Consider the following 56,768-nt stretch of genomic DNA (forward strand, 5'->3'; position numbering starts at 1 on the left):
TGGTGCGCATTATAGGGACTTGAAACGACCCGTCAACGACTTTTTCAAACTTTCTGCAAAAAACTGTCTGATCGATCAGTTTATGGCCATTCCCTGCCCTACCAACCTGCGCTCCTGGCGCAACAGGTAGGCACCCACCAGCAGGCCAACCACGCACAGCGCCACTACATAATAAGCCGGCCCCAGCGGGTCTTCCTTCATGAGAAGAGCAACCACCATGGGCGTCAGGCCACCGAAGATGGCGTAGGCCAGGTTGTAGGAGAAGGACAGGCCGGTGAAGCGCACCACCGGTGGGAAGGCATTCACCATGACATAGGGCACTGCGCCGATGACACCGACGCACAGGCCGGTCACCGCATATAGAGGGAATAGCCAGTCCGGATGCACCTTGAGGCTGGCATAGAAGGTCCAGGAGACGACGCCCAGCAGGATGCTGCCATATATAAAGGTGCGGCCTGCACCGAAACGATCCGCCAGGCGTCCGGCAAGAATGCAGCCGACGCTGAGGAAGACGATGGCCAGGCTATTGGCCCTCAAGGCGGTCGCCGCGTCGAAACCGTACACGGTCTGCAGTACCGATGGGGTCATCAGGATCACCACGACGATGGCGGCCGAGAGCACCCAGGTCAGCAGCATGGACAGCACCACCGCCGGTCGATGTTCGCGCACCACCACGCCCAGCGGGACGTCCTCGGCCAGTTGCTTGCGCAGTTGCAGCTCGGCGAATACCGGCGTCTCGTGCAGCCAGCGGCGCAGGTAGACGGAGAACAGGCCGAAGATGCCGCCCAGCAGGAAGGGAATCCGCCAGGCATAGCCCTGCACTTCCTCGGCGCTGTAAACGCTGTTGATCAGGGTTGCCACCAACGAACCGATGAGGATCCCGGCGGTCAGACCCGAGGTGAGTGTGCCGCAGGCATAGCCCACATGACGGTGCGGAACGTGCTCGGCGACGAAGACCCAGGCGCCCGGTACTTCACCGCCGATGGCGGCGCCCTGGATGACGCGCAGCAGCAACAGGGCCAGCGGCGCCCAGATGCCGATCTGCGCATAGGTGGGCAGCAGGCCCATGATCAGTGTGGGCACCGCCATCAGGAAGATGCTCAGGGTGAACATCTTCTTGCGGCCCAGCAGGTCGCCGAAGTGGGCCATGACCACCCCGCCCAGCGGCCGGGCCAGGTAACCGGCGGCGAACAGGCCGAAGGTCTGCAGCTGGCGCAGCCATTCGGGCATGTCGGCAGGGAAGAACAGCTTGCCGACCACGGTGGCGAAGAAGACGAAGATGATGAAGTCGTAGAATTCCAGGGCGCCACCCAGAGCAGACAGGGACAGGGTCTTGTAGTCGCTGCGGGTCAACGGACGTGACGCGGGCGCGGCAGGAGCGTTCACAGAAGGCATTGTGATTATTCTCGGCAGGCAAGGCAGATGACGGCGGCAGCGGGCCACCGGAGCCGAACCATAGCAAATTGCACGGAGACGACACAGGCATGCCCGGCCCGGTGCAAACTCGAAACCCTACGGTCGTCGTAGAGGTTCTTGCTCTATATAATGCAGCCAGGCCGATCAAAAGCTGTCCCAAGGCCTTGCGCCGACAGGTGTCTTGGGAGAGTTTTTCCACAACCTCACCATGAGAACGCCGGGGGCAAGAGGCCCTGAACTATGATCGAGCTCGAACAAGAAGATCCCATCCCGCAGGGTGACCTTGCCCTGCAGATTACGGCCCTGCCGCGCGAGACCAACGGCTTCGGCGACATCTTCGGTGGTTGGCTGGTAGCACAGATGGATCTCGCCGGTACCGCAATGGCCAGCCGCATCGCCGGCGGCCGCGTCGCTACCGTGGCGATTGACCGCATGGCCTTCCTGGTCCCGGTCGCCGTTGGCGCGCAGCTCTCCTTCTATACGCAATCGCTGGAAGTCGGCCGCAGTTCGATCCGCATGCTGGTCGAGGTCTGGAGCGACGATCCGCTGTCCAGCGAATGGCGCAAGGTCACCGAGGCGGTATTCGTCTTCGTCGCTATCGACGGCAGTGGCCGTACCCGCCCGGTTCCACCGCGTCGTGGTTGAAAACTGAAACGCCGGCTATTGCCGGCGTTTTCGTCTTTGCGCTTCGGAATCAGCGCAGTGATTTTCCGCGTACCGGAGCACCATTGGCCTTGTAGTAGTCGGCGGTGCTGCGGGGCAGCGCCTCGCGGCCACGGACCTTATCGGCGATCTTCTCGGCCATCATGATGGTGGTGGCGTTGAGGTTGCCGGTAATGATCAGCGGCATGATTGAGGCATCGACCACGCGCAGCCCCTGCATCCCGTGTACACGGCCTTCGCCATCGACCACCGCCATGTCGTCCTCGCCCATCTTGCAGGAGCAGGAGGGGTGGAAGGCGGTTTCCGCATGTTCACGCACGAAGGCATCCAGGTCGGCATCGCTGTGCTTGTCCAGGCCCGGGCTGAGCTCGCGGCCACGGAAGGGGTCGAGCGCCGGCTGGTTCATGATCTCGCGGGTGACGCGGATCGCATCGCGAAACTCCTGCCAGTCCTGTTCGGTGGACATGTAGTTGAACAGGATGCTCGGGTGCTTGCGCGGATCACGGGACGTCAGGTTGATGCGGCCGCGACTGGGCGAACGCATGGAGCCCACGTGGGCCTGGAAGCCATGCTCCTTCACCGCGTTGCTGCCGTTGTAGTTAATCGCCACCGGCAGGAAGTGGTACTGGATGTTCGGCCACTCGAACTCCGGCCGTGTGCGGATGAAGCCACCCGCCTCGAACTGGTTGCTCGCCCCCAGGCCGGTGCCGAGGAACATCCACTCGGCACCGATCTGCGGCTGGTTCCACCATTGCAGCGCCGGGTACAGCGAGACTGGCTGCTTGCAGGCGTACTGCAGGTACATCTCCAGGTGGTCCTGCAGGTTCTGGCCGACGCCGGGCAGGTCATGCACCACCTCGATACCCAGGTCGCGCAGCAGCGCGGATGGGCCGACGCCGGAGCGCTGCAGCAGTTGCGGAGAAGCGATGGCCCCCGAGCACACCAGCACTTCGCGACGGGCGCGGACTTCCTTCAGGGCGTTGTCATCGCCGTGCAGATAGGTCGCCCCGATGGCGCGCTTGCCGCTGAACAGGATGCGGTCGGTCAGGGCGTGGGTGACGATGGTCAGGTTCGGCCGCTCGCGGGCCTGGTCCAGGTAGCCGCGCGCGGTGCTGGCGCGACGGCCCTGCGGAGTGACGGTGCGGTCCATCGGACCGAAGCCTTCCTGCTGGTAGCCGTTGAGATCTTCGGTACGTGGATAACCGGCCTGCACGCCGGCGTCCACCATCGCATGGAACAACGGGTTGTTGCCGGCCTTGGGCGTGGTGACGCTCACCGGGCCGCTGCCGCCGTGGAAGTCGTTGGGACCGATGTCGCGGGTCTCGGCCTTGCGGAAGTACGGCAGGCAGTCGAGATAGGTCCAGTCTTCCAGGCCCTTGGCCTGCGCCCAGCCGTCGAAGTCCATGGCGTTGCCGCGGATGTAGCACATGCCGTTGATCAGCGAGGAGCCACCCAGGCCCTTGCCGCGACCGCACTCCATGCGGCGGTTGTTCATGTGCGGCTCGGGGTCGGTCACATAGGCCCAGTTGTAGCGGCGGCCCTGCAGCGGGTAGGCCAGCGCGGCCGGCATCTGGGTGCGGAAGTCGGCGCGGTAGTCCGGGCCGCCGGCTTCCAGCAGCAGGACGCTGACGTCGGCGTCCTCGGTCAGGCGAGTCGCCAATACGTTACCGGCAGAGCCGGCGCCAATGATGATGTAGTCGTATTCCTGGGACATGCAGGCCTTCCTCTTTTTCAGGCACGACACCGCCCGCGACGCGTGCGCGCCGGTGTCTGCGTATTCGGGATGGCCGGTGGTCAGGGAGTGGGGCCTGCGACCGGCCGTTCAGGGCTCGCTCGCGGCGGTCAGAACACCGAGGCGTAGTCGCCCAGCTCTACCTGCACGGATTTGATGCGAGTGTAGTGAGCCAGGGTGGTCAGACCGTTCTCACGACCGACACCCGATTGCTTGTACCCGCCAACCGGCATCTCGGCCGGCGACTCGCCCCAGGTGTTGATCCAGCAGATGCCCGCTTCCAGACGGTGGATCGCGCGGTGCGCGCGGGCCAGGTCCTGGGTGACGACGCCGGCGGCCAGGCCGTACTCGGTGTCGTTGGCGCGGCGGATGGCCTCGTCTTCGCTGTCGTAGACGAGGATGCTCATGACCGGCCCGAAGATTTCCTCGCGGACGATGGTCATGTCGTCGCGACAATCGGTGAACACGGTCGGCGCGACGTAGGCGCCCTTGCCGAACTCGCCCTGGGTGACGCGCTCGCCACCGCACAGCAGGCGGGCCTTCTGTTCCTTGCCGGACTCGATGTAGGAGAGAACGCTCTCCATGTGCGGGAAGCTGACCAGCGGACCGAAGTTGGTGCTTTCATCCTGCGGGCTGCCCAGGCGGATGCGCTTCACACGCTCCAGCACCTTGGCCTCGAAACGCGCCTGCAGGTTGCGCGGGATGAACACGCGGGTACCGTTGGTACACACCTGGCCGGAGCTGAAGAAGTTGGCCATCACGGCGATGTCGGCGGCGCGGTCGAGGTTGGCGTCCTCGAAGATGATCAACGGCGACTTGCCGCCCAGCTCCATCGTGACCTCCTTGAGCGAGGAGCTCGAGGCGCTGGCCATGACCTTCTTGCCGGTGGAGGTGCCGCCGGTGAAGGAAATCTTCTCGATCAGCGGATGCTCGGTCAGCCACTGGCCGACTTCGCGGCCGCTGCCGGTAAGCACATTGAACACGCCATCGGGCAGGCCGGCCTCGGTGTAGATCTCGGCGAGTTTCAGCGCGGTCAGCGGGGTGACCTCGCTGGGCTTGAAGATCATCGCGTTGCCGGCAGCCAGGGCCGGGGCGGATTTCCACAGGGCGATCTGGATCGGGTAGTTCCAGGCGCCGATGCCGGCGACCACGCCCAGCGGTTCGCGGCGGGTGTAGACGAAACTGGTCTCGCGCAGCGGGATCTGTTCGCCCTCGATGGCGGGCACCAGGCCGGCGTAGTACTCGAGCACGTCGGCGCCGGTGACGATGTCGACGAAGCGGGTCTCGGCCAGCGGCTTGCCGGTGTCGAGGGTTTCCAGCTCGGCGAGCTCGTCATTGCGCTCGCGGAGGATGTCCACGGCGCGACGCAGGATGCGCGAGCGCTGCATGGCGGTCATCGCCGACCAGACTTTCTGCCCTTCCACCGCCGCCTGCACGGCGCGCTCGACGTCGTCTTTCGACGCGCGCTGCACCTGGGCGAGGACTTCCCCATTGGCCGGATTGATGGTCTCGAAGGTGGCGCCGCTGGTGGCTTCCACGTAGCGACCGCCAATGTAGAGCTTCTGTACTTCGAATCGAGCCATGAGGTAGGTGTCCTCTCTTATAAGGTGTCAGTGCGCAAGGCTGGCGCGGCGGGCTATCCCGTCTGTTTCGCCAGTTGTTGGTCGAGGTAGTCGTAAGCGATGGCCAGCGCCTGCCGGGTGTCGAAGGCATCGCCCGAGAGCGCGCCCCGCAGCCACAGTCCATCGATCAGTGCAGCCAGTCCACGGGCCGCCGAGCGCGCCTGGGTGATCGGCAATACCCGGCGAAACTCGCAGCACAGGTTCGAATACAACCGGTGGTCGTTGATCCGCTGCAGGCGGCGCAACGACGGCTGGTGCATGCTGGCTGCCCAGAACGCCAGCCAGGTTTTCATCGCCGGCCCGTTGACCTGGCTCGCATCGAAGTTGCCTTCGATGATCGCGCGCAGGTGCGAACGCGGTTCGTCAGTCTTCAAGGCCTTGCGGCGTTCGCCGACGGCCTTGCTCAACGCCAGCATCAGGTGGCGCATGGTCGCTTCCAGGAGACCGTTCTTGTCCTGGAAGTAGTGGCTGATGATGCCGTTGGAAACCCCCGCCAGGCGGGCGATCAGGGCAATGCTGGCGTCACTCATGCCCACCTGGTCCACCGCTTCGAGCGTGGCGTGGATCAGTTGGGAGCGGCGAATCGGCTGCATACCGACCTTGGGCATTTCGTATCTCCTCTTCGCCTGGACGTACCTGTACCGTCCGGCGACTTCTTGGGCCAGTCTATTTTGTTTTTATTGAACGTTCAATCAACTAAGAATAAGCTGCGCCTCGTGAATCGCTCCGAGCCTTGCGTGCATGCGGGCCCGCGCCGTTCATCACCGCGCCGCTTTCCGACCCCCAAGGATCGCAGAATCCGGGCCGGAAGTGTCGCGGCGGCAATGCTGTGTCTGTGGTCAGCGGCCCGTCGCCGTGCCTTACGCACCGTCGCCGGCCGCCATGCGTTCACTGTCATGGGGTCATCCTCCAAATGAGTACTGCTTCGCCAATAAAAACAAACGAGCAGGTACGTCTGAATCCGATCGTGTTCTACGGTTCCACCGCGCTGATCCTGGTTCTGACCGCCGCCCTCATTCTCTTCCCCGACAGCGCCGGCGCGCTCCTGGGCCGCACGCAGGCCTGGCTGTCGCACAGCTTTGGCTGGTATTACATGCTGGTCATCGGTGCCTATCTGTTCTTCGTCATCTGGGTCGCGTTCTCGCGCTACGGCCAGCTGAAACTCGGCGCCGACCACGAGAAGCCGGACTTCAGCTACGGCGCCTGGGCCGGCATGCTGTTTTCTTCCGGCATCGGCATCTCGCTGCTGTACTTCGCCGCCTCCGAGCCCATCGACCACCTCTACCATCCACCGGAAGGCGCCGCCGGCAGCCCGCAGGCGGCCCGCCAGGCGCTGCAGCTGACCTTCCTGCACTGGGGCGTGCACGGCTGGGCGATCTACGCGCTGGTCGGCCTCGCCGTCGGCTACTTCGCCTACCGTCACCGCCAGCCGCTGGCCCTGCGTTCGGCGCTGCTGCCGATTCTCGGCGAGCGTTGGGTCAAGGGCGGCGCCGGCCATGCGGTGGACTGCTTCGGCATCTTCGTCACCCTGTTGGGCCTGGTGACCAACCTGGGTATCGGCGCGCTGCAGGTGTCCTCGGGCATCGAATACCTGACCGGCATGGAGCACTCGAAAACCACCCTGCTGATCGTGCTGCTGGTAATGAGCCTGGTGGCCACCCTGGCCGCGGTCTCGGGTATCGAGAAAGGCATCCGCCGGCTGTCCAACCTGAACATCGTGCTGTTCAGCTCGCTGCTGCTGTTCGTACTGGTCTGCGGCTCCACCCTGGAGTTGCTCAACGGCTTCGTGCAGAACCTGGGCGACTACCTCAACGGGCTGGTACTCAAGACCTTCGACCTCTACGTCTACACCGGCGGCGGCGCCGGCAAGAACGAGGAGTGGCTGGGCCTGTGGACCCTGTTCTACTGGGCCTGGTGGATTTCCTGGGCGCCCTTCGTCGGTATGTTCATCGCCCGCATTTCCCGGGGCCGCACCGTGCGCGAACTGGTCATGGGCGTACTGTTGATCCCGCTGGGCTTCACCCTCGCCTGGCTCTCGGTGTTCGGCAACAGCGCGATGGACCTGGTGATGAACCACGGCGCCGTCGACCTGGGCAAGGCCGCGCTGGAGCAGCCGTCGATGTCGATCTACCTGCTGCTGGAACACTACCCCTTCGCCAAGATCGTGATCGGTGTGTCGATCTTCGTCGGCTTCGTGCTCTTCCTCACCCCGGCCGACTCCGGTTCGGTGATGCTGGCCAACCTGTCGCGCCAGGGCGGCGACCTCGACGAAGACGCCCCGCACTGGCTGCGCATCCTCTGGTCCGTGGTGATCACCCTGGTGACCATCGGCCTGCTGTTCGCCGGCAACTTCACCGCCATGCAAACGGTGGTGGTGCTGGCCGGCCTGCCGTTCTCGGCGGTGCTGATCCTGTTCATGTTCGGCCTCTACAAGGCCATGAAGGCGGACTACGAGGCACTGCACGGCCGCGCCACGCCGCCGGCACTGGCGCCAACCACCTGATCTCCCCAGCGGCGCCCCCGAGCGCTGCTCGCCTGCCTCGGCAGGCCCTTTCGCCCGGCCGCGTGCCGGGCTTTTCTTTTCCGATCGTTGATCTGGACCGCTCAAGCGCAAGCCCTGGCGAGCGACTATGGTTTCAGCGACACCTCTCGGGAGACGGACATGAGCGACAACCCCCTCTGGCAAGCCCTCGGCCAGCACTGGAAATGGATTGCCCTGCGCGGCGTGGCCGCAGTGGTCTTCGGCGTGCTGGCCATCGCCTGGCCGACCATCGCCCTGGCCGTGCTGGTCCTGGTCTGGGGCGCCTACGCCTTCGTCGACGGCGTGTTCACCCTGCTCGCCGCCGCGCGCATGCGTGAGTCAGGCCGGCCGATCTGGCCACTGATACTGGTCGGCCTGCTGGGCGTCGGCGCGGGGCTGGTGGCGTTCTTCTGGCCGGCACTGACGGCGCTGGGCCTGCTCATGCTGATTGCCGCCTGGGCGCTGGTCACCGGCGTGCTGCAGATCGTCGCGGCGATCCGCCTGCGCAAGGCATTGGCCAATGAATGGTGGCTGGGACTCTCCGGCGCGCTGTCGGTGCTGTTCGGGGTGATGATGATCGCCAACCCCGGCGCCGGGGCGGTCGCGGTGGCCTGGGTGATCGGCGCCTACGCGGTGTTCTTCGGCGTGATGCTGGTACTGCTCGCCCTGCGCCTGCGCAAGACCTCGACCTTCAATGCCTGATGAGCCGGACTGGTGCCTGCTGCGCCTGGACGACAACGGCAACCGCTTCGTCATGCGCCGCCAACTGACCCGCGCCGAGGCCGAAGCCCTGGCGCGGGACTACCAGGCGCGCGGGCACAAGCAGACCTACTGGGCGGAGCGCGAGACGCCCCGCCGCGACTGACTCAGCAGCCGGTCAGGCGCTCTTCCACGCGTTCGGCGGGGAAAAAGATCGGCCGCAGGCGCACGCCCACGGCATTGCCGAAGAACGCCGCCACCAGCCACAGCCAACCGTGCAGGCTGCCGGAGGCGATGCCGCTGAAGTACGCGCCGATGTTGCAGCCATAGGCCAGGCGCGCGCCGTAGCCGAGCAGCAGACCGCCGATCACCGCCGCGATCAGCGAGCGCGCCGGAATCTTCAGGCTCGGTGCGAAGCGCCCGGCAAGGCCGGCGGCCAGCAATGCGCCGATCATGATGCCGAAGTCCATCACGCTGGTGACGTCCTGCCATACCGGCGCGGCGAGCGCCTTGGCGTTGGCCTCGGCCTGCCAGAAAGCCCAGTCGTGCACGGAGAGGCCGAGGGTTTCCGCCGCCTTTGCGCCCCACAGGGCGAAGGCCGAGGTGACACCCCAGGGGCGTCCGGCCAGCGCCAGGGTGGCGAAGTTCAGCAAGGCCAGCGCCACCGCACCCCAGACCAGCGGCCAGGGCCCACGCAGGAAGCGACCCGCCCCGTGTGCACCATTGCTGGCGATCAGCTCCAGCACACCGTGGCGGCGCCGCTCCAGCACCACGCTGACAGTGGCGATGGCGGCGAACAGCGCAAGGCTCAGCGCCAGCGCCGGGAACAGGCCGAGCGACTGCACGATGGAAATCGGCGGCAGCGACGGCAGGGCGAACCACCAGCCGATATGGTGGGTGGCGACCACCGAGCCGACGATGAAGAACAGCAAGGTCACCAGCATCCGCGCATTGCCGCCACCCACGGTGAACAACGTGCCGGAGGCGCAGCCGCCACCGAGCTGCATGCCGATGCCGAAAATGAAGGCGCCGACGATCACCGAAGTCCCGGCCGGCGAGACCAGCCCCTTCACCGGCTCGCCGAACAGCGTGCCGGCAGCCAGCACCGGGAAGAACAGCAGCACCGCCAGCGCCAGCATCACCATCTGCGCGCGCAGGCCGGCGCCGCGGCGCTCGCGGATGAACACGCGCCAGGCGGACGTGAAGCCGAAGGCCGCATGGTAGAGCGTCAGCCCCAATGCACCGCCGACCAGGAACAGCAGGGCCTGGCGACCGCTGACCGCCTGCGCGAGGAACAGCGCCCCCACCAGCAGCAACAGGAAGGCGATCCGGAGTGAGCCGGACTTGCGCTCGGGAACGGTGGACAGGACTAGGCTCATGACGACTCCAGGCGGTGTTTTCGAAGGGGCAGCATTTTAGGGAGCGTAGTGCCCATCGCCAACTTCGTAAGTAGGCTAAGGAAATAGCCGGGGGTTACAAGGCGCCGGGGGGCCTGCACTCAGGCCCAGACCTTGCGCAGTACCCGCAGCGCTTCGGCGATCCGCGTTTCGGGTACGGCCGCGAAGCCCAGTACCAACCCGGCGCGTTGATCTTCCGGCTCGGTGGATTCCGGCAACCAGTAGTCGCTCAGCGCATTCACCTCCACCCCCACGGCCGCCGCGCGCTGCACCAGCTCGCCTTCGCGCTCGCGGCTGTCGACCCGCACGCACAGGTGCAGACCCGCCTCCACCGTCGGCATCGGCGCACAGCCGGCGACCGCCGGCCAGCCACGCAACAGGGCGTCGCGGCGGCTTCGAGCAGCCCGGCGCATGCGGCGGACGTGACGCTGGAAATGCCCCTCGGCGATGAAGTCGGCCATCACCCGCTGGGTGCCGACTTCCGAGTGCCGTACATCCAGCGCGCGACGGCGCGCGAAGGCCTGCGCCAACGCTGGCGGCACCACGAGGTAACCCAGGCGCAGCGCCGGGAAGGCGATCTTGCAGAAGGTGCCGACGTAGAGCACCCGATCATGGCGGTCCAGCGCGGCCAGCGGCATCAGCGGCGTCCCGCTGTAGCGGTACTCGCCGTCGTAGTCATCCTCGACGATCCAGCCGCCGCTGCGCTCGGCCCACTCCAGCAGCGCCAGGCGCCGCGCCAGGGACAGCGTCACCCCAGTGGGGTATTGGTGCGATGGGGTGACGTAGACCAGCCGGCAGTCCGACAACCCCTCCAACTGCGCCGTGCACAGGCCCTCGGCATCCACCGGCACGCCATGCAGGCGCGCCCCCGCCGTGGCGAAGGCATGACCGGCAGCCCGGTAGCCGGGGTTCTCGATGGCCGCACCGTCGCCCGCCGCCAGCAGCACCTGGGCGCACAACGCGATGCCCTGCTGGGCGCCGCTGGTGATGATGACCTGCCCGGCGTCGCAGTGCAGGCCGCGGGTGCTGCGCAGGTAGGCGGCGACCAGTTCGCGCAGGCGCTGTTCACCGGCCGGATCGCCATAGCCCAGGCAATCCAGCGGCGGATCGCGCCAGAAGCGCGCCTGCAACCGCGCCCAGATATCGAAGGGGAACAGGTCGAAGGCCGGCACGCCGACGCGGAAGGCGCGCGGCGCGCCAGTGGGGGGCAGCGGCAGGTGATGCCTGGCCAGGCGCTCCAGTGACGGCGCATCCGGGCTGCGTGCCTCGCTGCGCACGGCACCCACCGAGGGCTGAACCCGTTCGGCCACGTACGTGCCATCGCCGGTACGCCCCTCGATGTAACCCTCGGCATACAGCTGCTCGTAGGCACGCACCACGGTATTGCGCGACACGCCCAACGCCGCCGCCAGGTCGCGACTGGCCGGCAGGCGCGAGCGTGCCGCCAGGCGACCGTCGAGAATGCGCTCGCGCAGCGCCTGGAACAGTTGTACACCCAGCGGCAACGCGGGATCGAGGCAAATACCGGAAGGGTTGAAAGGCAGCGGAACGCTCATGGAGGACTTCCAGGACAGCGGCAATGGTTCCTTTGATTTCACCATGAATGGCTCTTTAGCAGAACCAATTCCCAGCCTAGGCTAGAACCATTCCAACCCACGCAAGGCCGTCACCATGTCTTCCGCCATCGAGATCCGCCCGATCACCGCCGACGACCACGCCGCCTGGCTGCCGCTCTGGCAGGGCTACCAGCGCTTCTACAAAACAACCATCCTTGATGCCACCAGCGCCGTCACCTGGCAGCGCTTCCTCGATGCCTCCGAGCCCATGCACGCGGCCCTCGCCTGGCGCGATGGAGTGGCCATCGGCATGGTGCACTTCATCTACCACCGTTCCTGCTGGACCCAGGGCGACTACGTCTACCTGCAGGACCTGTACGTCGCCGAAGGCCAGCGCGGCGACGGCATCGGCGCGGCGCTGATCGAGCACGTCTACGCCGACGCCCGCGCCAATGGCGCTTCACGGGTGCACTGGCTGACCCACGAGAGCAACACCGACGCCATGTTCCTCTACGACCGGATCGCCGATCGCTCCGGCTTCGTCCAGTACCGCAAGATCCTCTGACCCGGAGCGCCCCATGACCGAGCCGCACCCCCTGAACTGGCGCCCGCTCGCCAGCCCCGAACGCCGCGCCCTGCCCGGCCGCTACGTGAACCTGGCGCCCCTGGACCCGGCCACCCACGGCGACGACCTGTGGCAGGCGCTGCAAGGCCCCGACGCCGACCCGCTGTTGTGGGACTACCTGGCCTACGGCCCGTTCAGCGAACGGGCGAGCTTCGACGACTGGCTCGCCGGCAACGCCGCCAGCGCCGACCCGATGTTCTTCGCCGTGATCGACCGCGCCAGCGGCCACGCCGTCGGCCTGCTCAGCTTCCTGCGCATCACTCCCAGGGACGGCGTGATCGAGATCGGCCACATCGCCTTCGCTCGCGTCATGCAGCGCACGCCGGCCTCCACCGAGGCGGTCTACCTGCTCGCCCGGCTGGCCTTCGAGCTGGGCTACCGGCGCCTGGAATGGAAGTGCAACGCGCTCAACGCCCGCTCGATGCGCGCCGCACAACGCCTGGGTTTCACCTTCGAGGGCACCTTCCGCCAGCACATGGTGGTGAAGGACCGCAACCGCGACACCGCCTGGTTCGCCATCCTCGACAGCGAGTGGCCGCGTTGCCAGCACGCCTTCGATGCCTGGCTGGACGGGTCCAACTTCGACGCCGAGGGGCGGCAGCGAACGCACCTGGCGGCGCTGCGTCAGCGCTGATCTTTTCATTCTCCGGGAACTGCCCGGCGTGCGGAGGATCGGTGATACTGACTTTTTCCGACCGGAGATCATCATGAGCAGCGATATCCAGACTCCCCGCGTCGAACAGGTGCGGGTCGATGAACTGCCCTGCTGGCGCATCCACACGGCCCACGGGGAAGCCCTGATCGCCCAGCAGGGTGCGCAGCTGCTGAGCTACCAGCCCCATGAACAGCCGCCGCTGGTATGGCTGAGCGAAACCGCCGAGTTTCGCCACGGCCAGTCCCTGCGCGGCGGTGTGCCGGTGTGCTGGCCCTGGTTCGGCAGCCTGGAGCGCAACCCGGTGGATGTCCGTACCGCCTTCACCGGCGACAGCGCTCCGGCCCACGGCCTGGTACGCGCGGTGGACTGGCAACTGGATGACATCGCCGACGAGCAGGGTGAGCTGGCCGTGCACTTCAGCGTCGACGCGCGCCACGGCCTGCCCGGCTGGCCGCACGCGGCGCGCCTGGAACTGGTGATGCGCCTCGGCGAACGCCTGACGCTGGAACTGACCACCCACAACCTCGGCGACAAGCCGCTGCCGGTCAGCCAGGCGCTGCACACCTACTTCGCGGTGAGCAACAGCCGCGAGATCGGCATCGACGGCCTGCAGGGCTGCCGCTACATCGAGACCCTGGAAAACTGGGAAGAGCGCCAGCAGCACGGCCTGGTGCGCATCACCGGGGAAACCGACCGCATCTACCTGGATGTGGAGAAACCCCTGGTGATCCGCGACCCGCTCTGGGAACGAGGCATTCACATCCAGGCCAGCGGCTCGCGCTCGGCGGTGGTGTGGAACCCCTGGATCGACAAGGCCGCGCGCCTGTCGCAGTTCCCCGACGATGCCTGGGAGAACATGCTCTGCATCGAGACCGCGCGGGTCTGGGACGACGTGATGAGCGTCGCGCCGGGGCGCAGCGAGACGATGAAGGTGGAAATCTGGAGCGAGCCGCTGAAAGGCTGAGGCTTGCTCTGCGTAGGAGCGGACTTTGTCCGCGATCCACCGGCAAGGCCGGCGCCGGATCAGGTTCGCGAGCAAGCTCGCTCCTACGAAAAGCGCGCCGGCGCAAACCTGTAGGAGCGAGCTTGCTCGCGAACCACGTCGGCAGCATTCCAATCGCGGACAGGGTCCGTTCCTGCGAAAACTGGCGGCTACAGATCGCTCTCTTCCACCGGCCGCACCTTGGCGTCGTCGATGGCATAGGCGGCGTCGGCCATGTCGTTGCTGACCGTTTCGACCTTCAGCGTGCCGCTGACCCAGAGGGGGTTGTAGATGTCCTCGATCTGGATGCCCTTGGGATAGCGCACCAGCACGATCTGGTTCGGCGGCGGTGGCGGAACATGGATGCAGGCGCCCGGATAAGGCACCAGGAAGAACGCGGTGACGCGGCCCTTGGCGTCGTTCTCCAGCGGCACCGGGTAGCCGCCCAGCCGCAGCGCCTTGCCGTTCAGAGCGGCGACAGTCTTCGTGGAATACATCACCTGCGGCAACTTCTTGTCGGCCTGCTTCAGGCCCCCCTTGTTGGTGAAGGTGCCGTTGGCCTCGGGGCCAGCATGGGTGATTTCCGGCATGTCTTCCAGCGCCTGGCGGTCGCTCGGCGGCATCAGGGACAGCCAATCGGTTTCGGGAAGTTCGGCGGCGGATGCCAGGGACGTCAGCAGCACCAGGCTGCAGGCAAGCAATGTATGGCGCATCGTGGACTCGAAAGGCCCGCTCGGGCACAGGCAGGAATTTCTCCAGCGCCCTCTCCCGTCATGGGAGAGGGGCGGAAATCACCGTCAATTCTTCTTGATCAGACCGTAAATGACCAGCAGGACGATGGCGCCGATCACTGCGCCGATGAAGCCCGCCGCCTGGCCCACGGCATAGATGCCCAGCGCCTGGCCGCCGTAGGTGGCCAACAGCGAGCCGCCGATGCCGAGCAGGATGGTCATGATCCAGCCCATGCTGTCGTCGCCCGGTTTGATGAAGCGCGCGATGAGTCCGACGATCAAGCCGATGACGATGGTTCCGATTAAGCCCATGACAGTCCCTCCTTGTGGGTTTGAGCGCGGTGGGTGCGCGCTGTCATGGGACAGTGTAGAAAACGCCGGCGTTCCGTGTTCCAGCCACTGGCCAGAGCGATCGGCGGCGCCGCACACCTTCTACCATCGGAGTTCTCCTGAAAATAAGGGCGAAGGTGTAAACCTTATTCAGGACGGGACAGCGGACAGAAAAAAGCCGCGTCGAAACTCGACGCGGCTTTTCCTGGAACGCGGCGTGCGGCGGGGCGTCAGCCGTTGGAGATCAGCGCCTCGACCTCGGCGATGCGCACCTTCAGGGTCGGCAGGTCGGCACTGCGCAGGGTGACGTGGCCGACCTTGCGCCCGGCCTTGAAGGCCTTGCCGTAGTGGTGCAGGTGGCAGTCGGCGATGTTCAGCACGTCGGCCACCGGCGGCACTTCGCCGATGAAGTTGAGCATGGCGCTCTCGCCCACTTTCGCGGTCGAGCCCAGCGGCAGGCCGGCGATGGCCCGCACATGGTTCTCGAACTGGCTGCACTCGGAACCTTCGATGGTCCAGTGGCCAGAGTTGTGCACGCGCGGGGCGATCTCGTTGGCCTTCAGGCCGCCGTCGACCTCGAAGAACTCGAAGGCCATGACGCCGACGTATTCCAGCTTGTCCAGCACGCGGCCGACATAGTCCTCGGCCAGCGCCTGCAGCGGGTGCTCGGTGCTGGCCACGGAGAGGCGCAGGATGCCGTTCTCGTGGGTGTTGTGCACCAGCGGGTAGAAACGGGTTTCGCCGTCGCGGGCGCGTACCGCCACCAGCGAGACTTCGCCGGTGAAGGGCACGAAGCCTTCGAGGATGCAGGGCACGCTGCCCAGTTCGGCGAAGGCGCCGGTGACGTCCTCGGCCTTGCGCAGGACCTTCTGGCCCTTGCCGTCGTAGCCCAGGGTGCGGGTCTTCATCACCGCCGGCAGGCCGATGCTGGCCACCGCGGCGTCGAGGTCGGCCTGGGACTGCACGTCGGCGAAGGCCGGGGTCGGGATCCCCAGGTCCTTGAACATGGACTTCTCGAACCAGCGGTCGCGGGCGATGCGCAGCGACTCGGCGTTCGGGTAGACCGGCACGAACTGCGAGAGAAAGGCCACGGTCTCGGCCGGCACGCTCTCGAACTCGAAGGTCACCAGGTCGACTTCATCGGCCAGCTGGCGCAGGTGGTCCTGGTCGCTGTAATCGGCACGGATATGCTCGCCGAGCGCTTGCGCGCAGGCGTCCGGCGCCGGATCGAGGAAGGCGAAGTTCATGCCCAGCGGAGTACCCGCCAGGGACAACATGCGGCCGAGCTGACCGCCACCGATGACACCGATTTTCATGGTTCGAGCCTGTGCTTGCTGACACTGTTCGGGGGCGCCGCGCGGGCGCCCATTGCTCACGCGTCGCGCGGGTCCGGATTGTCCAGGACCGATTCGGTCTGGGTGGTACGGAACTGCTTCAGCGCTTCGTGGTACTTCGGGTACTTGCCGCCCAGGATGCTGGCGGCCAGCAACGCTGCGTTGGTGGCGCCGGCCTTGCCGATGGCCAGGGTCGCGACCGGGACGCCCGCGGGCATCTGCACGATGGACAGCAGCGAATCGACGCCCGAGAGCATGGAGGACTGCACCGGCACGCCGAGCACCGGCAGGTGGGTCTTGGCGGCGCACATGCCCGGCAGGTGGGCGGCACCGCCGGCGCCGGCGATGATCACTTCGATGCCGCGACCGTCGGCCTCTTCGGCGTACTGGAAGAGCAGGTCCGGGGTGCGGTGGGCGGAAACCACCTTCACTTCATACGGAATGCCCAGCTTGTCCAGCATGTCCGCGGTGTGGCTCAGGGTGCTCCAGTCGGATTTGGAGCCCATGATCACGCCAACCAGTGCGCTCATCGTCGTGCCTCTCTCAAGTGCGCTCTTGGGCGCGTCAGAAACCAACAAGCCACGCTCGTGAAAGGCGTGGCTTGTACGTGGCCAAACCGGCGGGCAGTGCCGGCTTGAAGGCGGCGCAGTATACCGCAAAGGGCGCGGCGGAGTGCACTGGGCATGACCATTGGTCCCGATTTCGTCATTCCCCGATTGAATCGCCCTGCAGCGACTTCGGAAAAGCTTGCCTCAACTCAAGATGACCTAGTCTCAGAGGCTCAGACTCTTCCGATACATCCCTGCCCGGATGGGGCAGGCACCTCACCCTTCAAGGAGCGAGCGCAATGTCCATGACCCTGCCCACGACCATGAAAGCCGCCGTCGTCCACGCCTTTGGCGAGCCGCTGCGGATCGAGGAAGTCAAAGTCCCGCTGCCCGGCCCCGGGCAGATCCTGGTGAAGATCGAGGCCTCCGGCGTCTGCCACACCGACCTGCACGCCGCCGAAGGCGACTGGCCGGTAAAGCCGAGCCTGCCGTTCATTCCCGGCCATGAAGGCGTCGGTTTCGTCGCCGCGGTCGGCGCCGGCGTCACCCGCGTGAAGGAAGGCGACCGCGTCGGCGTGCCCTGGCTGTATACCGCCTGCGGTTGCTGCGAGCACTGCCTGACCGGCTGGGAAACTCTCTGCGAGAGCCAGCAGAACACCGGCTACTCGGTGAACGGCGGCTACGCCGAATACGTGCTGGCGGACCCGAACTACGTCGGCATCCTGCCCAGGGACGTCGGCTTCCTCGAGATCGCGCCGATCCTCTGCGCGGGCGTCACCGTCTACAAGGGCCTGAAGGAAACCGGCGCGCGCCCCGGCCAGTGGGTGGCGATCTCCGGCATCGGCGGCCTCGGCCACGTCGCCGTGCAATACGCCAAGGCCATGGGCCTGCATGTGGTGGCGGTGGACGTGGACGACGCCAAGCTGGAACTGGCCAGGCGCCTGGGCGCCAGCCTGACCGTCAACGCGAAGACGGAAGACCCGGTCGAGGTAGTCCAGCGCGATATCGGCGGCGCCCACGGCGTGCTGGTCACGGCGGTGTCCAACAGCGCCTTCGGCCAGGGCATCGGCATGGCTCGCCGGGGCGGCAGCGTGTCGCTGGTCGGCCTGCCGCCGGGCGACTTCCCCACGCCGATCTTCGACGTGGTGCTCAAGGGCCTGCACATCACCGGCTCCATCGTCGGCACCCGCGCCGACCTGCAGGAAGCCCTGGACTTCGCCGGCGAAGGCCTGGTGAAGGCCACCGTCGCCTCCGGCAAGCTGGATGACATCAACGCCATCCTCGACCGTATGCGCGCCGGGCAGATCGAAGGGCGGATCGTCGTCGAGATGTAGGACTCAGGCGCTGGGCTCCCGCGTTCGCGGGAGTGACGGGCGAGGTGTTTTGCCGGGGGCTTTGGAGCGGGGCATTACTTCGCGCCCTCTCCCTTCAGGGAGAGGGCGCTCTTCAGGCCAAGCACCGAAGCCACCAGAAAACACGGTTCGCGAGCAAGCTCGCTCCTACAGTTCAGCACACCACCGCAACGCAACCCCCGAACGGCCAAACCTCCCCGCCTCAGGCGGTCTCCCCCAGCCCCAGCCCGCCCTCCAGCTTGCGCCACAGCAGGCGGATCTGCGCCTTGCGCACCAGGGCACAGCGGTACAGGCGGATTTCCTGCGGGACGATCCAGTGCGGGCCGCCGCACAGCGCCAGCTCGCCGCGCGCCAGCTCCGCCTCCATGCTCAGCCGTGGCACCCAGGCCACGCCCATGCCCTGCAGCGCCATGCTCTTCAGGCTGTCGGCCATAGCCGTTTCATAGACGGTGGTGTAGCGCAGGTTGCGCTGGCGCAGCAGCAGGTTCACCCCGCGACCGAGGAAGGCGCCGGCGCTGTAGGCCAGCAGCGGCACGCTCTGGCCGCTGTCGAGGTCGTAGAGCGGCACGCCGGCGGAGTTCACCGCGCACACCGGCAGCATCTCGGTGCGGCCCAGGTGCAGCGAGGGGAAGACTTCCGGGTCCATCTGCAACGCGGCGTCCGGGTCATAGAAAGCCAGCATCAGGTCGCAGCCGCCTTCGCGCAGCAGGTGCACCGCCTCACCGACGTTGGTCGCCACCAGGCGGCTGGCGATGTTCAGCCCTTCCGAACGCAGGCGGGCGATCCACGCCGGGAAGAAGCCCAGCGCCAGCGAGTGCGCGGCGGCGAACTGCAACACCTCGCCCTGCCCGCCCTCCAGATGGTGCAGGTGACGCACCACCTGGCCGAGCTGCTCGACCACCGCCCGGGCGGTGACCAGGAACAGTTGCCCCGCCTCGGTCAGCTCGATGGGCGTGCGCTGGCGGTTCACCAGCGTCAGCCCGAGGGCGTCCTCCAGGCTGCGAATGCGCCGGCTGAAGGCCGGCTGGGTGACGAAGCGTTTCTCCGCCGCCTGGGAAAAGCTGCGGGTGGCGGCCAGGGTGCTGAAGTCTTCCAGCCATTTGGTTTCGAGGTTCACGTCAACTCCAACGCATTCTCACAAGGTCAGGAGCCGGGCGTGCGTAGCACAGTCACACGCTCGCCGTCATCCATTCGTCACAGGGTACATTATGCCGTTTGTGCATGAGACAGCTTTTAACAGCATTGGCCGACGATCGGCGAAATCCCTAGTCTACCGGGCATCGCGGCACTGGCCGTGTTTCTCCGAGACAATCCCCGTCATGTCCCCTGTTGCATCGTTCCGCATCGAGAAAGACCTCCTCGGCACCCTCGAAGTACCTTCTGACGCCTACTACGGCATTCAGACCCTGCGCGCTGTGAACAACTTCCGCCTCTCGGGCGTGCCGCTGTCGCACTACCCGAAACTGGTCGTCGGCCTGGCGATGGTCAAGCAGGCGGCAGCCGATGCCAACCACCAGCTCGGCCACCTGCCCGCCGAGAAGCACGCCGCCATCAGCGAAGCCTGCGCTCGCCTGATCCGTGGCGACTTCCACGACCAGTTCGTGGTGGACATGATCCAGGGTGGCGCCGGCACCTCGACCAACATGAACGCGAACGAAGTCATCGCGAACATCGCGCTCGAAGCCATGGGCCATGCCAAGGGCGAGTACAAGTACCTGCACCCGAACAACGACGTGAACATGGCGCAGTCGACCAACGACGCGTACCCGACCGCCATCCGCCTGGGCCTGCTGCTCGGCCACGACACCCTGCTGGCCAGCCTCGACAGCCTGATCCAGGCCTTCGCCGCCAAGGGCGAAGAGTTCGCCGGCGTACTGAAGATGGGCCGTACCCAGCTGCAGGACGCGGTGCCGATGACCCTCGGCCAGGAATTCCACGCCTTCGCCACCACCCTGGGCGAAGACCTCGACCGCCTGCGTCGCCTGGCGCCGGAGCTGCTGACCGAAGTGAACCTCGGTGGCACCGCCATCGGTACCGGCATCAACGCCGACCCCGGCTACCAGAAGCTGGCCGTCGAGCGCCTGGCAGCCATCAGCGGCCAGCCGGTCGTCCCGGCCGCCGACCTGATCGAAGCCACCTCCGACATGGGCGCCTTCGTGCTGTTCTCCGGCATGCTCAAGCGCACCGCGGTCAAGCTGTCGAAGATCTGCAACGACCTGCGCCTGCTCTCCAGCGGTCCGCGTACCGGCATCAACGAGATCAACCTGCCGCCGCGCCAGCCGGGCAGCTCGATCATGCCGGGCAAGGTCAACCCGGTGATCCCGGAGGCCGTGAACATGTGCGCCTTCGAAATCATGGGCAACGACCTGGCGCTGACCATCGCTGCCGAAGGCGGCCAGCTGCAGCTGAACGTGATGGAACCGCTGATCGCCTACAAGGTGCTCGATTCGATCCGCCTGCTCCAGCGCGCCATGGACATGCTGCGCGAGCATTGCATCACCGGCATCACCGCCAACGTCGAGCGCTGCCACCAGCTGGTGGAGCACAGCATCGGCCTGGTGACCGCGCTGAACCCCTACATCGGCTACGAGAACGCCACCCGTATCGCCAAGACCGCGCTGGAAACCGGCCGCGGCGTCCTGGAACTGGTACGCGAGGAGAGGCTCCTGGACGAGGCCACCCTGGCCGACATCCTCAAGCCGGAAAACATGATCGCCCCGCGCCTGATTCCGCTGCGCGCCTGATCATCCGCCCGGCACGAGCCGGGCACGTCTCACCGGTTGAGGGGGAGTATTCCTCCCTCACCTTTCAGGGATTGGTTACCCCCGATCCCTTCTTTTATACCCGGCGCCGCGGGTTTACCCGCAGCGCCACGTCTCACCGGTTGAGGGGCCTTTTGGCCCACTCTCCTTTAGAAGGGACACCGCTTACCCCGGTGTCCCCTTTTTTTGCCTGCGATTTGGTGGCGAGACACAGGGCGTAAAATCGTTCGCGGTTATCCGACGCAGACTGTAGGAGCGAGCTTGCTCGCGAACGCTCTGCATCCACCGGAGATAACGGCGCAGGAGAGGTTCGCGAGCAATAACGAAGGCGTCCCCCTCGCTCCTACAAAAAGCAGAGATGCGCGGAGATCAGTCCTGCCGCTGCAGGTGATCGAGAATCCGCCGGTTGAGGGCGGCGATACGCTCGACAGTGTCCGCATCGTCGAGCGCCTGGCCCTCTTCGCCGAGCTGGCGGGCGCACAGATTGAGCGCGGAGAGCACCATCAGTTCATTGCTGGTGACGTAGGGAAATTTCTTCTTGCTGGCGGCGATCTCCGCCTGCAACAGCGCGACCGCATCCTGCAGCCGGCGCTCTTCACCGGCCGGCGCCCGGACGCTGTATTCGCGCCCGAGAATGCGCAGGACGCGGACGCCGTCGTCACTCATGCGTGGGCGCGGCTGTCGCTGACGCGGCGGATCAGCGCCTGCAGGCGGGTGGCGGTCGCGTTGTGCTTCTCTTCCTGCTCCATGAGGGACAATTGCAGGCTGTCGTTTTCCTCACGGACCTTGAGCAGCTCTTCGCGCACAGCGGCGTTGTCCTGCACCAGCACGTCATTCTGCTGCAGCAGTTCGGCGACCAGCTGTTCAAGTTGTTCGAGGGTGGAATCGAGCATGGGAGCCTCCGCAAAGCCTTTCAAAGGGTGCGGAGGATAAAGAAAGGGACGCCTCGGGGCCAGCAAAAACGGCGATCTTCGGATAAGCCGTATGCTGTCAATTCAATGGCTTACGAGCTGATTCTCGTGTTATTTCAATAGTTTCCGGCCGCCACCGGGGGTTGGACCGGAAAATCGCGGACTAAGTCCGCTCCTACGGAAATTACCAGGAAGGCAGAGGCGCGATTTTGTAGGAGCGGGCTTGCTCGCGAACAGTGTTTGCCGGCCGCACCGAAGCCGGGCGGGTTCGCGAGCAAGCTCGCTCCTACGAAGAGCAGTTCAGCTCGGTCAGACGCGAATCACACCTTCCTCGCGCAGCAGCTTGAAGATCGCCTCGGCGCCCGCCTCGGGAGACAGGTCCTTGAGCACCTGGCCGGTGCCGCCGGAAGCCTTGGCGGTGGCGGCCTTCATCCGTTCGGCGCCGGTCTTGGCCTTGATCACCTTCAGGCGCTTGGGACGCGGGCGCGCGGATTGCAGGTTGCCTTCTGCGAGCAGCGGATCGACCACCACATCCACCTCGGTGGCCTCCAGATAGCCACGGCGGGCCGGGCCGAAGGCGCTTTGCCGGGCGACCGGAGCGGCATTGTCGACGCTGGCGACGAAGGGCAGGCGCACCTTCAGTCGGCGGCGCTGGCCACGGGGCAGTGCCTGCAACACCTGCGCGCTGCCGTTCTCCACCTTTTCCACTTCCGCGAGCCCCACCACCAGCGGCCAGCCCAGGCGTTCTGCAAGCAGGAACGGCAGCATGCCGGAGCCTTCGCCGGTCTCCGCCTGGGTGCCGGTGAGCACCAGTTGCGCATCGCTGTCGCCGAGATAGGCCGCCAGCGCCGGCAAGGCATCGGCGCCTGCGGGCTGCTCCAGCACCGCCAGTTCGTCCAGGCCCATGCCCAGGTAGCCGCGCAGCGCTTCTTCCCCGGCATCGCCGGCATGCACCACGCGCAGGCGCTTGCCGGCAAGGCTCATGCCCAGCTCCACCGCGCGGGCGTCCTGGTCGGCGCGGCGCGCTCGGCCGGACGCCGGGTGGGCTCCGATGGAAACCAGGGCGACGATGTTCAGGTCATTCATCAGACACCTCAGAAGCGGTGTAGGAGCGAGCTTGCTCGCGAAGCGTTTGGCCCAGCAGGTTCGCGAGCAAGCTCGCTCCTACAGGGGACGTTGCACTGCTATGCCGCATCGCGCGCCGCTCCATTGCGATATTCCTCGGCCAGACGGATCAGCGCCTGGAGGATCGCCGACGAGTCGCCGATCACCGAGAGATCGGCGCGTTTGATCATGTCGCAGCCCGGGTCCATGTTGATCGCCACGACCTTGTCGCAGGAACCGATGCCCTGCAGGTGCTGGATCGCGCCGGAGATGCCGACGGCGAGATAGACCCGCGCGGTGACCCAGGTGCCGGTGGCGCCAACCTGGCGGGCGCGCGGCATGTGGCCGTCGTCCACCGCCACGCGGGAGGCGCCTTCGGTGGCGCCGAGGGCGACGGCGGCGCGGTGGAACAGGTCCCAGTCCTTGATGCCGTTGCCGCCGGAGAGGATGAACTCCGCCTCGGCCATGGGAATCTGCGCCGGGTCCACGGCCACCGGACCGAGGTCTTCGATACGCGGGAGGTTGCGCGCGACGCTGGAGTCCAACTCGACCGCGCGGGCTTCATGGCGGGTCTCGCTGACCGGTTCGGCGCACTCCGCTGCGGCCAGGATCAGCCGCGGCAGCTCGCGGTGCAGGTCCTGCCGACCGGCACCGGCACGGCCGACGCAGCGCTCGCCTTCGGCCTGCCAGACGCGGGTCGCCGGGCGCTCGCCAAGGCTTGCCGCCAGGCGCCGGCCAAGCTCGCCGCCACCGCTGCGACTGTCGGGCAGCAGCCAGTGGCGCGGGGCGAACTGGCTGTTGACCGAACGCAGCGCCAGCACCCGTTGTTCCGGGGCGTAGCCGTCGTACTCGTTGCCTTCGATCTGCAGCAGGCGGTCGACGCCAGCGGTATCGAAGGCGGATTCCTTGTGTTCGCCGAAGATCACCGCCAGCACCGCGCCGTCACTGCCGGCGAGCTTGCGGGCCAGGCCCAGCAGGTCGCGATCGTGGCTGGAAAGGCGGCCGCCGACCATGTCCGGCACCACGGCAATCAGGAACGCCGGTTGCTCGATCGTCACCAGCGGCAGTTGCACCACTTCCGGCGCGCTGCTGCGCTTGCCGCCGGTGCCCTGCTGGCCACCGGAGCGGTCGATGCGCTTGACGCCATTGGGGCCGATGAAGCCGACTGCGTGGGGGTTCTTGCGCACCACACCGTTGGGCCCCATCCAGCGGGTTTCACCGCCCTGGGCCGATTGCATGGCCGCGTGCAGCGGGTGCAGGCGGTTGCGGGCGATCCACTCGGCACGCGGGTCGCGGCGGATGATGTCGCTCATGACTGGACCTCCAGCGCGAAGGTGCTTTTCGTAGGAGCGAGGGGGACGCCCTCGTTATTGCTCGCGAACGGATCAGCACCGAAGTTGGGGCGGTTCGCGAGCAAGCTCGCTCCTACAGGTTCAGGTCTGTGCAATGAGTTCATCAGTGCACCTCCGCCATTTCGTCACGCTTGGCCAGCGACGGCTTTTTTGCCGGCACCTCGGTGGCCTCGATCAGCACGTCGGCGACCAGTTCGGCGATGTCCTTGATCTCCGGGCGCGGGGCGACCACGCCTTCGAGCATCGCGGTGCACTGCGGGCAACCCACGGCCACCAGCTCCGCGCCGGTCGACTGGATGTCGACCATGCGCATGTCCGGAATCCGCTGCTTGCCGGGAATGTCGGTGATCGGCGCGCCGCCGCCACCGCCGCAGCAGCGCGAGCGGAAGCCGGAACGCTCCATCTCCTTCACCTCGATGCCGATGGCCCTCAGCACATTGCGCGGCGCTTCGTATTCGCCGTTGTAGCGACCCAGGTAGCACGGGTCGTGGTAGGTCACGCTGCCGCCCTTGTGCTCCCCGAGGTTCAACGCGCCGGCCTCGACCAGTTCGTTGATGAAGGTGCTGTGGTGCAGGACCTCATAGTTGCCGCCGAGGGCGCCGTACTCGTTCTTCAGCACGTGGAAGCTGTGCGGGTCGCAGCTGACGATCTTCTTGAAGCGGTACTTTGCCATGCTGGCGATGTTGCGCCTGGCCAGGGTCTGGAAGGTCGCTTCGTCACCCAGGCGGCGGGCCACGTCGCCGCTGTCGCGTTCTTCCAGGCCGAGTACGGCGAAATCGACGCTGGCCGCGCACATGACTTTCACGAAGGCGCGCAGGGTACGCTGGTTGCGCATGTCGAAGGCGCCGTCGCCGACCCAGAACAGCACGTCGGCCTGCTTCTTCTCGCTCAGCAGCGGCAGGTTCAGGTCCGCCGCCCAGTTCAGGCGGCCGCCGGGGGCGAAACCGCCGGGGTTGTCGGTGGCGATCAGGTTTTCCAGCACCTCGGCGCCCTTGTTCGGGGTCGCGCCCTTCTCCAGGGTGAGGTGGCGGCGCATGTCGACGATGGCATCGACGTGCTCGATCATCATCGGGCATTCCTCGACGCAGGCGCGGCAGGTGGTGCAGGACCAGAGGGTCTCGGCATCCACCAGCGCCTTGCCGTCCAGCGAGACGATCGGCTGGTGCGGGCCGCCGCTGTGTTCACCTAACGGTTTGCCGGGGTAAGGGCTACCGGCGAAGTTGGCGTCGTTGCCGCCGGCCAGGCCGATGACCATGTCCTGGATGAGCTTCTTCGGGTTGAGCGGCTGGCCGGCGGCGAAGGCCGGGCACATGGCCTCGCACTTGCCGCACTGCACGCAGGCGTCGAAGCCGAGCAGCTGGTTCCAGGTGAAATCGGTGGGTTTCTCGACGCCCAGCGGCGCCATCGGGTCAGCCAGATCCAGCGGCTTGAGGCCGGTGGAGCGGCCGCCGCGCCCATCTTTTCTAGAGAACCGTTCGGAGCGACGGTGCCAGGCCAGGTGCAGGGCACCGGCGAAGGCGTGCTTCATCGGCCCGCCCCAGGTCATGCCGAAGAACAGCTCGGACACGCCCCAAGCCACGCCAACCGCGAGGATGGCTGCGAGGAACCAGCCGCCGAAGCCTTCCGGCAGGATGCCGGCGACCGGCAGGGTGGCGATGAAGAAGCTCGCGGCGAACATCAGCAGGCTTTTCGGCAGGCGCATCCACGGGCCTTTCGACAGCCGCGACGGCGGATCGAGACGGCGTTTCGCGACGAACAGCGCGCCGACGAACATCAGCACGGTGGCCGCCAGCAGGGCGAAGCCGAGGACCCGGCTGTGCAGGCCGAAGCCGTGCACGAGGATCGCCAGCAGCGCGGCGAGAACGAAGCCGCCGGCAGTCGCCACGTGGGTCCTGGACATGTACTTGTCGCGCTCGACCACGTGGTGCAGGTCCACCAGGTAGCGGCGCGGCATCTTCAGCAGGCCGCCGATCCAGTCGACCTTCGAAGGCCGGCCGCGGCGCCACATGAGGAAGCGCTTCACGGCGCCCAGCACGGCAAGGCCGAGGGCGGCGAAGAGCAGGATGGGAAGGATGGTGTTGAGCATTTCTGGTCTCCCTACGGGACCTCAGGTCGGCAGCGGGCTGGTCCCCTCTCCCTCCGGGAGAGGGTTAGGGTGAGGGTGTTCCCAGCCACACCTCGGCGCGACCTGTTCCACCCTCACCCCCCGCCCTCTCCCAGAGGGAGAGGGGGCCGTCCGTGCCTGCCGGACATTTCAAACCCTCAAGGGGCGTGCCTTAGAAGTCCTTGCACAGACGCAGCGCGTCATAGATCGCCGCATGGGTGTTGCGCTGGGCTACGCAGTCGCCGATGCGGAACAGCAGGTAGCCGTCGCCCGACTCGCTGAGGCACGGCTGCGGCTTGATCGCGAACAGCGCCTCGACGTCGATCTGGCCCTTGTTGCGCGAGCCCTGCTTGAGCGCGTAGTACAGCGTCTCGTCCGGACGAACGCCGTTCTCCACGACGATCTGGTCGACCACCCGCTCTTCCTTGGCGCCGGTGTATTCGTTCTCCAGCACCGCCACCAGCTTGTCGCCCTCGCGGTAGACCTTCTCCAGCGCGAGGTCGCCGGTCATGATCACTTCCTTCGGATACATGCTGCGGTAGTAGGTCGGGAAGGTCGTGCCACCGATGGCCACGCCCGGCTTGATGTCGTCGGTGACGATCTCCACCTGGGCGCCCTTGTCGGCGAGGAAATCCGCCACCGACATGCCGCTGAATTCGCAGATGGTGTCGTAGACCAGCACGTTCTTGCCCGGCGCGACCTTGCCGTCGAGGATGTCCCAGCTGCTGACAACCAGTCCGTCGGCGGCGCCCCAGTGCTCGTTCTGTTCGAGGAACGGATGACCGCCGTTGGCCAGCACCACCACGTCGGGGCGCAGGTCGACGATGGTGTCCGGATCGGCCGCGGTGCCCAGGCGCAGGTCGACGTTCAGCCGCGCCAGCTCCAGCTGGTACCAGCGGGTAATGCCGGCGATCTGGTCGCGTTGCGGCGCCTTCGACGCGGTGGTGATCTGCCCGCCGAGCTGGTCCTTCTTCTCGAACAGGGTCACGTCGTGGCCGCGTTCGGCGGCGACACGCGCCGCCTCCATGCCGGCCGGCCCGCCGCCAACCACCACCACCTTGCGCTTCGGCCCGGTGGATTTCTCGATGATGTGCGGCACGCCCATGTACTCGCGGGAGGTCGCGGCGTTCTGGATGCAGAGAACGTCGAGGCCCTGGTACTGGCGGTCGATGCAGTAGTTGGCACCGACGCACTGCTTGATCTGGTCGACCTGGCCCATCTTGATCTTGGCGATCAGGTGCGGGTCGGCGATGTGCGCGCGGGTCATGCCCACCATGTCCACGTAGCCGCCTTCGAGGATGCGCGTGGCCTGGTTCGGGTCCTTGATGTTCTGCGCGTGCAGCACCGGCACGTTGACCACTTCCTTGATGCCGGCCGCCAGGTGCAGGAACGGCTCCGGCGGATAGGTCATGTTCGGGATGACGTTGGCCAGGGTGTTGTGGGTGTCGCAACCGGAGCCGACCACGCCGAGGAAGTCGATCATGCCGGTGTCGCTGTAGTACTTGGCGATCTGCTTCATGTCCTCGTGGGACAGGCCGTCCGGGTGGAATTCGTCGCCGCAGATGCGCATGCCGACGCAGAAGTCGTCACCGACTTCCTTGCGCACGGCCTTCAGCACTTCCAGGCCGAACTTCATGCGGCCTTCGAAAGTGCCGCCCCACTCGTCGGTACGCTTGTTGACGCGCGGGCTCCAGAACTGGTCGATCATGTGCTGGTGCACGGCGGACAGTTCGACGCCGTCCAGCCCGCCTTCCTTCGCACGGCGCGCGGCCTGGGCGAAGTTGCCGATCACGCGCCAGATCTCTTCCGGCTCGATGGTCTTGCAGGTGGCGCGGTGCACGGGCTCGCGGATACCCGACGGCGACATCAGGGTCGGCCAGTTGAAGCCGTCCCAGCGCGAGCGGCGGCCCATGTGGGTAATCTGGATCATGATCTTGGCGCCGTGCTTGTGCATGGCGTCGGCCAGGTTCTGGAAGTGCGGGATGATGCGGTCGGTGGAGAGGTTCACCGAGCTCCACCATTCCTGCGGGCTGTCGATGGCGACCACGGAGGAACCGCCGCAGATGGCCAGGCCGATGCCGCCCTTGGCCTTCTCCTCGTAATACTTCACGTAGCGCTCGGTGGTCATGCCGCCATCGGTGGCGTAGACCTCGGCGTGGGCGGTGGAGAGCACGCGGTTGCGGATGGTCAGCTTGCCGATCTGGATCGGCTGGAACATAGACTCGAAAGCCATTGCGGCATCCTCTGAAAACTACTGCGCTCGGTTATGCAGCGTTGGAGGCTGAATCGAAAATGCTCATTTACTGCTCGTAAACTCCGCTTTTCGATTCAGCCTCCGCCTCGCCTACCCTTCGCTCGTTACGTTTTCAATCTCGATTGATAGGGGCAATTACAGGGGTTTGACGACGAACAGGCCGTCGTCGTGGCCGTCCTCGGCGCCGCTGTAGACCTGCTCGGCCACGGTGCGGATGTCGCTGCCGCGCGCCTGGAGGATCTGGTCCATGGCGCCGGCGAACCAGCCGGTGAACATGTAGTCGACCTTGCGGTTGACCTTGCCGTAGACGTAGACGAAGGCCGAGTGCTTCAGGCGCACCTGGGCGGTGCCCTTGTCGAGGTCGATCTGCTCGATCTGGAACAGCCCCCAGCCACGCTGGGACAGGCGCTTCATGTAGTGCTCGAAGACCTCCACGCCGACCAGGCCGTGGCACTCGGCTTCCTTCTCGCACCAGTGCCAGGCGGACTTGTAGCCGGCCTTGTAGAGGATTTCGGCGTAGCGCTCGGCGCCCAGCTCTTCCTCGATGCCCATGTGGTTGTTGACGAAGAAGTGCCGCGGTACGTAGAGCATCGGTAGGGCGTCGGTGGTCCAGACGCCGGTTTCGCTGTCGACTTCGATGGGCAGTTCGGGGGCGTGTTTGGCCATGTGTGCAGCTCCGATTCCGGGTGGGACCGCTCGCCTGAGGAGAGGGTCGGGATGTAAGGGATCGCGGGTGAGCGCCGACGGCCCTCACCCCTGACCTCCCCCACAGGCGGGAGAGGAGAAAGTTCGCGTTACTCGCCCCAGACTTCGCCGAGGATGCGCACCCAGTTCTCGCCCATGACCTTGCGCACCACGCGCTCGGGCATGCCGCGCTTGAGCAGGGTCTCGGTGAGGTTGGGGAATTCGCCCACGGTGCGGATGCCCAGCGGGTTGACGATCTTCCCGAAGCTGGTGAGGCGGCGGGCGTAACCCTTGTCGTGGGTCAGCCACTCGAAGAAGTCCTGGCCGTGGCCCTGGGTGAAGTCGGTGCCGATGCCGATGGCGTCCTCGCCGACGATGTTCATCACGTACTCGATGGCTTCGGCGTAGTCGTCGATGGTCGAGTCGATACCCTTGGCGAGGAACGGCGCGAACATGGTCACGCCGACGAAGCCGCCGTGGTCGGCGATGAACTTCAGCTCGGCGTCGGACTTGTTGCGTGGGTGCTCTTTGAGGCCGGACGGCAGGCAGTGGGAGTAGGTGACGGGCTTTTTCGACTCGAGGATGACTTCCTCGGAGGTCTTCGAGCCGACGTGGGACAGGTCGCACATGATGCCGACGCGATTCATCTCCGCGACGATCTCGCGGCCGAAGCCGGAGAGGCCGCCGTCGCGCTCGTAGCAGCCGGTACCGACCAGGTTCTGGGTGTTGTAGCACATCTGCACGATGCCCACGCCCAGTTGCTTGAACACCTCGACGTAGCCCAGTTGGTCCTCGAACGCATGGGCGTTCTGGAAGCCGAAGAGAATGCCGGTCTTGCCCTGTTCCTTGGCCTTGCGGATGTCGTTGGTGGTACGCACCTGCAGCACCAGGTCGCTGTTGTCGCGGATCAGCTTGCTGCTGGAGACGATGTTGTTCACCGTCGCCTGGAAACCTTCCCACACCGACACGGTGCAGTTCGCGGCGGTCAGGCCGCCCTTGCGCATGTCTTCGAACAGCTCGCGGTTCCATTTGGCGATGATCAGGCCATCGATGACGATGCTGTCGGCGTGAAGTTCGGCTGGGCTCATCTTGGCGTCTCTCTTATCGGGGCCGGCTGGTCAGGCAAGGCTTGTCAGGCTTGGCGCGGCGGGTTTTTCCCCGACGCTTTGCAGGCAGGATATCCCTGCACCCCGAGGCGACCCGCTTCGAAAACGACCAGGGTCATACCGAAAGCGTCAAGCCGGCGACATGGGCGACAGCGTTTGCGTCGCAGTGGGGAAAACCGGGCTGGAAACGAAGGGTTGTGGGTGTCGCTGCGCCTGCACCTGTAGGAGCGAGCTTGCTCGCGAACCGCACCCTGCCGCTGTTTCGCCACAGGAGGCTCCCTAGCGCCGTAGGATGGATAACGCGCAGCGTTATCCACCGCGATGGGTATCGCTTCGCTCCAAAACGCAGCGCTTCCTGAGCTTTCCCAGGGGAGCCTACGGCGCGCAGAGCCCCGTCAGGAGGCCGAGTGGGGGTATTGCGCGAGAGAACTAAGTCCGCGATCCGCCGGCAGGGCCAGCACCAGTCCGGTTCGCGAGCAAGCTCGCTCCTACAGGGAAGCGGAACGCGTCAGCGGCTTCAGCGCTTGCGCCAGCAGGCGAAGAGGTTCCACGCCACCAGGCCGGTGACGAAGGCGGAGCTGCTGTAGAAGAGCATGGCGTCCACGTGGATTCCTCCGAACGACAACGCCCCCGGAAGCGGGGGCGCTGGGTGGGCAGGGGTTACTTCTCGGCGACCAGGCGGGCGTGGGCGGATTCCTCGCCCAGGTTGTTGAGCAGCCGCTCGCTGTACCAGTCGAGGAAGTTGATCACGCCGAACTCGTAGGTCTTGGAGTACGGCCCCGGCTGGTAGGCGGTGGAGTTGATCCCGCGCTGGTTCTCTTCGGCCAGCCGGCGGTCCTGGTCGTTGGTGGCGTCCCACACTTCGCGCAGGCGCGCCACGTCATAGTCGACGCCCTCCACCGCGTCCTTGTGCACCAGCCACTTGGTGGTGACCACGGTTTCCTGGGCGCTGATCGGCCACACGGTGAAGACGATCAGGTGGTCGCCCATGCAGTGGTTCCACGAATGCGGCAGGTGCAGGATGCGCATGGAGCCCAGGTCCGGGTTCTTGATGCGGCCCATCAGCTTCTTCGAGCCCTGCTTGCCGTCCATCGTCATGGACACGGTGCCGTCGAGCAGCGGCATGCGCACGATGCGGTTGCGCAGGCCGAAGCTTTCGTGGGCGTAGGGGATCTTCTCCTCGTCCCAGGCCCTGGTGCAGGCGGCGACCTGATCCTTGAACGCCTGACTGGCGCGCGGGTCGGTGACATCGTCCCACTCCAGCAGGGTCTTGAGCAGTTCGGGGTGCGAGCCGTTGCAGTGGTAGCACTCGCGGTTGTTCTCGAGCACCAGCTTCCAGTTGGCCGCTTCGCGGATCGTGGTCTGCACCGCGACCTTGGCGTTCTCCATGTCGTACGGCTCCATGTAGTGCTCGAGCGTCCGCAGGAAGTCGTCGATGGCCGGCGGGTTCTCCGCCAGCGAAATGAAGATGTAGCCGCCGGCGGTCTTCACGTTCACCGGTTTCAGGCTGTAGTCCTGCATGTCGAAGTCGGCGCCCATTTCGGTGCCGGCGAACAGCAGGCGGCCGTCCAGTTCGTAGGTCCACTGGTGATAGGGGCAGACCAGCTTGGCGACCTTGCCCTTGTCGCTGACGCACAGGCGCGAGCCACGGTGGCGGCAGACGTTGTGGAAGGCGTGGATCTGCCCTTCCGCGCCGCGCAGTACGATGACCGGGTTGTCGCCGATCTGCAGGGTGAGAAAGTTGCCCTTGGTCGGAATCTCGCAGGTCATGCCGGCAATCAGCCACTCCTTGTGGAAGATCTCCTGCATGTCGATCTGGAACAGGCGCTCGTCGTTGTAGAAGGGTTGCGGCAGCGAGAAGCTGTGGTCGCGGCTCTGCAGCATCTCGGCGGTGGCCTTGCGGGCCGGCTCCAGCGGATCGCCCAGACTCAGGGTAGTGGTGACGTCCATCGGTAGGTCCTCATGCCGCAGCCTCGACGGGCCGCCGGCGGAAATAAGTGGCTGATACGGTTGCCACGCAGGGCGGGTTCGCGGCGGGTGCCAGGCGCGCCGAGTGCGCCGTTTCCCGCCGTCTCGCTCAACCTTGGGGGTTGCTCGGCATGGAGCTGAGTGTGGGGCCGCACCCCGGGATTACCCTTATCCATGGGCGACACGGCCAGATCATTTCCCGACGCGCAACCGCACGTGCCAGGCGGCAGGTCGCGATAAGCATGCAAATGTCGCTGGCAGGTAAATGCAGCGGGCATCGTCGTGCACACAATCCGCCCCATCAGGCATGCCGAAAGGCCCCGTGACCTGTGCGTCGAGCGCGACGCGCACACCGGGCCCCGGCGCTGCCCCATCAGGCCCAGCACGGTCCGCGTGCGCGGAGAGACAGCATGTCGACGAACACCTTCCTCAATCCGGTGAACACCCAGACCTGGGCCAACGGCCGCCACCTGGTGCGCTGCGTCAAGGCCATCCAGGAAACCTGGGATGTGCGCACCTTCTGCTTCATGGCCGACGCGCCGATCATGTTCTTCTTCAAGCCCGGGCAGTTCGTCACCCTGGAACTGGAGATCGACGGTGTGCCGATCATGCGTTCCTACACCATCTCCAGCTCGCCCTCGGTGCCCTACAGCTTCTCCATCACCATCAAGCGCGTGCCCGGCGGCAAGGTCTCCAACTGGCTGCACGACAACCTCAAGGAAGGCGACCAGCTCCCGGTGCACGGGCCGGTGGGCAACTTCAACGCCATCGACTTCCCGGCCGAGAAGGTGCTGTTCCTCTCCGGCGGCGTCGGCATCACTCCGGTGATGTCCATGTCGCGCTGGTTCTTCGACACCAACGGCAACGTCGACATGGTCTTCGTGCACAGCGCGCGCACGCCCAAGGACATCATCTATCACCGCGAGCTGGAGCACATGAACTCGCGGATCAACAACTTCAAGCTGCACCTGATCTGCGAGAAGTACGAGATGGGCGAGTCCTGGGCCGGCTACCGGGGCTTCCTGACCAAGGCGATGCTGCAGCTGATGGCGCCGGACTTCCTCGAGCGCGAGGTGTTCTGCTGCGGCCCGACGCCCTACATGCACGCGGTCAGGCGCCTGCTCGAAGCCGAGGGCTACGACATGTCGCGCTACCACGAGGAGGCCTTCGGCCCGACCCCGCCGGAAGTCCGCGCCGACGTGAAGGAACTGGCCGCCGAAGCCGCCGAGGCGCCGGCCGTGCCCCTGGCCGAGCAGAACCTGGTGGAGTTCTGCGAGACCGGCAAGAGCATCCGCGTGGCACCGGGCGAGACCGTCCATGCCGCCGCCGCGCAGCTCGGCCTGCACATTCCCAAGGCCTGCGGCATGGGCATCTGCGGCACCTGCAAGGTCATGAAGCGCTCCGGCGAAGTGGAGATGGAGCACAACGGCGGGATCACCGACGAAGACGTCGCCGAAGGCTACATCCTGTCCTGCTGCAGCGTGCCCAAGGGCGACGTGGTGATCGAGTACTGATCACAGCCTGCCCCCACCTGCCGCACACGTTACCCACTGAGTTATCCACAGGACAAGGGTGTCCCGGCGCAAGGCCGGAGACACCTCTGGCCGAACCTGATGGCCGCTCCAATCCCGCCTGCAACCCGCATGCCACTTGGCTTTTCCCTTCCCGCCGGGGTCAGCCGCAATGGGCGCGCAACCGCACGGCCGGAGCGCCTTTCGCGCCCCGGCTGCGACAACTATCCACATTGCTTCAATCTTCTTCCGGCGTCGCCTTGTAGCCGCTGGACAGGCGCTGCTGCACATCCTGCGGCACTGCGCTGTAGTGACTGGGCGAGAGGTCGTAGAGGCCCTGCCCGGCGGTGATCGACTTGAGCCGGTTGGCGTAGCCCTCCAGCTCCGCCAGCGGCACCTGGCCACGAATCAGCGCGACATGGGTCGACAGCGACTCGGTGCCCATCACCTGGCCACGCCGTCCCGTCAGGTCGGCGGTGATGTCGCCCAGGCGCGTATCCGGCGCGGTCACCTCGATGCTCACCACCGGCTCCAGGACGATCCCGCCGGCGTTGCGCAGCGCATCGAGCATCGCCTTGCGCCCGGCGGCCTGGAAGGCGATGTCCTTGGAATCCACCGAATGGCTCTTGCCGTCATAGACGGTGACCCTGACGTCGGCCACCGGGAACCCCGCCAGCGGCCCCGCCGCCAGCGCCGAACGCACGCCCTTCTCCACCGACACGATGAACTGGCCGGGAATCACCCCGCCCTTGACCGCATCGATGAACTCGAACCCGCCGCCGCGCGGCAACGGCTCCACCCGCAGGAACACCTCGCCGAACTGCCCGGCGCCGCCGGTCTGCTTCTTGTGCCGGCTGTGCCCCTCGGCCATGCGCGTGGCGGTTTCCCGGTACGGCACGCTGGGCGCGCGGGTCTGCACCTCCAGCTTGTACTGGCCGGACATGCGTTCGAGCAGGTAGCGCAGGTGCATCTCACCCATGCCGCGCAGCACGGTTTCCTGGGTCGAGGCGTTGTAGTCCAGGCGCACGCAGGGGTCTTCGGCCTGCAGGCGCTGGAGGATTTCCGCCAGGCGCTGCTCGTCGCCCCGGCGGCTGGCCTCGATCGCCAGGCCCTGCATGGGCGTGGGGAAATTCAGCGGCGTGAGGCGGATATGGTCTTCGTCGTGGGAGTCGTGCAGCACCACGCCGTACTCCAGCTCGTCGACCTTGGTCAGGGCGCCGAAGTCGCCGGGAATCAGGTGCGACACCTCTTCATGCTTCTTACCCTGCAGGCGCAGCAGGTGGCCGACCTTGAACGCCTTGCGGCCATCGCCGGCGAACAGTTGCATGTCCCGTTGCAGCGTGCCCTGGTGCACGCGGAACACCGCCAGGCGGCCGACGAAGGGGTCGATCACGACCTTGAACACATGAGCCAGGACGTGGCCCTTGGGGTCCGGCACGGAATGGAAACCCTCCACCGCACCGCTCTCGTCGGTGCGCACGAACAGCGGCGGATTGCCCTCGGCGGGATTGGGCGCCAGCCGCGCCAGCACATTCAGCAGCTCCGCGATGCCCGCGCCGGTGCGCGCCGAGACGAAGCACAACGGAATCAGATGGCCCTCGCGCAGCGCCCGCTCGAACGGTTCGTGCAGCGCTTCGGGCGCCACCTCGCCCTCCTCCAGGTAGTGCGCCATCAGCGCCTCGTCGATCTCCACCACCTGGTCCACCAGCGCCTGGTGCGCCTCGGCCACGGAGGAGAAGTCCGCCTCGCCGTCGGGCTCGAAGAAACAGTCCACCACCCGCGCGCCGCCCTCCGCCGGCAGGTTCAGCGGCAGGACCTCCTTGCCGAACGCCTCGCGCAGATCCGCCAGCAAGGCCGGCAGGTCCACGCGCTCGGCGTCGATCTTGTTCACCACCAGCATCCGGCACAGGCCGCGCTCGCCCGCCCAGTCCATCATCCGCCGGGTGGTCAGCTCGATACCGTTCTGTGCATTGACCACCACCAGGGCGGTTTCCACCGCCGCCAGCGCAGGCAGTGCGTGACCGATGAAATCGGGATAGCCGGGCGTATCGATCAGGCGGACGTGCGCGCCTTCATGCTCGAAATACACCAGGGCGGCGGCCAGCGAGTGATGGTATTCGCGCTCCAGGGGATCGGAGTCGCAGGCAGTGTCGCCGCGCTCCAGCGAGCCCATGCTGGTGATCGCGCCGCAGCCCTGCAGCAGCGCTTCCGCGAGCAGCGTCTTGCCACTGTCGCCGTGGCCGACCAGGGCGACCGTGCGGATCTGTTCCACCGAGTAACTGGACATGCTGATCTCCCGCCCCCAGGGTTCCTGCCACGCAGTTCATGGATTATAGGCAGTCACCTCCGGCGCCCGTGGACGAAAATTGACCAGCGCCACGCAACCCAGTGACCATCGCGGCTACAGCCATCCATCCACAACCCGCCCACACCTTCCCGGCAGAACGCTGCACAGCCAATGTGGAAAACACCGCGTGAAATTCGCCGGAAGCCAGAATCCATCGGACATTCGGCGATTGATCAAAAAATGACCTGGACTGACGGATCCGCGCCCGGCGAGGCTTCCGGCGATCTGGGTACAGGTTGTCCACACCTTCTGCGAGATTCGCCCCACAGGCACTGTGGAAAGTTTCACGCAGGCCTCGAGGTCAGGGAAAAGCCCCTGTGGATCAGTCAGTTGCGCCGAAGCCTGGTCATTATTCGATCAAGGCCGCGCAGGCCTCGCCAAATGCTCCTTCGGCGATGTTTTCCACAGGAGGCTCACAAGAGGGTCAACATAAACCGGGGATAGCGCTGGAAACTTCATGCACAGAAATTCCGCCACAATCGATACACAGGCCCACAAGTGATTGAAAAGACTGGATTGATCAGAAAATGGCCAGCTTCAGGAAAGCCCCGCGCCATCAGCGCCACAGGCACCTCCCAACAGTTTTTCCACAGGTTGGACAAGCCTGCCTCCACAGCCGCTGTGGAGATCTCCACAACACCCTGACCAACACTTGAAAGCCACGAACTACGGGCGTCCCATGAAAATGATCGGTGATTTTCCGCTGTTCATGAAAGTGCCTCGCCGCCGTCATTTTCCACCAGCTTATCCACAGCTTTATCACAAGATTGCAGCGGGTTTTCGCCAAACGCTGAAACACAGCCGGCACGGTCTTTCGTGGGGTGAGGGGCTATGCTGGATTTCCCCCAGCAGAGGAGCCAGTCCCATGATCCTGACCACCACACCGACCATCGAGGGCAAGACCATCCAGGAATACCGCGGCATCGTGGTGGGCGAGGCGATCCTCGGCGCCAACGTGTTCCGCGACCTGTTCGCCGGACTGCGCGACATCATCGGCGGCCGCTCCGGCGCCTACGAGAAGGAACTGGGTCGCGCGCGGGAGATCGCCTTCGAAGAGCTGCGGGAGCGCGCGGAAGAACTGGGCGCCAACGCGGTGGTCGGCATCGACCTGGATTACGAAGTGGTGGGGCAGAACGGCAGCATGCTGATGGTCAGCGTGAGCGGGACCGCGGTGCGGGTGTAGAAACAACGGTCTTTGGCAGGCCCGCAGGATGGCGTGTAGGAGCGAGCTTGCTCGCGAACATCCGTGGCTTCACTTCACACCGTGGGATGAAGCGGGATTCGGTTCGCGAGCAAGCTCGCTCCTACAAAAAGCCACGCCGTTCAAATTTCGTTCAACAACCTGCGCACCGCTCCAACCGTGGCTTGCAGGCATCCATCCACAGGTTGGGGACAGCTTGCGCGAGCAACCGTCCCCAGCACCTGGGGACAACTCAGGCTCAGGCGCCCATTACCTTGCGCCCATCACCCGACGAATATCGGCCGCCAGCGCCTCGACACGGGCGATGTCGGTGTCCCAGGAACACATGAAGCGCGCGCCGCCGGCACCGATGAAGGTGTAGAAGCGCCAGCCCAGCTGACGCAGGGCTTCCAGCGCCGGCTCGGACATCTGCAGGAAGACCCCGTTGGCCTCGACCGGGAACATCAGGCTGACGCCCGGCACGTCCGCCACGCGTTCGGCCAGCAGGCGCGCGCACTGGTTGGCGTGGTTGGCATAGTGCAGCCAGGCGCCGTCCTGCAGCACGCCGACCCAGGGCGCGGCGAGGAAGCGCATCTTCGACGCCAGCTGGCCGGCCTGCTTGCAGCGGTAGTCGAAGCCTTCGGCCAGTTCGCGGTTGAAGAACAGGATGGCCTCGCCCACCGCCATGCCGTTCTTGGTGCCGCCAAAGCACAGCACCTCGACCCCGGACTTCCAGGTCAGCTCCGCTGGCGTGGCACCCAGCGAGGCGCAGGCATTGGAGAAGCGCGCGCCGTCCATGTGCAGGTGCAGGCCCAGCTCGCGACAGGTGGCGCTGAGCGCCTGCAGCTCGTCCGGGCGGTAGACGGTGCCGACCTCGGTGGCCTGGGTGATGGTGACCACGCGCGCCTTCGGGTAGTGGATGTCCTGGCGCTTGAGGGCGATCTCGCGGATCGCCTCGGAGGTCAGCTTGCCTTCGGCGTTGGTGCGCGCCAGCAGCAGCTTGGAGCCGTTGGAGAAGAACTCCGGCGCGCCACACTCGTCGGTCTCGACGTGGGCGGTCTCGGCGCAGATCACGCTGTGGTAGCTCTGGCACAACGCCGCCAGGGCCAGGGAGTTGGCCGCGGTGCCGTTGAAGGCGAAGAACACCTCGCAGTCGGTCTCGAACAGCTCGCGGAAGTGATCGGAGGCGCGGGCGGTCCACTGGTCCTCGCCGTAGGCGCGCTCGTGGCCGCGGTTGGCTTCGGCCATCGCGGCCCAGGCTTCGGGGCAGATGCCGGAATAGTTGTCGCTGGCGAACTGTTGGGTGTTGTCGGTCATGGGACGGCCTCGAAAAACGTTGTACGTCTGGCAGCAGCGTAGCAACGGATAGTCACTCGCCGCCGGAGGGGCGCGGGGCCTCTCTGCGCGAGAGGCCAGGCGGTCGATCAGGGCAGCTTGGTCAGCGCCATCTGTTCGGAGATGGGCACGAAGAGTTCGCGCAGGGACTGGGCGGTGCCGCCGTTGGGCTTGTCCGGCGAGCTCATGTTGAGCACGTAGCGGCCCTTGATCAGGCCGGTGAGGGTCGCCTCGCCGGTCTTGTCGTCCGGCGCCGGCACGCTGATCGCCAGCGGGTCGCCCATGCGGGTGCTGTCGATCACCGGCAGGTACTGTTCGCCGCCGAACTGCGCGGCGGTGCCGTTCTGCAGCGCGGCCTGGCGCGCCTGGTTGAGCAGCGAGACGTTCTTGGCGGTGGTGTCGCGCAGCTTGGCCTGGGCGGCCTGGTACTGCTTGGCGGTCTCGCTCTGCGGATCGCTGCCGGGCGCCGGCAGGCCGGTGTCGGTCAGGGTCACCACCAGGCGCTGGCTGCCGTCGGCCTTGCCGTAGACGATGGTGGCATCGTCGTAGCCGCACTCGCGGGAGATGAAGGGATAGCCGTAGACGGCCTTGGCCGGGGGTAGGGCTTTCTCCAGCTCGTGGCCGCTGCAACTGTCGCCGGAAGGAGCGCTGGCGCTGGCGGAGTCGACGGCCACCGGGGCCTCGGCCTTGGCGGGTTTGCTGTCGTCACCGCAACCCTGCAGCGTCGCGGCGAGCAGCAGGGCGGACATCAGGGGAAGGGGGTGTTTCATGGCGTCCTCGCATTTCGTGAGACGCGCAGTTTATGCCTTCGCGGTGACTCTTTCCTATCGCCTCAGGGCACGCACTGCCATTGGCCGGCGCTCTCCACGAAGCGCGCTTCGCCGACTCGCCAGCCCTCACCGCCGCGCTCCAGGCAGAAGCGCTTGTAGAACCACGCCCGCCGACGCTTCTGGTCACCCGCCAGCAGGTACACCTCGTACATGCCTGCCTGCAACGGCTGCGCCGGGGTGCTGGTCACGAAGTCTGCCGGCAGGCGCCCGTAGCCGATGCACTGATCTGCCACCAGGCGCAGGCCGGCGCCAGGCGTTCCGGGCGACAAGCTTTGCGCCCAGGTTTCCTTCGCGTCGCGGAGCACGGACACCGAGTGCAGCGTGACGACGTTGTCGGCGACCTTCGTCGAGCCTGAGAACAGACCGCCCACCTCATAGGTGCCGGTCGCACCGACGCAGAGCTGTTCGCCGTTCATCCATACCCGGGCCTCGCCGTCGTGGTGCCGGGAAGTCGCCTGTACGGAGCCGGCGAGTACGACGGCCAACAGGCCGCCCAGAAGCTCAGGGAAGCAGTGACGCATCTTTGGGGTTCCTCAGGAAATCGCTCAGGACCGCCTCGAACTCGGCGAGGCTGCGGACATTCCTGCCGCTTTCACTCATGACCGAGTTGCCGGTGGACCAGCTGAAATAGTCGGCAAGGATGTCGCCCTGCTGTTCCATGTTGAAGTCCTGCAACTTCGAGCCCGGCTTGAACTCGTAGACGTAAGGGTCGCCCAGCAGCCCCCACAAGGTGCCCGGATGCAGCAGCATGCCGTGCAGCCGCACCCAGTAGCCAAGCTGGTGCTGCCACACGTGCACCATCTCGTGTATGAACCAGTGGCGGTCGCGGGCATCCACGGAGAAGTCCGCCTTGTAGAAGTCCGGGTTGAAGTACATCTCCCCGTTGGGCGTCATCGCCGTGTTGTCGGGCTGCAGACCGAACGGCAGGTATTCCTCGTTGTGCACGCGCACCCGGGCGTAGTCCACCGAGTCCTTGAACAGGCTCTGCGCCATGCTCAGCTCGCCGCTGGTCAGCGGGCGCGACTTGTCGTCTTTCTGCACGGGCACGAGCGTCGCGCCCTGGGCTTGCGCCTTCGACGTCTGGACACCCGACACCGGCAGGGAAATACCCTGGCCCTGCGCCGGATCGTGCCGGGCGCAGCAGGCCGTGGCGATGGCGGGCGGCAGCAGGCGGAGGCTGGTGACGGCCATCTGCGTCGCCGAGCGGATGGGCTGCGTCGCGCCGGCGAGATCGGTCACGCCCGTGTGCACCGAGCCGTCCGCAAGCACGGCCTGGTACGGCAGGCTGGAATAGGGTTGGCCGTTGGCGGCGGAAAGCTGCAACTGGCAACTGAAGCCCACCGCGACGGGCAGCGGCGCGACGAACGGCGCCGGGCTGTGCTGGGTGCCGACCAGGACATCGCCCGAGCCGCTGATGATCGAGCCGCCGTGGGCGGTCGCGCTGCCCAGGAAGGCGATGGGCTGGCCGTCGACCAGAATGCTGCCGATACCTTCGGTCACGGCATCGCCGCAGGCGCTGCTGTCACCCACGCGCAACGCGGGCAGGCCGTTGATGATGACGCTGGGAGAGCCGGTGACGGTCGGGTTGACACCGTGTCCGGGCTTCGGACAGGCATCCTTGTCGCTGAGTCGTGTGGCGGGTTTGGACATGCGCGGAGTCCCTCCTGGATAGTGGCGGCTCCCCTCGGGGGCCATTCACGCCTTCCTGGCGTCCTGCCGCAATTCTGCCTGTCTGGAGCGGTCGTTTCCACAAACCGTCAACTTCCTCCCGCGGCGCCATGTCGCAAACGCACTCCCCCGTGGCGTACATAGGCATCTGGGGCGCAAGGGCCAGTCATACCATCGCTGCCAAGGGGCCTCATGCGGCCCGGCACCAGCCATTCCGGCGCGACTGTCGCGCCGCAGGGAGACGCAGCGATGTTCAGCAAGCACGACCAGATCCAGGGCTATGACGACGAACTGCTCGCGGCGATGGACGCCGAGGAAGCGCGCCAGGAGGACCACCTCGAGCTGATCGCTTCGGAGAACTACACCAGCAAGCGCGTCATGCAGGCCCAGGGCAGCGGGCTGACCAACAAGTACGCCGAAGGTTATCCGGGCAAGCGTTACTACGGTGGCTGCGAGCATGTGGATAAAGTCGAGCAACTGGCCATCGATCGCGCCAAGCAGCTGTTCGGCGCCGACTACGCCAACGTCCAGCCGCATTCGGGTTCCTCGGCCAACTCCGCCGTGTACCTGGCGCTGATCAATGCCGGCGACACCATCCTGGGCATGAGCCTGGCCCACGGCGGCCACCTGACCCACGGCGCCAAGGTGTCGTCCTCGGGCAAGCTGTACAACGCCGTGCAGTACGGCCTGAACACCGACACCGGGCTGATCGACTACGACGAAGTCGAGCGCCTGGCCGTGGAACACCAGCCGAAGATGATCGTCGCCGGCTTCTCCGCCTACTCCAAGACCCTCGACTTCCCGCGCTTCCGCGCCATCGCCGACAAGGTCGGGGCGCTGCTGTTCGTCGACATGGCCCACGTCGCCGGCCTGGTTGCCGCCGGCCTGTACCCGAACCCGCTGCCCTACGCCGACGTGGTTACCACCACCACCCACAAGACCCTGCGCGGCCCGCGCGGCGGCCTGATCCTGGCCAAATCCAACGAAGAGATCGAGAAGAAGCTCAACTCCGCCGTCTTCCCCGGCGTCCAGGGCGGCCCGCTGATGCACGTGATCGCCGCCAAGGCGGTGTGCTTCAAGGAAGCGCTGGAGCCCGGCTTCAAGGACTACCAGGCCCAGGTGATCAGGAACGCCCAGGCCATGGCTTCGGTGTTCATCGAGCGCGGCTACGACGTGGTCTCCGGTGGAACCGACAACCACCTGATGCTGATCAGCCTGGTGAAGCAGGGCCTGACCGGCAAGGAAGCGGACGCCGCCCTCGGCCGCGTCGGCATCACGGTGAACAAGAACGCCGTGCCGAACGATCCGCAGAGCCCGTTCGTCACCTCCGGCATCCGCATCGGCACCCCGGCGGTGACCACCCGTGGCCTGAAGGAAGAACAGTGCCGCGAGCTGGCCGGCTGGATCAGCGACGTGCTGGACCACCTGGGCGACGCCGACGTGGAGGCCAAGGTGGCCACCCAGGTCGCGGGCCTGTGCGCGGACTTCCCGGTCTACCGTTGAATTCCGGAGCGCTTTTGTAGGAGCGAGCTTGCTCGCGAACCAGCCCCGCCGCGAGGCCATTCGCGAGCAAGAGCTAGGCGCCCCCCTCGGTCCTACGAAGAGCGGCACCGCGACTAGAGATTTCAGGAGCACCCCATGCAACGCTACTCCGGCTTCGGCCTGTTCAAGCACTCCCTGAGCCACCACGAGAACTGGCAACGCATGTGGCGCACGCCCACGCCCAAGCAGGTCTACGACGTGGTCATCGTCGGCGGCGGCGGGCACGGCCTGGCCACGGCCTACTACCTGGCCAAGGAGCACGGCATCACCAACGTCGCGGTGGTCGAGAAGGGCTGGCTGGGTGGCGGCAACACCGCGCGCAACACCACCATCGTGCGTTCCAACTACCTGTGGGACGAGTCGGCGCTGCTCTACGAACACGCCATGAAGCTGTGGGAAGGCCTGTCCCAGGACCTCAACTACAACGTCATGTTCTCCCAGCGCGGCGTCTACAACCTCTGCCACACCCTGCAGGACATGCGCGACGGCGAACGCCGCGTCAGCGCCAACCGCCTGAACGGTGTGGACGGCGAGCTGCTCAACGCGCAGCAGGTGGCCGAAGAGATCCCCTACCTGAACTGCACCAAGAGCGCCCGCTACCCGATCATGGGCTCCACCGTGCAGCGTCGCGGCGGCGTGGCCCGTCACGATGCCGTGGCCTGGGGCTTCGCCCGCGCCGCCGATGCCCTGGGCGTGGACCTGATCCAGCAGACCGAAGTGATCGGCTTCCGCAAGCAGGACGGCGCCGTCATCGGCGTCGAGACCAACCGCGGCTTCATCGGCGCCAAGCGCGTCGGCGTGGTCACCGCCGGCAACTCCGGGCACATGGCCAAGCTCGCCGGCTTCCGCCTGCCGATCGAATCGCACCCGCTGCAGGCGCTGGTTTCCGAGCCGCTCAAGCCCATCATCGACAGCGTGATCATGTCCAACGCCGTGCACGGCTACATCAGCCAGTCGGACAAGGGCGACCTGGTCATCGGCGCCGGCATCGACGGCTACAACGGCTACGGCCAGCGCGGCTCCTACCCGGTGATCGAGCACACCCTGCAGGCCATCGTCGAGATGTTCCCGGTGCTCTCGCGGGTACGCATGAACCGCCAGTGGGGCGGCATCGTCGACACCACCCCGGACGCCTGCCCGATCATCGGCAAGACCCCGGTGCAGAACCTGTTCTTCAACTGCGGCTGGGGAACCGGCGGCTTCAAGGCCACTCCCGGCTCGGGCAACGTCTTCGCCGCCACCCTCGCCAAGGGCGAGCCGCACCCGCTGGCCGCGCCCTTCTCCATCGAGCGCTTCCACACCGGCGCACTGATCGACGAGCACGGCGCTGCCGCCGTCGCACACTAAGAGGGCCCGACCATGCTGAATATCTTCTGCCCTCATTGCGGCGAGCTGCGTTCCGAAGAGGAATTCCACGCCAAGGGCCAGGCGCACATCCCGCGCCCGCTCGACCCGTCCGCCTGCTCCGACGCCGAGTGGGGCGAGTACATGTTCTTCCGCGACAACCCGCGCGGCATCCACCACGAGCTGTGGGTGCACGCCGCCGGCTGCCGCCAGTACTTCAACGTCACCCGCCACACCGTGACCTACGAAATCCTGGAAACCTACAAGATCGGCGGAAAACCGAGCATCACCGCCGAGTCCGAGAAGAAATCCGCCGTCCAGCCCGCCGTGGAGAAGGCCTAATGAGCCAGATCAATCGTCTGTCCCGTGGCGGTCGCATCGACCGCAACAAGCCGCTCACCTTCAGCTTCAACGGCCAGAGCTACCAGGGCTTCGCCGGTGACACCCTGGCCGCCGCCCTGCTGGCCAACGGCGTCGACATCCTCGGCCGCAGCTTCAAGTACTCGCGCCCGCGCGGCATCGTCGCCGCCGGCGCCGAAGAGCCAAACGCCATCCTGCAGATCGGCTCGCGCGAATCCACCCAGGTGCCCAACGTGCGCGCCACCCAGCAGGCCCTGTACAGCGGCCTGGTGGCGACCGCCACCAATGGCTGGCCGAACGTGCAGAACGACCTCATGGGGATCTTCGGCAAGGTCGGCGGCAAGATGATGCCGCCCGGCTTCTACTACAAGACCTTCATGTACCCGCAGTCCATGTGGCTGACCTACGAAAAGTACATCCGCAAGGCCGCCGGCCTGGGTCGTGCGCCCACCGAAGTGGACCCGGACAGCTACGACTGGATGAACCACCACGCCGACGTGCTGATCGTCGGCGCCGGCCCCGCGGGCCTGGCCGCCGCCCTGGCCGCCTCGCGCAGCGGTGCGCGGGTGATCCTCGCCGATGAACAGGAAGAGTTCGGCGGCAGCCTGCTCGATACCCGCGAGACCCTCGACGGCAAGCCGGCCGAGGAGTGGGTGGCCAAGGCCATCGCCGAGCTGCAAGGCAACCCGGACGTGATCCTGCTGCCGCGCGCCACGGTCAACGGCTACCACGATCACAACTTCCTCACCATCCACGAACGCCGCACCGACCATCTGGGCGAAACCGCCCCGCTGGGCCAGGTACGCATGCGCGTACACCGGGTCCGCGCCAACCGCGTGGTGCTCGCCGCCGGCGCCCACGAGCGCCCGCTGGTGTATGGCAACAACGACGTGCCGGGCAACATGCTCGCCGGCGCCGTCTCCACCTATGTACGCCGCTACGGCGTGGCACCGGGCAAGAAACTGGTGCTGTCCACCAACAACGACTACGCCTACCGCGTCGCCCTGGACTGGCAGGAAGCCGGTCTGCAGGTGGTCGCCATCGCCGACGCCCGCCCCAATCCGCGCGGCGAGTGGGTCGAGGAAGCGCGCAAGCGCGGCATGCGGGTCATCACCGGCAGCGCAGTGATCGAGGCACGCGGCAGCAAACGCGTGACCGGTGCGAAGGTCGCCTCCATCGACACCTTCCGCCACAAGGTCAATGCGCCCGGTGAGTGGCTGGACTGCGACCTCATCGCCAGCTCCGGCGGCTACAGCCCGGTGGTGCACCTGGCTTCGCACCTGGGCGGCAAGCCGGAATGGCGCGAGGACATCCTCGCCTTCGTTCCCGGCCTCGCCTTCCAGAAGCGCCTCTGCGCCGGCGCGGTGAACGGCGTGTTCCGCCTCGCCGACGCCCTGGCCGATGGCTACCAGGCCGGCAGCCAGGCCGCTGTCGACGGCGGCTTCAAGGCCGTCGAAGGCGAGCTGCCGGTGGTTGCCGAGCGCGCCGAGGACGCCACCCTCGCGCTGTTCCAGGTGCCCCACGAGAAAACCACGGCGCGAGCGCCCAAGCAGTTCGTCGACACCCAGAACGACGTCACCGCCGCCGCCATCGAACTGGCCTGCCGCGAGGGCTTCGAGTCCATCGAGCACGTCAAGCGCTACACCGCGCTGGGCTTCGGCACCGACCAGGGCAAGCTGGGCAACATCAACGGCCTGGCCATCGCCGCCCGCGCCCAGGGCAAGAGCATCGCCGACACCGGCACCACCATGTTCCGCCCGAACTACACCCCGGTGACCTTTGGCGCCGTCGCCGGCCGTCACTGCGGCCACCTGTTCGAACCGGTGCGCTTCACCGCCCTGCACGCCTGGCACGTGAAGAACGGCGCCGAGTTCGAGGACGTCGGCCAGTGGAAGCGCCCGTGGTACTTCCCCAAGCGCGGCGAAGACATGCACGCCGCCGTGGCCCGCGAGTGCCGCGCCGTGCGCGAGTCGGTCGGCCTGCTGGACGCCTCGACCCTGGGCAAGATCGACATCCAGGGCCCGGACGCCCGCGAGTTCCTCAACCGCGTCTACACCAACGCCTGGACCAAGCTGGACGTGGGCAAGGCCCGCTACGGCCTGATGTGCAAGGAAGACGGCATGGTCTTCGACGATGGCGTCACCGCATGCCTGGCGGACAACCACTTCGTCATGACCACCACCACTGGCGGCGCGGCGCGCGTGCTGGAGTGGCTGGAGCTGTACCACCAGACCGAATGGCCGGAGCTGAAGGTGTACTTCACCTCGGTCACCGACCACTGGGCCACCCTCACCCTGTCCGGCCCCAACAGCCGCAAGCTGCTGGCCGAGGTCACCGACATCGACCTGGACAAGGACGCCTTCCCGTTCATGACCTGGAAGGAAGGCAAGGTCGCCGGCGTGCCGGCCCGCGTGTTCCGTATCTCCTTCACCGGCGAGCTGAGCTACGAGGTGAACATCCAGGCCGACTACGCCATGGGTGTGCTGGAGAAGATCGTCGAGCACGGTGCCAAGTACAACCTGACGCCGTACGGCACCGAGACCATGCACGTCCTGCGCGCCGAGAAGGGCTTCATCATCGTCGGCCAGGACACCGATGCCTCGGTCACCCCGGACGACCTGAACATGGGTTGGGCGGTGGGTCGCACCAAGCCGTTCTCCTGGATCGGCTGGCGTGGCATGAACCGCGCCGACTGCCAGCGCGAAGACCGCAAGCAGCTGGTCGGCCTCAAGCCCACCAACCCGATGGACCTGCTGCCCGAAGGCGCGCAACTGGTGTTCAACACCCAGCAGTCGATCCCGATGAACATGGTCGGCCACGTCACCTCCAGCTACATGAGCTCCACCCTCGGCTACAGCTTCGCGATGGCCGTGGTGAAGGGCGGGCTCAAGCGCATGGGCGAGAAGGTCTACGCCCCGCTGGCCGATGGCCGGGTGATCGAGGCGCAGATCTGCAGCTCGGTGTTCTACGACCCGAAAGGCGAACGGCAGAACGTGGATTGATGCGGCGTCGCCGGCCGCCCTCACCCTGACCCTGGCTGCGCGCCCCGCTCCAAAGGGAGAGGGGACGGTTCGGAGCCGCCGGCGAGCACGACACTCACAGCACACTCAGCTCGGCCCCCTCTCCCTGCGGGAGAGGGCTGGGGTGAGGGGAAACAGGCGATAAGCGCCCCCAAGGTGAACAGAACATGAGCAAAGCCAATCTCTACCAGCAACGCCCCGCAGACGGCATCCAGGCCGAGTCGCCCCTGCACCACGCCGAGCTGGACAAGCTCGCCAACCGCAAGGTCGCCAATGCCGGCGTGACCCTGCGCGAGAAGAAATTCCTCGGCCACCTGACCCTGCGTGGCGACGCCCACGACCCGGCCTTCGCCGGCGGCGTGCACAAGGCCCTGGGCCTGGAGCTGCCGGTGGCCCTGGGCCTGGTGGCCAAGGGCGACACCTCGCTGCAGTGGCTCGGCCCGGACGAGTGGCTGCTGATCATCCCCGGCGGCGAGGAGTTCGCCGTCGAGCAGCGCCTGCGCGAGGCGCTAGGCGAAGAACTGCACTACTCGGTGATCAACGTCAGCGGCGGCCAGACCCTGCTGGAACTCGAAGGCGCCAAGGTCCGCGAAGTGCTGATGAAGTCCACCGGCTACGACGTGCACCCGAGCAACTTCCCGGTGGGCAAGGCGGTGGGTACCAACTTCGCCAAGTCGCAGCTGGTGATCCGCCATACCGGCGAGCACACCTGGGAACTGGTGATGCGCCGCAGCTTCTCCGACTACTTCTGGCTGTGGCTGCAGGACGCCTGCGCCGAGTACGGCCTGCAGGTGGCGGCGTAAGAAACGCTCTTCCCCCTCTCCCTCCGGGAGAGGGCCGGGGTGAGGGAGACCTCACTCCAACCTCTCCAGTGAGAGCCGCTCCAACGAGAGAAATGCTTCGGAGCCTGACCATGAGCCGCACCCCCGATACCTGGATCCTCACCGCCGACAGCCCGAGCCTGCTGGGCACGGTGGACGTGGTCACGCGCTACCTGTTCGAACAGAGCTGCTACGTCACCGAGCACCACTCCTTCGACGACCGCCTGGCGCAGCGCTTCTTCATCCGCATCGAGTTCCGCGCCGGCGACGGCTTCGACGAAGCGGCCTTCCGCGCCGGCCTCGCCGACCGCGTCTCGCCCTTCCAGATGAACGTCGAACTGACCCCGCCGGGCTACCGCAGCAAGGTGGTGATCATGGTCTCCAAGGCCGACCACTGCCTGAACGACCTGCTCTACCGCCAGCGCATCGGCCAGCTGCCGATGGACGTGGTGGCGGTGGTCTCCAACCACCCGGACCTCGAGCCGCTGGCGCGCTGGCACGGCATCCCCTACCACCACTTCGCCCTCGACCCCAACGACAAGGGCGCGCAGGAGGCGAAGGTCTGGCAGGTGATCGAGGAGACCGGCGCCGAACTGGTGATCCTCGCCCGCTACATGCAGGTGCTGTCCCCCGAGCTGTGCCGCCGCCTGGACGGCTGGGCGATCAACATCCACCACTCGCTGCTGCCCGGTTTCAAGGGCGCCAAGCCCTACCACCAGGCCTACCAGAAGGGTGTGAAGCTGGTCGGCGCCACCGCCCACTACATCAACAACGACCTCGACGAGGGCCCGATCATCGCCCAGGGCGTCGAGCCCGTGGACCACGCCCACTACCCCGAGGACCTGATCGCCAAGGGCCGCGATGTGGAGTGCCTGACCCTGGCGAAAGCCGTGGGCTACCACATCGAGAAACGCGTGTTCCTGAACGCCAACCGGACGGTGGTTTTGTAGGAGCGAGCTTGCTCGCGAACCCATTCACGCAACGCAGCCGGCTGAGGCCGAAACATCGACAAACACCCCCTCTCCCTCTGGGAGAGGGCTCGGGTGAGGTGCTCCCTGAGCGCCCACCCAAGCACCGAGCAACATCGACAGACCGCCGGCTGCCAATCCCTCGGCCCTGTCGCGCAACACACGACATCCCAGTGCAGAACCGCGAGCCGCAAGGCCCGCCTTTGTACCCACAAACACAATGAGGAATGCGTATGTCTGGCAATCGTGGTGTGGTTTATCTCGGCCCGGGCAAGGTCGAGGTACAGAACATCCCCTATCCGAAGATGCAGGACCCGCAGGGCAAGCAGATCGACCACGGGGTGATCCTGCGCGTGGTGTCCACCAACATCTGCGGCTCCGACCAGCACATGGTCCGTGGCCGTACCACCGCTCCCGAAGGCCTGGTACTGGGCCACGAGATCACCGGCGAGGTGGTGGAGATCGGTCGGGGCGTGGAAACCATGAAGATCGGCGACCTGGTCTCGGTGCCGTTCAACGTCGCCTGTGGCCACTGCCGCACCTGCAAGGAGCAGCACACCGGCGTCTGCCTGACGGTCAACCCGTCCCGCGCCGGCGGCGCCTACGGCTACGTCGACATGGGTGGCTGGGTCGGTGGCCAGGCCGAGTACGTGATGGTTCCCTATGCCGACTTCAACCTGCTGCGCCTGCCCAACCGCGACGCGGCGATGGAGAAGATCCGCGACCTGACCTGCCTCTCCGACATCCTGCCCACCGGCTACCACGGTGCGGTGACGGCCGGCGTCGGTCCGGGCAGCACCGTCTACATCGCCGGTGCCGGTCCGGTCGGTCTCGCCGCTGCCGCCTCGGCCCGCCTGCTGGGCGCCGCCGTGGTGATCGTCGGTGACGTCAACCCGACCCGCCTGGCCCACGCCAAGGCCCAGGGCTTCGAAATCGCCGACCTGTCCAGGGACACCCCGCTGCACGAGCAGATCGCCGACCTGCTGGGCGAGCCGGAAGTGGACTGTGCGGTCGACGCGGTGGGCTTCGAAGCCCGTGGCCACGGTCATTCCGGCTCGCAGCACGAGGCTCCGGCCACCGTGCTGAACTCGCTGATGGGTGTGGTGCGGGTCGCCGGCAAGATCGGCATTCCGGGCCTTTACGTCACCGAGGATCCGGGCGCGGTGGACGCGGCCGCCAAGCAGGGCTCGCTGAGCATCCGCTTCGGCCTGGGCTGGGCCAAGTCGCACAGCTTCCACACCGGCCAGACCCCGGTGATGAAGTACAACCGCCAGCTGATGCAGGCGATCATGTGGGACCGCATCAAGATCGCCGATGTCGTCGGGGTGGAAGTCATCACCCTGGACGACGCGCCCAAGGGCTACGGCGAGTTCGATGCCGGCGTGCCGAAGAAATTCGTCATCGACCCGCACAACCTGTTCCGCGCCGCCTGACGGTGCACCCGCCCCCCGGCCGCGACTCCACTTCCGCGGCCGTCTCTCCAGGGGAGCCGCAAGGCTCCCTTTTTTTGCCCATACGCCACGCGTTCCCAGGCGTACCGCAAGTCACGGACGGATCCAGCTTGCTCGCGAACCGCCAAGCTGCGGAGCCTGTTCGCGAGCAAGCTCGCTCCTACGAAAGGCGCAAGATCACAGTTTCGGCACAGGGCACAGTCGAAGTCGCCGTCCTGGCAATCGAGAGTGTCCGCAACTCTTCGATGCGGCACTCGGTCATCACCTTCAGGCGGCGGCAGCCGGACTCTCTAGCGCAAGGCAGTATCGAGCCGCGCGGCAGGCAGTCTCGGGCTAAACTGGAAACTCCCTTGCCCTGGAGAACACCATGTCGCTGACCCATCTGCTCGTTCCGACCTTCACCCGGATGCTCACCAACCTCGGGCAATGGCTCGACAAGGCCGAGGCGCACCAGAGGGCCACGGGCGGTGATGTCGAAGCGCTGATGTCGATGCGGCTGGCGGCGGACATGTACCCGCTGGCGTCACAGGTGCGCTTCACCTGCTTCCAGGCGCTGGAACCGACCTATCGGCTTCGTGGCCTGGCCATTCCCGAGCACTGGCTGGGCGTGCGCCAGGACGGCTGGGAAGCGAACGAACGGCCGGGTTCGCCGGACGACGCACGGGGCTGCGTTGCCGAGGCGCTGGCGGTGCTCGGCGACCTGCAACCCACGGCACTGGATGGCGAGTCCCCATCGGCGATCGCGCTGGACCTGCCCAACGGCATCGTGTTCGACCTGACCCGCGAGCAGTACGCGCGCGACTGGGCGCTACCGCAGTTCTACTTCCACTGCGTCACCGCCTACGCGATCCTGCGCCACCACGGCATCGAGCTCGGCAAGGCCGACTATGTGGCGCACATGCTGGCCTTCATCCGGCCAGGCTCGATGCCCCAGGGCTGAAGCCAGGCTGCGGCGCCCAGCCCCTTCGCCTCGATCCGTGGGCCTAGTTCACCCGGCGGCTGCAACCCACCCAGTACGGCTCCCGCAGCGCCCGGCGCAGCAGCTTGCCGGCCGGATTGCGCGGCATGGCGTCGATGAAGTCGATGCTCTTGGGCACCTTGAAGCCCGCGATGCGTTCACGCGCCCAGCCCAGGATACCGTCGACGTCCGCCGCCACGCCCGGACGCAGCACCACCATCGCCTTGACCGCCTCGCCCCAGCGCTCGTCGGGCACGCCGATCACGGCCACGTCGGCAACGGCCGGGTGACCGTAGATGGCGCTCTCCACTTCGGCCGGATAGATGTTTTCCCCGCCGCTGATGATCATGTCCTTGACCCGGTCGTGGATGTAGAGATAGCCGTCCGCGTCCATGTAGCCGGCATCGCCGCTGCGCAGCCAGCCGTCGGCGTCGAGGGTGCGGGCGGTGTCTTCCTCCTGCTTCCAGTAGCCGGCCATGTTCTGCGGCGAGCGGATCACCACTTCGCCCACCTCTCCGGCCGGCAGCCTCTGGCCGTCCGGCCCGACCACCGCCACCTCGCTGCCGGGCATGGCCTTGCCGGCGGCGCGCATGCGCGGGACATCGGCGGGCGTGTGGTCTTCCGGCGGCAGCGCCACGATGGTGCCGGTGGTCTCCGTCATGCCGTACTGCTGCACGAAGCCACAGCCGAAGACCGCCATGCCCTCGCGCAGCAACGCGGCGGGGATCGGCGACGAGCCGTACAGCATGTGCTTGAGACGCGAATAGTCCACCTGCCGCGCACGCGGGTCGCGCAGTACGATCTGCATGGCCGCCGGCACCATGAACAACTTGCTGATGCGGTCGTGCTCGATGTAGTCGAGCACCTTGCTCGGATCGAACTCGCGCGCCACGACCCCCTTGCAACCGACCAGGACGCCACGCACGCCCCAACCCGAGCCGCCGATATGCGCCACCGGCATGGCCACCAGAGAGACGTCGTCGTCGCTCCATTGCGACCAGTCCGCTCCGTCGTGCAGGGCGATCTCGGTACCGCAGGTCAGGTTGCGATGCATCAGCATCACGCCCTTGGGACGTCCGGTCGTACCCGACGTATAGAGTTGCAGCACCACGTCGTTGGGCTGCGCTTCATGCGTCGGCGGGGTATCCGGGCAGGCGTCGCGCCAGTCCGGATAGGCCGGCCAATCAGCTTCTCCGCCCTCCATCGCCACCGCGCGACGCACCAGCGGCAGCGCTGGCAGCAGGCCGCGCACCAGCGCCGATGACTCCGTGCCGACGAAAACCAGCGTCGCGTCGCAATGCGAGACGATGTACTGGATCTCGGGCCCCGCCAGCCGCCAGCTCACCGGCGTGATGACGGCGCCCATCTTGGCCGCGCCAAAGAACAGCTCGAAATAGTGGTCGCTGTTCTTGCCGACATAGGCGATACGGTCGCCGGCCTTCACGCCGTCGGCCAGCAAGGCCTGCGCAACGCGATCGGTATGCCGGTCGAAATCGCCAAAGGTGGTCTCGCGGCCTTCGAAGGCATATGCAATGGCCCCGGCCCGCTCCCGGGCGAAGTGGCGAATCGCGCTGGACAACGTCGCGAGGTATTCCGTCTTCATGAACCTTGCCTCCTGTTCTGATTTTTGTAGAGAGGGTGGGTAACGATGCCAAGGGGGCTGATGGGTGCGCTCAGAGCTGCAGGACCTGTCGCGCGATGATGTTGCGCTGGATCTCGCTGGAACCACCGTAGATCGATGCCTTGCGATAGTTGAAGTAGCGCGGCGCGACCGGCGCGGCATCGTCCGGCCCCAGGCGCGGGCTGGCGGCGCGCCCCTGGATCTCGGCCCAGGTGTCCCGTACGAATGGCAGCGCATAAGGCCCGAGCGCATCGACGGCCAGCTCGGAGATGGCCTGGGCCGTCTCGGTGCCGACCACCTTGATCATGCTCGAGGCCGCGCCGATAGACGCGCCCGAGGCCACGCCGGAGAACAGCCGTTGCTCGGTCGCCTCGGCCGCCGCCACGCGCACATGCATGGCGCCCAGCCGTTGCCGGAAGACGGGATCGTCGATCAGCCGTCCGTTGCCCTCTTCACCGGGCTGCGCGGCGGCAATCGCCGCCACCTTGTCCAGCTGCCGGCGCAGCATCGGCGCATAGCTGCCGCCACGCTCGAACTCGAGCAGGTACTTGGCGACGGCCCAGCCCATGCCTTCCTCGCCGAGGCGTTGCGTGACCGGTACGCGCACGTCGTCGAAGAAGACTTGGTTGACCTCCTGCTGGCCTTCCATCGGGCCGTCGAGCGTGGGCAGTGCCGAGATGGTGATACCGGGCGTGCGCATGTCGAGCAGCAGGAATGTAATGCCCTCCTGCGGCCTGCCCTCGCGCGAGGTGCGCACCAGGCAGAACATCCAGTCGGCCCACTGCGCGTGCGTCGTCCAGATCTTCGAACCGTTCAGGACGTAGTACTCGCCGTTCGCATCGGCACCACGCGTCGCGCGCATCTGCAACGAAGCCAGGTCGGAGCCGGCGTTCGGCTCGGAATAGCCCTGGCACCACAAGTCGTCGGCCGAGAGGATGCGCGGCAGGAAGCGGGCCTGCTGCTCGGGGGTGCCGTATTTCATGATGACCGGCGCCACCATCTTCAGTCCCATCGGCGACACCGGCGGGCAACCGGCGGCGGCCAGTTCGCTCTGGAAGAGATGACGTTGCGTGGGCGTCCAGCCGGGGCCGCCATGCGCCTGCGGCCAGTTCGGCGCCGCCCAGCCGCGCGCGTGCAGTGCCTTCTGCCAGCGCACCTGTGCCGCCTTGTCGAGGTAGCCGTTCTTCGACTGCGCCATCATCGCGCGCAGTTCGGCGTCGTACGCCTCGGCGATCCAGGCGCGCACCTCGGCGCGAAACTGCAGGTCCTGCGGAGAGTCGTTGATGTCCATGACGATCCTTATACGTTGGCCGGGTAGCGCAGGTCGACGCAGCGCCGCAGGTGGTAGGCGATGTTGCCGAACTGCAGGCCGATCGCGGTGACGCGCTTGAAGTAGTGACCCACCGCCGTTTCCTCGGTCACCCCCATGCCACCGTGGATCTGTACCGCCCCCTGGCCGATACGCCGACCGGCCTCGTCGACATGCGCCTTGGCGGTGCTGACGGCCAGCGCGCGCTCCCGGTGCTCGTCGGAAACACGCATGGCCGCCACCTGGGTGAGGGCGACGGCCTGCTCGTGCAGCATGTACATGTCCGCCATGCGATGCTGCAAAGCCTGGAAGCTGCCGATGGCCTGTCCGAACTGTTGACGCTGGCGCGCGTACGCGACGGTGTCCTCCAGCATTCGCGCGGTGGCGCCGGTCGCTTCCGCGCACAGGGCCAGCGTGGCGATGTCGCACAACCGCTCGAGCAAGGGCAATGCGCCCCCCGGCGTTCCCAACACCTGTGCCGCGCTCACCCGCACGCCGGCCAGCACCAGGTCGGCGGTCCGGCCGCCGTCGAAGGTGGGGGACTCGATCAATGTCAGGCCCGGCGCCGTGCGCTCGACCCAGAACAGCGTCGGCCCCTCGGCGGTGTTCGCGCTGACGATGAAGTGCGTGGCCCAGGGCGCCCCGCTGACGAGCGCCTTGCGCCCATGCAGGCGGTACCCTCCGGCGTCGGCCTCCGCGCGGACCCGCGGCGCCATACCGTAGCGCAGCTCCGGTTCGGCATGGGCCCAGCCTACCACCCGCTCGCCGGCCGCGATGGCCGGCAGCACGTCGGCCGCCAGCGTCTCATCGGCGTGTTGCAGCGCCTCGACCGCCAGGATGGCCGTGCCAAGGTACGGCTCCAGCACCAGGTGGCGACCGAACTGCTCCATCACCACGAGGTAGTCGACGATGCCTCCGCCCGATCCACCGAAGCGCTCGGGAATCCCGATGCCCAGCAGCCCCAGGTCCTGGGCGAATGCCCGCCAGCAGTCGGGACGCCAGCCGATTGCCGAGTTCACGGCGGCCTGACGCGCATCGAACGTGTAATGATCGGACAAGTAGCGCGCGAGCATGTCGCGCAGCAGGTCCTGTTCCTCGCTGAAGCGGAAATCCACGGGGCGGCCCCTCGGTACGAACGAGATCCAGCCATTCTGTGTCGTGCCGCCCCCCGCCAGCGACGTTCGAAGGAACTATTCGCACTGCGCGAGGACGACGTCCATCACCCGCGCAGGCACTCGCCAACCGCTGGATGGCCGCAGGCGCCGGCCTCAGCCCAGCAGCTTCGCCGCCATCCGCTCCAGGGCCTGGCGCTGGAAGGCGCGGAAGTCCGCGTCCGGCTGCTGGCCTTCGAGCATCGGCAGGAAGGGATCGACCACCTCGGTGCGCACGCCGGCCAGTTCCTCGATCACCGCGTGGCCGCAGAACGGCACGTAGGCTTCGGCGTAACCGCCTTCGTGAACCAGCACCAGCCGGCCCCCGCACAGACGCTCCGCCACGTCGCGGACCGATGCGGTCATGGCGCGGAAGGTCTCGCTGTGGGCGAGCATGCGCGCCAGCGGATCCACGCCGTTGGCGTCGAAGCCGCAGGCGACCACGATCAGCTCGGGCTGGAAGCGTTCCAGCGCCGGAACGATGAGGGTTTCCATCGCCACGCGATAGGCGTCGTCGCCACTGCCCGGATAGAGCGGCACGTTGAAGTTGTAGCCGGTGCCCGCGCCCTCGCCGATGTCCTCCACCGCGCCGGAGCCGGTGGGGAAGCAGTCGGCCTGGTGGATCGACAGGGTCAGCACGTCGTCGCGGCCATAGAAGATCGACTCGGTGCCGTTGCCGTGGTGCACGTCCCAGTCCAGCACCGCCACGCGCGTGAGGCCGTGGCGCGCCTTGGCCGCTTCCACCGCCACGGCGATGTTCGCCAGGTAGCAGAAGCCCATGCCGCGATCGGCCAGGCAATGGTGACCCGGCGGACGGGACAGCGCGTAGGCATTGTCCAGCTCGCCGCGCATCACCGCGTCCACCGCGGCAATGGCGAGCCCCGCGGACTGCCGGGCGATCTCGTAGGTGCCGGGACCGACCATCGCTTCCTCGCCCAGTTCGC

Annotated in this window: 48 protein-coding genes (1 of these 48 running past the window's edge); 19 read left to right on the top strand and 29 right to left on the bottom strand. The window is 66.5% G+C overall.

Annotation, left to right across the window (positions count from 1 at the left end):
- Window positions 1-75: 75 nt before the first annotated feature.
- Complete coding sequence (locus ACYCAX_RS24200) at window positions 76-1,395, bottom strand: MFS transporter (RefSeq protein ID WP_041712270.1); 1,320 nt, start codon at window positions 1,393-1,395, stop codon at window positions 76-78.
- A 261-nt stretch (window positions 1,396-1,656) separates the two neighbouring features.
- Here ACYCAX_RS24200 and ACYCAX_RS24205 point away from each other — a divergent pair, with 261 nt between their 5' ends.
- Window positions 1,657-2,061: an acyl-CoA thioesterase gene (locus ACYCAX_RS24205; RefSeq protein WP_015479588.1), complete on the top strand. Its 405-nt coding sequence runs from the start codon at window positions 1,657-1,659 to the stop codon at window positions 2,059-2,061.
- Window positions 2,062-2,110: 49 nt separating this feature from the next.
- Here ACYCAX_RS24205 and betA read toward each other — a convergent pair whose 3' ends face one another.
- The 3 genes from betA to betI form a co-directional block, all read right to left on the bottom strand.
- Window positions 2,111-3,793 carry a choline dehydrogenase gene (gene betA, locus ACYCAX_RS24210; RefSeq protein WP_460249006.1) on the bottom strand — a complete coding sequence of 561 codons (1,683 nt, stop codon included), beginning with the start codon at window positions 3,791-3,793 and terminating at the stop codon, window positions 2,111-2,113.
- Window positions 3,794-3,921: 128 nt separating this feature from the next.
- Window positions 3,922-5,394 carry a betaine-aldehyde dehydrogenase gene (gene betB, locus ACYCAX_RS24215; RefSeq protein WP_460249007.1) on the bottom strand — a complete coding sequence of 491 codons (1,473 nt, stop codon included), beginning with the start codon at window positions 5,392-5,394 and terminating at the stop codon, window positions 3,922-3,924.
- 53 nt (window positions 5,395-5,447) lie between these two features.
- Window positions 5,448-6,041: a transcriptional regulator BetI gene (gene betI, locus ACYCAX_RS24220; protein ID WP_294977423.1), complete on the bottom strand. Its 594-nt coding sequence runs from the start codon at window positions 6,039-6,041 to the stop codon at window positions 5,448-5,450.
- A 359-nt stretch (window positions 6,042-6,400) separates the two neighbouring features.
- Here betI and ACYCAX_RS24225 point away from each other — a divergent pair, with 359 nt between their 5' ends.
- The 3 genes from ACYCAX_RS24225 to ACYCAX_RS24235 all read left to right on the top strand — a co-directional run bounded on the left by ACYCAX_RS24225 (window position 6,401) and on the right by ACYCAX_RS24235 (window position 8,819).
- Window positions 6,401-7,936 carry a BCCT family transporter gene (locus ACYCAX_RS24225; RefSeq protein WP_460249008.1) on the top strand — a complete coding sequence of 512 codons (1,536 nt, stop codon included), beginning with the start codon at window positions 6,401-6,403 and terminating at the stop codon, window positions 7,934-7,936.
- 159 nt (window positions 7,937-8,095) lie between these two features.
- Complete coding sequence (locus ACYCAX_RS24230; RefSeq protein WP_015479593.1) at window positions 8,096-8,656, top strand: HdeD family acid-resistance protein; 561 nt, start codon at window positions 8,096-8,098, stop codon at window positions 8,654-8,656.
- Complete coding sequence (locus ACYCAX_RS24235) at window positions 8,649-8,819, top strand: hypothetical protein (protein WP_015479594.1); 171 nt, start codon at window positions 8,649-8,651, stop codon at window positions 8,817-8,819. The genes ACYCAX_RS24230 and ACYCAX_RS24235 overlap by 8 nt, the downstream gene beginning before the upstream one ends.
- Before the next feature lies 1 nt (window position 8,820).
- Here ACYCAX_RS24235 and ACYCAX_RS24240 read toward each other — a convergent pair whose 3' ends face one another.
- On the bottom strand, window positions 8,821-10,032 hold the full coding sequence (locus ACYCAX_RS24240) for a YeeE/YedE family protein (protein WP_460249009.1): 1,212 nt from the start codon (window positions 10,030-10,032) through the stop codon (window positions 8,821-8,823).
- Window positions 10,033-10,151: 119 nt separating this feature from the next.
- Entirely contained in the window at window positions 10,152-11,606 is a 1,455-nt protein-coding gene (pdxR, locus tag ACYCAX_RS24245; RefSeq protein ID WP_294977431.1) for a MocR-like pyridoxine biosynthesis transcription factor PdxR, read from the bottom strand.
- Window positions 11,607-11,721: 115 nt separating this feature from the next.
- On the opposite strand from pdxR, the gene ACYCAX_RS24250 reads away from it, so the two are divergent.
- The 3 genes from ACYCAX_RS24250 (at window position 11,722) to ACYCAX_RS24260 (ending at window position 13,850) form a co-directional block, all read left to right on the top strand.
- Window positions 11,722-12,171, top strand: coding sequence for a GNAT family N-acetyltransferase (locus tag ACYCAX_RS24250; protein ID WP_015479597.1), 450 nt, complete (start codon window positions 11,722-11,724; stop codon window positions 12,169-12,171).
- A gap of 13 nt (window positions 12,172-12,184) precedes the next feature.
- Window positions 12,185-12,865 carry a GNAT family N-acetyltransferase gene (locus tag ACYCAX_RS24255; protein WP_460249010.1) on the top strand — a complete coding sequence of 227 codons (681 nt, stop codon included), beginning with the start codon at window positions 12,185-12,187 and terminating at the stop codon, window positions 12,863-12,865.
- 73 nt (window positions 12,866-12,938) lie between these two features.
- On the top strand, window positions 12,939-13,850 hold the full coding sequence (locus ACYCAX_RS24260) for a D-hexose-6-phosphate mutarotase (RefSeq protein WP_460249011.1): 912 nt from the start codon (window positions 12,939-12,941) through the stop codon (window positions 13,848-13,850).
- A gap of 188 nt (window positions 13,851-14,038) precedes the next feature.
- Here the strand turns inward: ACYCAX_RS24260 and ACYCAX_RS24265 are convergent, their stop codons facing one another.
- From ACYCAX_RS24265 to purE, 4 genes are all read right to left on the bottom strand, one after another.
- On the bottom strand, window positions 14,039-14,581 hold the full coding sequence (locus ACYCAX_RS24265; protein WP_015479600.1) for a DUF3299 domain-containing protein: 543 nt from the start codon (window positions 14,579-14,581) through the stop codon (window positions 14,039-14,041).
- Window positions 14,582-14,665: 84 nt separating this feature from the next.
- Window positions 14,666-14,911 carry a GlsB/YeaQ/YmgE family stress response membrane protein gene (locus tag ACYCAX_RS24270; RefSeq protein WP_015479601.1) on the bottom strand — a complete coding sequence of 82 codons (246 nt, stop codon included), beginning with the start codon at window positions 14,909-14,911 and terminating at the stop codon, window positions 14,666-14,668.
- A 248-nt stretch (window positions 14,912-15,159) separates the two neighbouring features.
- A complete protein-coding gene (locus tag ACYCAX_RS24275) occupies window positions 15,160-16,245 on the bottom strand; it encodes a 5-(carboxyamino)imidazole ribonucleotide synthase (protein ID WP_460249012.1) in 1,086 nt (361 codons plus the stop codon).
- 56 nt (window positions 16,246-16,301) lie between these two features.
- Complete coding sequence (gene purE, locus ACYCAX_RS24280) at window positions 16,302-16,793, bottom strand: 5-(carboxyamino)imidazole ribonucleotide mutase (protein WP_015479603.1); 492 nt, start codon at window positions 16,791-16,793, stop codon at window positions 16,302-16,304.
- A 323-nt stretch (window positions 16,794-17,116) separates the two neighbouring features.
- Between purE and adhP the strand changes: the two genes are divergently transcribed.
- A complete protein-coding gene (gene adhP / locus ACYCAX_RS24285) occupies window positions 17,117-18,145 on the top strand; it encodes an alcohol dehydrogenase AdhP (RefSeq protein ID WP_015479604.1) in 1,029 nt (342 codons plus the stop codon).
- A 220-nt stretch (window positions 18,146-18,365) separates the two neighbouring features.
- Here the strand turns inward: adhP and ACYCAX_RS24290 are convergent, their stop codons facing one another.
- The gene (locus tag ACYCAX_RS24290) at window positions 18,366-19,280 is read right to left on the bottom strand and encodes a LysR substrate-binding domain-containing protein (RefSeq protein WP_015479605.1); all 915 of its coding nucleotides are present in this window, start codon (window positions 19,278-19,280) and stop codon (window positions 18,366-18,368) included.
- Window positions 19,281-19,482: 202 nt separating this feature from the next.
- On the opposite strand from ACYCAX_RS24290, the gene ACYCAX_RS24295 reads away from it, so the two are divergent.
- Window positions 19,483-20,907 carry an aspartate ammonia-lyase gene (locus tag ACYCAX_RS24295; protein WP_460249013.1) on the top strand — a complete coding sequence of 475 codons (1,425 nt, stop codon included), beginning with the start codon at window positions 19,483-19,485 and terminating at the stop codon, window positions 20,905-20,907.
- Window positions 20,908-21,294: 387 nt separating this feature from the next.
- On the opposite strand, the gene ACYCAX_RS24300 is transcribed toward ACYCAX_RS24295, so the two are convergent.
- The 9 genes from ACYCAX_RS24300 to gbcA all read right to left on the bottom strand — a co-directional run bounded on the left by ACYCAX_RS24300 (window position 21,295) and on the right by gbcA (window position 32,390).
- Complete coding sequence (locus tag ACYCAX_RS24300; RefSeq protein ID WP_294977428.1) at window positions 21,295-21,591, bottom strand: cell division protein ZapA; 297 nt, start codon at window positions 21,589-21,591, stop codon at window positions 21,295-21,297.
- A complete protein-coding gene (locus ACYCAX_RS24305; protein WP_294977429.1) occupies window positions 21,588-21,818 on the bottom strand; it encodes a hypothetical protein in 231 nt (76 codons plus the stop codon). The genes ACYCAX_RS24300 and ACYCAX_RS24305 overlap by 4 nt, the downstream gene beginning before the upstream one ends.
- A 327-nt stretch (window positions 21,819-22,145) precedes the next feature.
- The gene (etfB, locus tag ACYCAX_RS24310) at window positions 22,146-22,922 is read right to left on the bottom strand and encodes an electron transfer flavoprotein subunit beta (protein WP_015479609.1); all 777 of its coding nucleotides are present in this window, start codon (window positions 22,920-22,922) and stop codon (window positions 22,146-22,148) included.
- 98 nt (window positions 22,923-23,020) lie between these two features.
- Complete coding sequence (gene etfA / locus ACYCAX_RS24315; protein ID WP_460249014.1) at window positions 23,021-24,253, bottom strand: electron transfer flavoprotein subunit alpha; 1,233 nt, start codon at window positions 24,251-24,253, stop codon at window positions 23,021-23,023.
- A 142-nt stretch (window positions 24,254-24,395) separates the two neighbouring features.
- Window positions 24,396-26,378, bottom strand: coding sequence for a dimethylglycine demethylation protein DgcB (gene dgcB, locus ACYCAX_RS24320; protein WP_460249015.1), 1,983 nt, complete (start codon window positions 26,376-26,378; stop codon window positions 24,396-24,398).
- Window positions 26,379-26,568: 190 nt separating this feature from the next.
- Window positions 26,569-28,629 carry a dimethylglycine demethylation protein DgcA gene (dgcA, locus tag ACYCAX_RS24325; protein ID WP_460249016.1) on the bottom strand — a complete coding sequence of 687 codons (2,061 nt, stop codon included), beginning with the start codon at window positions 28,627-28,629 and terminating at the stop codon, window positions 26,569-26,571.
- 156 nt (window positions 28,630-28,785) lie between these two features.
- Window positions 28,786-29,316, bottom strand: a complete 531-nt coding sequence (locus ACYCAX_RS24330) for a 4-vinyl reductase (RefSeq protein ID WP_254469555.1) — start codon at window positions 29,314-29,316, stop codon at window positions 28,786-28,788.
- A gap of 128 nt (window positions 29,317-29,444) precedes the next feature.
- A complete protein-coding gene (locus ACYCAX_RS24335; RefSeq protein ID WP_015479614.1) occupies window positions 29,445-30,422 on the bottom strand; it encodes a dipeptidase in 978 nt (325 codons plus the stop codon).
- Window positions 30,423-31,100: 678 nt separating this feature from the next.
- Complete coding sequence (gbcA, locus tag ACYCAX_RS24340) at window positions 31,101-32,390, bottom strand: glycine-betaine demethylase subunit GbcA (protein WP_460249017.1); 1,290 nt, start codon at window positions 32,388-32,390, stop codon at window positions 31,101-31,103.
- A 428-nt stretch (window positions 32,391-32,818) separates the two neighbouring features.
- On the opposite strand from gbcA, the gene gbcB reads away from it, so the two are divergent.
- Window positions 32,819-33,922: a glycine-betaine demethylase subunit GbcB gene (gene gbcB / locus ACYCAX_RS24345; protein ID WP_460249018.1), complete on the top strand. Its 1,104-nt coding sequence runs from the start codon at window positions 32,819-32,821 to the stop codon at window positions 33,920-33,922.
- A 235-nt stretch (window positions 33,923-34,157) separates the two neighbouring features.
- On the opposite strand, the gene fusA is transcribed toward gbcB, so the two are convergent.
- Entirely contained in the window at window positions 34,158-36,206 is a 2,049-nt protein-coding gene (gene fusA / locus ACYCAX_RS24350) for an elongation factor G (RefSeq protein WP_294979068.1), read from the bottom strand.
- 925 nt (window positions 36,207-37,131) lie between these two features.
- On the opposite strand from fusA, the gene ACYCAX_RS24355 reads away from it, so the two are divergent.
- Complete coding sequence (locus tag ACYCAX_RS24355) at window positions 37,132-37,449, top strand: heavy metal-binding domain-containing protein (RefSeq protein WP_015479618.1); 318 nt, start codon at window positions 37,132-37,134, stop codon at window positions 37,447-37,449.
- Between the two features lie 267 nt (window positions 37,450-37,716).
- Here the strand turns inward: ACYCAX_RS24355 and ACYCAX_RS24360 are convergent, their stop codons facing one another.
- The 4 genes from ACYCAX_RS24360 to ACYCAX_RS24375 form a co-directional block, all read right to left on the bottom strand.
- Window positions 37,717-38,763, bottom strand: a complete 1,047-nt coding sequence (locus ACYCAX_RS24360) for a threonine aldolase family protein (protein WP_294979066.1) — start codon at window positions 38,761-38,763, stop codon at window positions 37,717-37,719.
- 107 nt (window positions 38,764-38,870) lie between these two features.
- The gene (locus tag ACYCAX_RS24365) at window positions 38,871-39,551 is read right to left on the bottom strand and encodes a hypothetical protein (RefSeq protein ID WP_460249019.1); all 681 of its coding nucleotides are present in this window, start codon (window positions 39,549-39,551) and stop codon (window positions 38,871-38,873) included.
- 62 nt (window positions 39,552-39,613) lie between these two features.
- Window positions 39,614-40,132, bottom strand: coding sequence for a hypothetical protein (locus ACYCAX_RS24370; RefSeq protein ID WP_460249020.1), 519 nt, complete (start codon window positions 40,130-40,132; stop codon window positions 39,614-39,616).
- Complete coding sequence (locus ACYCAX_RS24375) at window positions 40,113-41,261, bottom strand: PAAR domain-containing protein (protein ID WP_460249022.1); 1,149 nt, start codon at window positions 41,259-41,261, stop codon at window positions 40,113-40,115. The genes ACYCAX_RS24370 and ACYCAX_RS24375 overlap by 20 nt, the downstream gene beginning before the upstream one ends.
- Window positions 41,262-41,528: 267 nt before the next feature.
- Between ACYCAX_RS24375 and glyA the strand changes: the two genes are divergently transcribed.
- The 8 genes from glyA to ACYCAX_RS24415 all read left to right on the top strand — a co-directional run bounded on the left by glyA (window position 41,529) and on the right by ACYCAX_RS24415 (window position 51,725).
- Window positions 41,529-42,782 (top strand): serine hydroxymethyltransferase, encoded by a 1,254-nt coding sequence (gene glyA / locus ACYCAX_RS24380; RefSeq protein WP_460249023.1) that lies wholly within the window; start codon window positions 41,529-41,531, stop codon window positions 42,780-42,782.
- Between the two features lie 135 nt (window positions 42,783-42,917).
- Complete coding sequence (locus ACYCAX_RS24385) at window positions 42,918-44,168, top strand: sarcosine oxidase subunit beta (protein ID WP_294979054.1); 1,251 nt, start codon at window positions 42,918-42,920, stop codon at window positions 44,166-44,168.
- 12 nt (window positions 44,169-44,180) lie between these two features.
- Window positions 44,181-44,507, top strand: a complete 327-nt coding sequence (locus tag ACYCAX_RS24390; protein ID WP_460249025.1) for a sarcosine oxidase subunit delta — start codon at window positions 44,181-44,183, stop codon at window positions 44,505-44,507.
- Entirely contained in the window at window positions 44,507-47,527 is a 3,021-nt protein-coding gene (locus ACYCAX_RS24395; protein ID WP_460249026.1) for a sarcosine oxidase subunit alpha, read from the top strand. Before ACYCAX_RS24390 ends, ACYCAX_RS24395 begins: the two co-directional genes overlap by 1 nt.
- Window positions 47,528-47,712: 185 nt before the next feature.
- Window positions 47,713-48,348, top strand: a complete 636-nt coding sequence (locus ACYCAX_RS24400) for a sarcosine oxidase subunit gamma (RefSeq protein WP_460249027.1) — start codon at window positions 47,713-47,715, stop codon at window positions 48,346-48,348.
- A 110-nt stretch (window positions 48,349-48,458) separates the two neighbouring features.
- On the top strand, window positions 48,459-49,316 hold the full coding sequence (locus ACYCAX_RS24405) for a formyltetrahydrofolate deformylase (RefSeq protein WP_294971217.1): 858 nt from the start codon (window positions 48,459-48,461) through the stop codon (window positions 49,314-49,316).
- A gap of 251 nt (window positions 49,317-49,567) precedes the next feature.
- Window positions 49,568-50,767, top strand: a complete 1,200-nt coding sequence (fdhA, locus tag ACYCAX_RS24410) for a formaldehyde dehydrogenase, glutathione-independent (protein WP_460249028.1) — start codon at window positions 49,568-49,570, stop codon at window positions 50,765-50,767.
- Between the two features lie 385 nt (window positions 50,768-51,152).
- Entirely contained in the window at window positions 51,153-51,725 is a 573-nt protein-coding gene (locus tag ACYCAX_RS24415; protein ID WP_460249029.1) for a DUF1993 domain-containing protein, read from the top strand.
- Window positions 51,726-51,768: 43 nt separating this feature from the next.
- On the opposite strand, the gene ACYCAX_RS24420 is transcribed toward ACYCAX_RS24415, so the two are convergent.
- The 4 genes from ACYCAX_RS24420 to ACYCAX_RS24435 all read right to left on the bottom strand — a co-directional run.
- Window positions 51,769-53,346, bottom strand: coding sequence for a fatty acid--CoA ligase (locus ACYCAX_RS24420; protein WP_460249030.1), 1,578 nt, complete (start codon window positions 53,344-53,346; stop codon window positions 51,769-51,771).
- Window positions 53,347-53,416: 70 nt separating this feature from the next.
- A complete protein-coding gene (locus ACYCAX_RS24425; protein WP_460249031.1) occupies window positions 53,417-54,655 on the bottom strand; it encodes an acyl-CoA dehydrogenase family protein in 1,239 nt (412 codons plus the stop codon).
- Between the two features lie 8 nt (window positions 54,656-54,663).
- Complete coding sequence (locus ACYCAX_RS24430) at window positions 54,664-55,788, bottom strand: acyl-CoA dehydrogenase family protein (RefSeq protein ID WP_460249032.1); 1,125 nt, start codon at window positions 55,786-55,788, stop codon at window positions 54,664-54,666.
- Between the two features lie 153 nt (window positions 55,789-55,941).
- Window positions 55,942-56,768 carry the 3' portion of a class II histone deacetylase gene (locus tag ACYCAX_RS24435; protein WP_460249033.1) on the bottom strand. 286 nt of this gene lie beyond the right edge of the window, so only the last 827 of its 1,113 coding nucleotides appear in the window; the start codon falls outside the window, past its right edge — the gene reads right to left on this strand; its stop codon occupies window positions 55,942-55,944.

This window comes from Pseudomonas sp. MT3, from assembly GCF_054720805.1.

What these genes read in the sequence shown, in the direction of transcription:
- ACYCAX_RS24395 (WP_460249026.1), top strand. Translation starts at nt 44,507, where the DNA reads ATGAGCCAGATCAATCGTCTGTCCCGTGGCGGTCGCATCGACCGCAAC.
- ACYCAX_RS24405 (WP_294971217.1), top strand. Translation starts at nt 48,459, where the DNA reads ATGAGCCGCACCCCCGATACCTGGATCCTCACCGCCGACAGCCCGAGC.
- purE (WP_015479603.1), bottom strand. Translation starts at nt 16,793, where the DNA reads ATGAGCGCACTGGTTGGCGTGATCATGGGCTCCAAATCCGACTGGAGC.
- betB (WP_460249007.1), bottom strand. Translation starts at nt 5,394, where the DNA reads ATGGCTCGATTCGAAGTACAGAAGCTCTACATTGGCGGTCGCTACGTG.
- gbcB (WP_460249018.1), top strand. Translation starts at nt 32,819, where the DNA reads ATGTCGACGAACACCTTCCTCAATCCGGTGAACACCCAGACCTGGGCC.
- ACYCAX_RS24250 (WP_015479597.1), top strand. Translation starts at nt 11,722, where the DNA reads ATGTCTTCCGCCATCGAGATCCGCCCGATCACCGCCGACGACCACGCC.
- ACYCAX_RS24295 (WP_460249013.1), top strand. Translation starts at nt 19,483, where the DNA reads ATGTCCCCTGTTGCATCGTTCCGCATCGAGAAAGACCTCCTCGGCACC.
- fdhA (WP_460249028.1), top strand. Translation starts at nt 49,568, where the DNA reads ATGTCTGGCAATCGTGGTGTGGTTTATCTCGGCCCGGGCAAGGTCGAG.
- ACYCAX_RS24300 (WP_294977428.1), bottom strand. Translation starts at nt 21,591, where the DNA reads ATGAGTGACGACGGCGTCCGCGTCCTGCGCATTCTCGGGCGCGAATAC.
- ACYCAX_RS24425 (WP_460249031.1), bottom strand. Translation starts at nt 54,655, where the DNA reads ATGGACATCAACGACTCTCCGCAGGACCTGCAGTTTCGCGCCGAGGTG.
- etfA (WP_460249014.1), bottom strand. Translation starts at nt 24,253, where the DNA reads ATGAGCGACATCATCCGCCGCGACCCGCGTGCCGAGTGGATCGCCCGC.
- pdxR (WP_294977431.1), bottom strand. Translation starts at nt 11,606, where the DNA reads ATGAGCGTTCCGCTGCCTTTCAACCCTTCCGGTATTTGCCTCGATCCC.
- ACYCAX_RS24205 (WP_015479588.1), top strand. Translation starts at nt 1,657, where the DNA reads ATGATCGAGCTCGAACAAGAAGATCCCATCCCGCAGGGTGACCTTGCC.
- ACYCAX_RS24400 (WP_460249027.1), top strand. Translation starts at nt 47,713, where the DNA reads ATGAGCAAAGCCAATCTCTACCAGCAACGCCCCGCAGACGGCATCCAG.
- ACYCAX_RS24270 (WP_015479601.1), bottom strand. Translation starts at nt 14,911, where the DNA reads ATGGGCTTAATCGGAACCATCGTCATCGGCTTGATCGTCGGACTCATC.
- ACYCAX_RS24240 (WP_460249009.1), bottom strand. Translation starts at nt 10,032, where the DNA reads ATGAGCCTAGTCCTGTCCACCGTTCCCGAGCGCAAGTCCGGCTCACTC.
- adhP (WP_015479604.1), top strand. Translation starts at nt 17,117, where the DNA reads ATGACCCTGCCCACGACCATGAAAGCCGCCGTCGTCCACGCCTTTGGC.
- ACYCAX_RS24265 (WP_015479600.1), bottom strand. Translation starts at nt 14,581, where the DNA reads ATGCGCCATACATTGCTTGCCTGCAGCCTGGTGCTGCTGACGTCCCTG.
- gbcA (WP_460249017.1), bottom strand. Translation starts at nt 32,390, where the DNA reads ATGGACGTCACCACTACCCTGAGTCTGGGCGATCCGCTGGAGCCGGCC.
- ACYCAX_RS24365 (WP_460249019.1), bottom strand. Translation starts at nt 39,551, where the DNA reads ATGAAACACCCCCTTCCCCTGATGTCCGCCCTGCTGCTCGCCGCGACG.
- ACYCAX_RS24360 (WP_294979066.1), bottom strand. Translation starts at nt 38,763, where the DNA reads ATGACCGACAACACCCAACAGTTCGCCAGCGACAACTATTCCGGCATC.
- ACYCAX_RS24200 (WP_041712270.1), bottom strand. Translation starts at nt 1,395, where the DNA reads ATGCCTTCTGTGAACGCTCCTGCCGCGCCCGCGTCACGTCCGTTGACC.
- ACYCAX_RS24335 (WP_015479614.1), bottom strand. Translation starts at nt 30,422, where the DNA reads ATGAGCCCAGCCGAACTTCACGCCGACAGCATCGTCATCGATGGCCTG.
- ACYCAX_RS24355 (WP_015479618.1), top strand. Translation starts at nt 37,132, where the DNA reads ATGATCCTGACCACCACACCGACCATCGAGGGCAAGACCATCCAGGAA.
- ACYCAX_RS24230 (WP_015479593.1), top strand. Translation starts at nt 8,096, where the DNA reads ATGAGCGACAACCCCCTCTGGCAAGCCCTCGGCCAGCACTGGAAATGG.
- ACYCAX_RS24375 (WP_460249022.1), bottom strand. Translation starts at nt 41,261, where the DNA reads ATGTCCAAACCCGCCACACGACTCAGCGACAAGGATGCCTGTCCGAAG.
- glyA (WP_460249023.1), top strand. Translation starts at nt 41,529, where the DNA reads ATGTTCAGCAAGCACGACCAGATCCAGGGCTATGACGACGAACTGCTC.
- ACYCAX_RS24370 (WP_460249020.1), bottom strand. Translation starts at nt 40,132, where the DNA reads ATGCGTCACTGCTTCCCTGAGCTTCTGGGCGGCCTGTTGGCCGTCGTA.
- ACYCAX_RS24255 (WP_460249010.1), top strand. Translation starts at nt 12,185, where the DNA reads ATGACCGAGCCGCACCCCCTGAACTGGCGCCCGCTCGCCAGCCCCGAA.
- ACYCAX_RS24420 (WP_460249030.1), bottom strand. Translation starts at nt 53,346, where the DNA reads ATGAAGACGGAATACCTCGCGACGTTGTCCAGCGCGATTCGCCACTTC.
- ACYCAX_RS24305 (WP_294977429.1), bottom strand. Translation starts at nt 21,818, where the DNA reads ATGCTCGATTCCACCCTCGAACAACTTGAACAGCTGGTCGCCGAACTG.
- etfB (WP_015479609.1), bottom strand. Translation starts at nt 22,922, where the DNA reads ATGAATGACCTGAACATCGTCGCCCTGGTTTCCATCGGAGCCCACCCG.
- dgcB (WP_460249015.1), bottom strand. Translation starts at nt 26,378, where the DNA reads ATGCTCAACACCATCCTTCCCATCCTGCTCTTCGCCGCCCTCGGCCTT.
- ACYCAX_RS24330 (WP_254469555.1), bottom strand. Translation starts at nt 29,316, where the DNA reads ATGGCCAAACACGCCCCCGAACTGCCCATCGAAGTCGACAGCGAAACC.
- ACYCAX_RS24275 (WP_460249012.1), bottom strand. Translation starts at nt 16,245, where the DNA reads ATGAAAATCGGTGTCATCGGTGGCGGTCAGCTCGGCCGCATGTTGTCC.
- ACYCAX_RS24235 (WP_015479594.1), top strand. Translation starts at nt 8,649, where the DNA reads ATGCCTGATGAGCCGGACTGGTGCCTGCTGCGCCTGGACGACAACGGC.
- betI (WP_294977423.1), bottom strand. Translation starts at nt 6,041, where the DNA reads ATGCCCAAGGTCGGTATGCAGCCGATTCGCCGCTCCCAACTGATCCAC.
- dgcA (WP_460249016.1), bottom strand. Translation starts at nt 28,629, where the DNA reads ATGGCTTTCGAGTCTATGTTCCAGCCGATCCAGATCGGCAAGCTGACC.
- fusA (WP_294979068.1), bottom strand. Translation starts at nt 36,206, where the DNA reads ATGTCCAGTTACTCGGTGGAACAGATCCGCACGGTCGCCCTGGTCGGC.
- ACYCAX_RS24385 (WP_294979054.1), top strand. Translation starts at nt 42,918, where the DNA reads ATGCAACGCTACTCCGGCTTCGGCCTGTTCAAGCACTCCCTGAGCCAC.
- betA (WP_460249006.1), bottom strand. Translation starts at nt 3,793, where the DNA reads ATGTCCCAGGAATACGACTACATCATCATTGGCGCCGGCTCTGCCGGT.
- ACYCAX_RS24390 (WP_460249025.1), top strand. Translation starts at nt 44,181, where the DNA reads ATGCTGAATATCTTCTGCCCTCATTGCGGCGAGCTGCGTTCCGAAGAG.
- ACYCAX_RS24415 (WP_460249029.1), top strand. Translation starts at nt 51,153, where the DNA reads ATGTCGCTGACCCATCTGCTCGTTCCGACCTTCACCCGGATGCTCACC.
- ACYCAX_RS24260 (WP_460249011.1), top strand. Translation starts at nt 12,939, where the DNA reads ATGAGCAGCGATATCCAGACTCCCCGCGTCGAACAGGTGCGGGTCGAT.